Origin of the sequence: Parablautia muri (assembly GCF_009917485.1) — a bacterium.
Classification (GTDB): domain Bacteria; phylum Bacillota; class Clostridia; order Lachnospirales; family Lachnospiraceae; genus Suilimivivens; species Suilimivivens muri.
Map to the genome: position 1 here is coordinate 115,343 of NZ_QZDT01000002.1, position 57,671 is coordinate 173,013.

Sequence of the window (57,671 nt, forward strand, 5' to 3'; positions counted from 1 at the left end):
GTGCGGTTGATAAAGCCATTTTTTAACAGATATGGTTCATAAACATCCTCTATGGTGCCCGGGTCCTCACCGATTGCAGCTGCCAGCGTATCTAATCCCACAGGACCGCCCTCAAATTTTTGAATCATGGTAAAAAGGATATTCCTGTCAATATGATCTAACCCCATCCTGTCTACATCCATCAAATCAAGTGCTGTCATGGCAACTGCTTCTGTGATAATACCATCATGCTTTACCTGTGCATAATCTCTGACCCTTTTTAGTATCCTGTTGGCAAGTCTTGGTGTTCCTCTGCTTCGCTTTGCCATTTCCAAAGCCCCCGCCGGCTCAACCGGTGCTTCAAGAACCTGCGCAGACTGCATAATAATCACTTGTAATTCTTCCACAGAATAAAATTCAAGCCGGTGAATAATCCCAAACCTGTCTCGCAGCGGCGCCGATAAAAGTCCTGCCCTTGTGGTAGCGCCCACCAGCGTAAAATGAGGCAGATCAAGGCGGATAGAACGGGCGGTTGGCCCCTTGCCTATCATAATGTCTATGGCATAATCTTCCATAGCAGGATAAAGAACTTCTTCCACCTGCCGATTCAGTCTGTGGATTTCGTCCACAAAAAGCAAATCACCTTCCTGCAAATTATTGAGGATTGCCGCCATTTCACCTGGCTTTTCGATAGCCGGGCCGCTGGTAATCTTCATATTCACACCCATTTCATTGGCAATAATCCCTGCCAGCGTTGTTTTTCCAAGACCTGGAGGGCCGTAAAAAAGCACATGGTCAAGGGCATCCTTTCTCTGTCTGGCCGCCTCTATATAAATTTGAAGGCTATCCTTGATTTTTGATTGACCGATATAGTCGGTCAATTTTTGAGGGCGGAGCGATCCCTCAATCCGCATGTCTTCTTCCTGTAAATTTGTCTCTATCATCCTTTTGGCCATAATCTAATCCCCTATTCCTGCCTTCAAATTTGGTCATAAGCACAAATTTATTATCGAAAAGTAACTTCTGCTTTCACACTGTTCTGTCATTTTAAAACATATTTTTCAAGGCAAGTTTTAGGATTGTTTCTACATCCATGTCCTCATGATCAGGAACTGCCTTTACTGCCTTAAGCGCATCTGCCGGAGAATATCCAAGGGCTGTCAAGGCTTCCACAGCTTCATTTCTGGCATGGCTGTCCCCTGATAAATTGGTCTGCGTCTGTACCATCTCCTTGTGGATTGTCGTATCCTCCAATGAAATTTTATCCTTAAGGTCAAGAATCACCCTCTCTGCCGTCTTCTTGCCTACTCCCGGAGCCTTGGCAATAGCCGCCGCATCGCCTGAAAGGACTGCAAAACGCAGAGCATCCGCATTCATTACCGATAAAATTGCCAGCCCTCCTTTCGGCCCAATGCCATTTACCGTTATCAGCTTTTTAAATACCTCTAAATCATCCCTGGTTAAAAAACCATATAAAATAAACATATCCTCCCTGACACAGGTGTAGGTATACAGTTTAATATCCCCGCCTATTCCCGGAAGGCTTGCGGCTGTTCCTGTGGAAATACGAACGTTAACCCCAAAGTTTCCCGTATCCACCACCACATTTTCTTCTGTAAGATCAGTAATCTTTCCTTTGACAAATGCAATCATCTATGTAATTCCTTTCGATACAATTGTTTGAATATAAGGTAATACCAAAGAAGAAACCATCCCAATTACAATACCGGTAATCAATCCTGCAATCATCAGCGCAGGCAAATAATAAAATACTCCGTAAGTTTTGACCACAAAAGCGGCAATCAAAAGCTGCCCCATATTATGTGCCACCCCGCCCACCGCGCTGACCACAGGCACATGAAAGCTTCGGCTCTCTTTTAATCCCGTCATCACAATTGCACTTAAGACCGCTCCTGAGAGGGAATATAGAATCATAAAAAGATTACCAAACATAAGGCCGCTAAGCAGCGCTTTTCCCATGGTTAAAAAAAGCGCTTCTTTCCATCCGAATAAATATAAGCACAATACTACAGCCAAATTGGCAAGCCCCAGCTTAATACCCGGAATTCCAATCTGCAAGGAGATTAAGGTTTCTATATAGGAGAGAATCAGTGCAAAAGCCAATAAAAGTCCCAAATAAGCCGTTTTCATTTTCATTTTTAGTAAGTGACCGCATCCGGTGCACCCTCCTTGTTTGATTCAATCCGTATCACTAGCTTGTGGGGAAGACATATGATACTCTCACCATTTCTGCTAATTTCTCTTTGACGCGTACAAAGGCCATCCGGACAGTCAGCCTCCGCCACAGAAACCTTCCCATCCTGTATTACCATCAAATTATAGTGTTCCTCCTCATAGGGAAGCAAAACGCTCTGATTCTCCAGAACATCATACACACCTATTTCCTCCCCATCCTGAAAAACCCTGACCCTGCCGTCATTCATATCTGCTCTTTCATTTAGTAGAAGTGGAATTATCCAAAATAAAAAAGCAGCTAATATAATTCCCGAAATTATAGTGATATCTTTTCTTACTTTGCCCATGGGAACATTCTATCATGTGCGAACATATGTTTCAAGATTTTTTATCTCTAAAAGCGCCACTAAGTTTCCTCTTTTCCCTTGACTGGCCCGATGGGAAAAAAGATATCGGCTGTTGCAGCAGGTACAGATATCTGTAATCGCTAAATGCTCTCTGGCTATACCTGCCTTTAATAAAATCCGCTTATTTGCCTCCCACAAATCCAACTGATACTTTCCTTCTTTTTTTCCTTCTGTAAGTATGTATTCCCACTCCTTTGGAAAGTTCCTTTTAAAAACTTCGGCCGCATCCTCGCCTACCTCATAGCAGTCCTTACAGATGGATGGGCCTATTGCTGCCACAACATCCTCCGGCCTGGTGCCAAAGGACTTGTTCATAGCCTCCAGCATCTTTTCTCCCATACGGTTTACAGTTCCGCGCCAGCCGGAATGGGCAAGGCCAATGGCTTTGCTTTTTGTATCCACAAAGTATAGGGGCACGCAATCAGCATAAGAGGTACACAACACTATCCCTGGCCTGTTTGTGATAAGACCATCTATATCATCATAATCGGCGGGATATCGCACGCCCTTACCGCAGTCCTCCTCTGTCACAAGCCGTATATTTGTGGTGTGTGTCTGCTTTGCACATACAAACCGGTCCGGTGTGGTTTCCATAACCTCTGCCAGCCTTCTAAAATTTTCATCCACCGCCTCCTTGCTGTCTCCTCTTGTATAGCTTAGGTTCATCGTTGCATAAATCCCCTCACTGACACCGCCCATTCTGGTTGAAAATAAATGCCTTATCATTTCAAACTGCTCAAGCAGGGGAAATGTCAAATAGGGAATCTGTTTATACTGTCGTACCAGCATAGGCGGCTTTGCCATATTGTTGTTACTGTCAGCTTTTCGTATTAATTGCATTTTCAATAACCTCCATTGTCTGTCTTCCTTTAACATATACGCCATATTATCTTTTACCAGGAAAATGTTTGCTTTCCTGTATCATAGGGAAAAGCATTTTGGTACCAGCTAACCGTTTCCCCGGATATTGCTACCACATCATAGCGAATTTGCCGTGTGCTCTCTAACGGATGCCGGATTCTGTAATAATCTGAAACAAGACATATCTTTCTTTGTTTTGCAGGAACTACTGCATCTTCCGGCGTTCCTGACATGGTACTTTTTCTGTATTTTACTTCCACAAAAACAAGGCAGTTGTCATGGATACCAATTAAATCCACTTCCCCCTGCCTGCATCTGAAATTTTTTGCCAAAAGCGTAAATCCGTTTTCTTCAAGGTATGCTGCTGCTTTTTCCTCATATCTTTTTCCGATTTCCTTTTGATTCAAGCACGCATCCTCACTTTGCATTAGCCATCTTAGCCTTAATCTTATCCATAGCATCTACAAACACAAGTATTTCCGCCACTACCTCATAAAGCTCCGGCGGTATCATATCCCCAATTTCCAGACGCGATAAGGTGTCCGCCAATTTATCGTCCCTATGTACCGGAACATCCGATTCTTTTGCTTTTTCTATAATTTTTTCTGCCAGAATCCCTTTTCCGCTTGCAATAACCTTAGGCGCATCCTCATTTGGGTCATAAGAAAGGGCTATCGCCTGCTTTACTTTATTTTTTTCTTCCGCCAATTTCATCCCCCATTTCCCACAATTCCATTAAACTCTCTGCACCAGCAAAGAACCCCTGCAAGGCATTCTTCTAAATGTAAAGCTTTAAATGCTTACAGATAACTTTTTATCTTGTGAAGCATGTCTGCAAGACATTCTTCTTATACGAAGTATTAGGGTTTCTAAGTCCGTGTTTTTTACGGACTTAGAAATTCTCTTCGTGTTAGGCTCTGGCATCGAAGGAATAGCCCGCCAGCACGGAAACGTTTTTCCCCTGCTTTAAAATTTCATTCATTACATTTGTATTTTCATCCCGATTGATAAATTCCGCAGTCATGGAATATCCTCTGCGTGCAAGTCTGTCGTTTAACAGATCAATATTTTGCGCTATCAAATCAAGGGATCTGTCATCCTGTAAGTAAAATTTGGTAGAAACCTTCTGGTTCCGCAAGGAAACATGTACATCCACACTGCCTAAATGTTCCATATCCAGATGTAGCAAAGCGCTTACGCTCCCATCTTTTTTGGCCAAACTCTTTTTGTTGGTGTAGACAAAAAGCTCCCCGTTCGCATTCTTTCCCTGCATTTTTAAAGGAATCTGGACATAAGTGAAAACATGATTCATCTGATTCATAAAATCTATATTATTTGTAACATTTGAAACTGTCTTCGCAAGTGCCGTATCTCCCCTTGCACTTTGGGCCAAAACCTGGCTTAAGCGATTCATTTGGCTGTTTAAGCGCTCATAAAGCTTATCCACACTGTGTTCTTCCGCCACCTCCTCTGGAGGCAGAAGCCATTGCCTGTTCATCTCATTTTTCAAAAGGGTCTTAAACGCCTTACTCTCTAACAATTCAAAAGCAGCTTCCCGCTCTGGCAGGGCTTCCTTTTGCAAAAGCTTATGTATTTCATTTAGCAGCTCCTGCCCGCTCATACGGTTTTGACTGATGGCAGACGTAATATGCTCCGGAACCCCCGCCTGCTTTAAATGGCTGACCAATGCCTCCCTTTCTTCTCCCGAAAGGAAAGAAAGCGCCCCGTCTTTTCCTTCCATTAGAGCTGCGCTCTCCTTCTCTCCAAGGCCTGCCTGATTTGCCACTTCCGTCTGCTCCATTCCTTTGCCGTTTTCCAGCAAAGCGCCCAGTACATCCTTATAAAAAGCAAGACCTTCCGCTCTCCCGCTCTCCCCTGTAATTTCCTGAAAGCTTTGTGTAAAGGCATCCGCAATATCGGAAAGACTTTCACTTAACTGATGCTGGTAATTCTTATATGCTTCAAACTGTTCCATATTCTCCGGTGTTATGGGCAAAGAAAGCCTCTGCATCTGAACCAGCGTCTGTATATCCGTCTGTGGGTAAGCGCTGACCAGACGATTCATTTGATAAAGAGACTGTCTGTCTATGGGAAGTCCCTCCTGCATCATAGCCTTTACCATGCCGGCTGTTATGCTGTTTTCCGGAATGCCGGCAGCCATCAAAGCCTTTGATATATTGGGATCCTGGCTTAAATTTTCAAAAAGCGGGCTTAACAGAATTTTAGTTGAACTGTTATTTTTTATCTGAAAGCTCAGCAGCTGCCCCGGCAGGGCTGACATACTTCCTTCCAGCTTAGCTTGCAGCAATTGATTTTTACCCAGCGAAATTAAAATATCGCTGCCATCTCTTGCTAAGACCTCGCCGCTAATCACCTGGCCTGGCAGCTTGCCGAGTATGGCCTGCATCCCATTCTTAAGTCCCTGTTCCATGGAAGAAGGGCTTTCTGTCCCTGTATTTTCAACGTAGTTCTGATTCAATTGATTGATATAGGCTGAAAGCTTCATGGACGCTCCTTTCTCACTTATTCTCTGTAAAATTCTTAATAAAGCTTTTTCGGTGTATGGGTGTAGGCCCCAATTTTCTAATGGCATCAATGTGTTCCTTCACTCCATATCCCTTATGTGCCGCAAAGCCATATCCCGGATAAACACTATCATATTCTACCATCATTCGATCTCTGGTAACCTTAGCGATAATGCTGGCCGCCGCGATAGATACGCTTTTGGCATCCCCTTTCACAATCGGAACCTGTTTCATAGATACCTCCGGTATGGTTACAGCGTCATTTAAAAGTAAATCCGGTACAACCTGCAGTCTGCTGATTGCTTCCCGCATAGCCTCATAGGTGGACTGTAAAATGTTGATTTCGTCAATCCGTTCCGGCGACACAAAACCCAGACCTGTTGCAACAGCCTGCTCCATGATTACCTCATACAATTCTTCTCTTTTTTTTTCGGTCAATTGCTTCGAATCATTAAGATATAAAATTTCACAATCCTTCGGTAAAATAACTGCACTGGCAACTACCGGCCCGGCCAGCGGCCCTCTCCCCACCTCATCAACGCCGCATATCAAAGAAAAAGAAGCATATTTTTTTTCAAATTCTTTCATTTTCTCCGTGCGGGCCAGCTCTTTCTCGTATTCATCTATCTTCTTCTCCGCCCTTTTTACAAGCGCTGTTACTCCTGTGCGGCCATCTGTACCATATGTATTTATAAAAGCAGGCAGCTCACTTAAATTGGCTGCCTGCAGAATCTCCCTGATTTCACTTATCTTTTTTTCCATCTTATCCCCATACCTCTCTTAACTATTGGTGCTTGATAAATCCAAATTTCCCGAAAGGCCAAATCCTCATCCAAGCCTTTCCAACCAGTTCGTCCCTGTGAATATTTCCCACCACCGGGTCACGGCTGTCAGAGCTGTTATTCCTGTTATCCCCCATGACAAAATATTCATCTTCTCCCAGCGTAATAGGCTCATATGCGCGTCCTGGATCCGCAATTATTTCTTTTCCATAGGATTCTGTAAGGATGTTTCCATCAATGTATATAATACCATATTCGTCAATATAAACCGTTTCCCCCGGAAGTCCGATAATTCTTTTGATATAAAAGGTTTTTTCCTCATATCGGAACGGAAAAACGATAATGTCATACCGTTTCGGCTCCTCAAAGCGATAGGAAATTTTATCCACAATTAAGTTATCGCCATCATGTAAGGTTGGCTCCATAGATGCCCCGCTTACCTTTGTTCGCTGTCCAACATAAGTTACAACCAAAAAGGTCGCTACCAGGACAAACAATAAATATAGACTTGTGCTCAATATTTCTTTCAGTTTCTTATTCACAGCCACTCCTCCGGACGCTCTAAAGTAATATTTCCAAGCTTGCCACTTCTAAAATCCTCCAGCACCATTGCGGATGCTCTTGGCAGATCAGGAACTTCTCCTTTTCGGAAACAACGTCTGCTGATACAAATCTCCTCCAGGGTCTTATATGCGTCCTCATGTATTATGATTTGATAGCGCTCCTTCAAAAGAGAGGGATATTCTTTTTGTAAATAGCCAATCAACGTTCCCGCAAGTTCTTCCATAGGAAGAAGCTCGTCTTTGATAGAACCAATCATAGCCAGCTTTTCTCCCACCGCCTGATTATCAAACCTGGGCCATAAAATCCCCGGTGTATCTAAAAGCTCAACCTCCTTGTTAAGGCGTATCCATTGTTTTCCCTTGGTAACACCTGGTTTGTTCCCTGTCTTGGTACAGGCCCTTCCGGCAAAAGAATTGATGAAAGTAGATTTCCCAACATTGGGAATGCCTGCAACCATAGCGCGGACCGGCCTGCCTATAATACCCCGCTTTCTGTCCCGGTCTATTTTTTCCTTGCAGGCTTCTTTGATAAGGGGCCAAATACTCTTTATCCCAGCTCCGGTCCTCGCATTAATCTCCTGCACCCAAAATCCCTTTTCTTTAAAATACTCTGTCCACTGTACATTACGGTTCTTATCTGCTAAATCCGCCTTATTCAGCAAAATTATCCTTGACTTATGCTTGCCCAGCTCATCTATGTCCGGATTTCTGCTGCTCATAGGCACCCTTGCATCCAGCAGCTCTATTACCAGATCTATCAGCTTCAAGTCCTCCTGCATCATGCGTTTCGCTTTCGTCATATGCCCCGGATACCATTGATAATTCATCTTAGTCCTCCATTCTTTCCAGTGCCCTCAAATTTGGGCGAAAGCACAAATTTATTGTGTGAAAAATTTATTTTTCACACTAGTCCTCCATTATGATTCACAGTTTGTCTGAAATTTCAATCATTTTACCAGGCCCATGGTTTCTTCATCACAATTCATTTTAAACCATGCCCGTCCGGCAATCGTCTCTTTTTTTATTGGTCCAATATTTCCGGAACGACTGTCTTCACTGATGTTGCGGTTATCTCCAAGTACAAAATACTCATCGCTCTCTAGCAGGATTTCAGTCTCTGCAATTCCTGCGTCCGCAATCTTGTCATAGGATTCATCTTCCGCAAGAAGCTCTCCATTAATATATACATAACCGTTTATAATCTGCACCCGTTCCCCCGGTAATCCAATCACACGTTTTAAATAATAATGAGAGTTGGGGTTCCCATTAGGCAAAAAGGCAATGATATCTCCTCTTTTTGGTGAAAGCATTTTATAGACAAACCTGTTAATCAGCACTTCCTGTCCATTATAAAGTGCAGGCTCCATAGATACCCCAATCATACTGATTTTCATACCAATCGAAAAAACAATGACAAAGGCCAGCAGAACAGCCGCAAAGCAGTAGAAAAGTGTAACAAATATCTCCCGTACCATCTCCCTGCTGATTCGTTTTTTCTTTTCGTAAAAAGTTAAACCCTTATGCCTTGCCATACAATTCATTCCTCATCTGTCAGTACAAATAACCTTCCTTAGCTAAGCCCTAAATGCTCTTGGCATTGCCGCCGGCTTTGCACAGACAGGGCCTGCATACCATAAACTTAGCCATTACAACTGCCACATTTCATATTATCATATTTCCAAGCATAAGAAAAGGACAATTGTATTATCAATTGCCCTGCTCTCATCCCATGCATCGTAACAATTCAGTCAAACTGAGCCGTTACCTTCCATCATTTATGCACAAATTATTTAATCATTTCCTTTACTTTCGCACGTTTCCCTACACGCTCCCTTAAGTAGAACAATTTAGCCCGTCTTACCTTACCTCTGCGAACTACTTCTACCTTTTCCACATTAGGGGAATAAATAGGCCAGGTCTTTTCAACGCCAACACCGCTGGAAAACTTTCTTACAGTAAAGGTCTTCCTTGCGCCTGTTCCCTGCTTCTTCATAACTACGCCTTCGAAAACCTGAATTCTCTCACGGTTTCCTTCCTTGATTCTGCCGTATACCTTAACGGTATCGCCTACATTAAAATCTGCAACTTCCTTAAGCTGCTCAGCTTCAATACTTCTAATAATATCGTTCATTTTAAACCTCCATCATATTAGGTGACGCATCAGATGTTCTTAATACATACGTAGCAGAGGACCATCACAATTTCGCAACACCACTAACTTACCATATTATCGCTTAAATTGCAAGCAATATTTTTTTCATCCGGCTATTTCTTTTTTGCTTTCTTTTTTGCGTTTTCGGGCCTCTCGCTTTGCTTTCCGGATAAAATATGCTTGGTTTTCCCGCTCCCATTTTTCATAAAGATCAGGCCTTATCTCTTTTGTCTTTTTTAAAGATTGTTCTAAACGCCATTCCTCTATTTTTTGATGATCGCCAGACAAAAGCACCTCCGGCACTTTTTTCCCCATCCAGTTCCCAGGCCTTGAATACTGTGGGTATTCCAGCAAATAATTGCTAAAGCTCTCCGTTTCACCTGAATTTGCATTGCTGAGAACCCCTGGAACCATCCTTGCTATGGCATCAATCATCACCATAGCCGGCAGTTCTCCGCCTGTCAGCACATAATCCCCTATGGAAATAAAATCTGTAACGATCTCCTCAAGGACTCTCTCATCCACTCCTTCGTAATGACCGCAGAGAAAAATCAAATCTTCCTCCTTTGCCAGCTCCTTTGCCATAGACTGTTGAAATGTCCTGCCCTGAGGCGTCACATAAATTACCCTTGTTTTTCGTCCCTTTCTACCCTTTTCATCTATGTCGGCAGCTATGGCATTCCATGCGTCATAAACAGGCTGTGCCTGCATAAGCATACCTGCGCCGCCTCCATATGTGTAGTCGTCTACTTTTTTATGTTTATTTGTCGTATAGTCTCTGATATTGACAGCTTCTAATGAAATAATTTCTTTGTCCATGGCCCGTCCAATAATACTGGTAGCAAGCCCCTGCATAACCATTTCAGGAAATAATGTAAGTACATGAAAATTCATGGCATCTCTCCTCATACTCTAATCGCTTTCCTGAAAGAATCAGTCAAGTAAGCCCTCAAGAACATGAATTTTCATTTCGTTTTCCTTCAGATTCACATCAAGAATACATTCCTTGATGGCAGGAAGCAAAAGCTCTCTCCCACCTTCAAGGCTAATCACATATACATCATTAGCACCCGTTGCTATGACATCCTTAAGATTTCCTTTCAAAGCTCCATCCTCCGAAACTACTTGCACCCCAATAAGGTCCGCTATGAAATATTCATCTTCTTCCAATTCCACTGCATTTTCTCTTGTGACAAAAAGGCCTTTCCCTTTATATTTTTCAATATCATTGATATTGTCATAGCCTTTAAATTTTAAAATAACAAATTGCTTCAAAAACTTAACAGTCTCTATTACAAGGCAAAGCCGTTCGTTTCCTGTATCCAGCAATACCGTCTTTAATTTCTTAAAACGGCCTGCATCATCTGTTGTAGGAAAAACCTTAACCTCTCCTCTTACACCATGAGTGGAGGAAATAATTCCTATCTGAAGTATATCTTCCATATTCTGTACCCCCTGCATACCGTAAGGCTTTCAAACTTATAAAAAGGGATGTTCTACTTCCAATCATGAAAGAACATCCCTTCCAATAGCAATACGAAAATGTGCTAGACGATTTCCACGTCCACTTTTTGATTTTCTTTAGATGATGCTGCTTTTACCACAGAGCGGATAGCTTTTGCAATCCTTCCCTGCTTTCCAATTACCTTACCCATGTCAGATGCAGCAACATGAAGTTCGATTGTAACGTGTTTTCCCTCTTCTTTCTGGGTTACGACAACTTCATCCGGATGCTCAACAAGTGCTTTTGCTATTACTTCAACTAATTCCCTCATACTCCACCTCCAAAAGGTCTGGCAAGTTAATGTTATTTTTCAATACCTGCCTGCTTGAAAATTTTGCTGACAACTTCTGTAGGCTGTGCACCATTTGAAAGCCACTTCTTAGCCAATTCCTCGTTTACATGAAATGTACTGGGGTCCGTATTCGGATCGTAGGTTCCAATCTCCGCAATTACCCTTCCATCTCTGGGGGATCGGGAGTCTGCAACAACGATTCTATAGAAAGGAGCTTTCTTACGACCCATTCTTCTTAATCTGATTTTTACTGCCATGTTTTCACCTCCACATTTTGTAAATCAATTTATAATTTGTATGATATTTTGAAAAGAAACATTTTTCCTGTTTGGACTGTTTCTATTTTCAACTGCTTTATATCCGGCCTGCGGCATTGCCTTGCCGCATTTTATAAAAGTCAGCTTGCTTGATTTAAAAAGGAAACCTCATTCCGCCAAAACCGCCTCGGCGCTTTCCTCCCATCATTCCTGGCATCTGCTTCATCATCTTCTGGGACTGCTCAAATTGCTTCACAAACCGGTTTACCACCGCCATATCCACTCCAGCCCCCCTTGCAATTCGGCTCTTTCTGCTTAAATTAAGGAGCTTTGGATTTTTCCTTTCATCCGGGGTCATGCTTAAAATAATGGCTTCTGTTTTTGCCAGCTGCTTTTCATCTATCATAGATTCAATATTTCCAAGCTGCTTTCCCACACCGGGCAGCATACTTAAAATACTGGTAAGGCCGCCCATGTTGCGCATCTGTTTCATGCTTTCTAAATAATCATTGAAATCAAACTTACCCTTTTTCAACCGAGCCGCCATTTCTTTTTCTTTATCTTCATCTATGGAAATATTTTCCTGGGCTTTTTCAATGAGAGAAAGTACATCTCCCATACCCAGAATACGGCTTGCCATACGCTCAGGATAAAACTGTTCCAAATCGGAAAGCTTTTCTCCCATACCCACATACAAAATAGGCTTTCCTGTAACCGCCTTTACCGAAAGCGCCGCACCACCTCTTGTATCGCCATCCATTTTAGAAAGGACTACGCCGTTGATTACGATTTTATCATCAAACTCCTTTGCTACCGTAACCGCATCCTGACCGGTCATGGCATCCACAACAAGAAGCGTCTGGTGGACATCCACCTGTGCTTTTATATCCTGAAGCTCCGCCATCATGTCCTCATCAATATGAAGGCGTCCTGCCGTATCCAAAATCACCACATTGTGGCTATTTTTTTTGGCATGTTCAATGGCCGCTTTGGCAATATCCACAGGACTTTGATTGTCCCCCATGGAAAATACGTCTACCTGCTGCTTTTCTCCATTTACCTGGAGCTGTTTAATAGCCGCAGGTCTGTAGACGTCACAGGCTACCAGAAGCGGTTTTTTACCACGCTGCTTTAATTTGCCTGCAAGCTTGGCTGTTGTGGTGGTTTTACCTGCACCCTGCAGACCACACATCATAATGGTGGTTATCGCCTTGCCAGGCTGCATTTTAATCTCGGTGGTTTCTGACCCCATCAGCGTAATCATTTCTTCGTTCACAATCTTGATTACCATCTGGCCGGGATTTAAGCCATTCATCACATCTGAACCAATGGCCCGCCCTTCCACCGCCTTTACAAACTGCTTAACCACTTTAAAGTTAACGTCCGCCTCCAAAAGGGCAAGCTTCACTTCCTTTAAAGCAGTCTTAACATCCTCCTCGGTAAGTTTTCCCTTACTGCGGAGATTTTTAAATACATTTTGAAGTTTATCCGTTAAGCTTTCAAATGCCATGGACTAAAGCTCCTCTAAAATTTGATGTGATAAAAGCCCGACTTCCTGTACCAGTTCTTCTCTGGTCACACTCGGATCAGCGCTTACCTTCTGCAGCCGGCTTACATTTTCTTTCACACGCATAAAACGCTCAACTAAATGCAGCTTATCTTCATATCCTTGTAATATATGATTACATCGCCTTACCAAATCGTACACTCCCTGCCTTGAAATACCATTTTCCTTCGCAATTTCCGTCAGGGAATAATCATTGTAGACCACATCCTCATATATCTTTTTCTGGTGTTCCGTAAGCAGTTCCCCATAAAAATCATACAAAAGCCCCTGCTCCACTATCTTCTCCATTTTAATCTCCATATTTCCAATCATCCACAAATTGTGTGTATATATTCTACAAAAGCACAAATTTGCTGGCTGAAAATCAAAGATATTCTATCTATCACCTAGGATACAATACTACAAACCAAAAAGATTGTCAAGCAAATTTCCTTGACAATCTTTATTTTTACATGCAAAGCCCATTTAAAATCGCCTTCGGCGATGGGATTTTGCATTTTCCTGCTTATATACTAAACGACATAATGCCAAGCTTTGAAAAAATAATCTCCCTTACCAGCATCCCAGCTTTCTTTTTCTTTGCCAAATTCATTTGCGCAAGCTCCTGCAGTGTAAAAATTTTTTCCTTATATTGAAGCTTCTCCTTGCCGAATACTCCCTTCTTTTCCACCTGAATCTGCACCTTAACCCTCGTTTTTAATTGTCCGAAAACTTCATAAAGGAAGGTATTTTCTTCCATATAATAAAACTGACTCTCAAGCGTTGTTTCTGGGGCGGCTTCCTTCAAAACATATTGGCTGATAATGACCCTTAATTTAAAAGGAACCATCTCATGCACAAGCAATTCTTCATAAGAAAAGCCGGCACCAAGATAAAGATTCCCCACATCCTGAATCACATATTTAAAATCTTCATATTGCGTCATATTCCCGCTTAACTTCATATTCTTATAACGTACCTTCCAAATCCTCTATTGCAAACCCGCTCATACGCATCGCATCTCTTATCGCTTTTTCGGACATGCCTGTTTCCGCAGCCAATTCTTCCACTGTGACCTTCCGGTGCAGCTCCTTAGCTAACTCTCTGGCCTTTTTAGCCACCTTGTTTACCTGGGCAAGTACCTTTTTATCCTTATCCTGCTCCTGTGCGTTCTCCGCAATGCAGCTTTCCATGGCATCCATAACCATCTTAACCAGCATTCCTTCCGCTTCCTTGGCATGCTCCAAACATCCCAGCATTGTAACGCCCATAGAAAGCGCCACATTTCCCTCTCCGATCAAATCTTCCAGGAAAACCCCTTGTCCTGCATAAAGCCTGGAAATCTCCACCACTTGGGGAAGATACAAGTGAATCAGCCTGTTCTGGGCCATCTTCTCTCCTGCCATTGCAGCAAGAATAACAGCTTCTTTCTCTCCATCACCGACCTTCTCAAGTACTGCAAGCTCTTTTTTATATTCTTCCAGATAGTCAATTTCCGCTTCAGACAAATATTCATCTAAATCTACTGGCTCACCAACGCCTATCTTGTGCTTTTTCAAATAGTCATAGACCAGCGCAAGCTGAGCCTTAGACAGCTTAAGTTCTGCAAAGGCCTCCTCCACCTGCTGTTGCGAAATGCAATTTTCCTGGGCCTTTGCTAACGCACGCACCTCTTTTAAAGTACGCGCAAACAAAATTTCCTGACTCTCTCCCATTTCATAGCCATGCCTTTCTTTTCACCCTAACCTCCATGATTGCGCTTTGCGGAATCTCAAATCGGTGCGGAGAATGCCCGTATTTTAGGCATTCTCCTGTGTGAGACTTAGTACTTCTCCACGAAACAGCCTCTGCTGTGAGTGGCTAGAAGTACTTCTCACACTAATCTTCCTGCTGTGAGTGGCCCTGGACATGTGTATGTGTAAAAATATGCTCCTCACAATACTCATAATTTCCATTACATTTAGAACAAAATCTGAATTGCAGTTCCGGATTCGTCTCCTCAGTTCTCCCACAGATTGCACATTTATGTCTGGTATCTTTCGTGGACTTTTTTACCTCACGTTTAAATTTCTGCCTGCGCTTTACCTGTCTGGGGGTCATATGCACCTTCCCTCTGCCGGTAATAAAAAATACAATAAAATTCATAAGTGATGCCGCAATTACAAATTTATCGGCAGTAGAACCCATGAAAAACTGGTAAACAAGCAATGCTCCATAAATAATTCCCAGAATTTTAATTCTGATTGGTATCATAAAAAACAGCATCACCTGCATATTCGGGTAAGTAGCGGCAAAAGCAAGAAAAATAGACATATTCACATAGTAGGTACTAAATCTTGGCGCTAACATATAAGAATCGCCATAGATGCTCCACAGTGCGATTCCGTCCGCGCCTCCAACTAACACCGTATACCCAAATAACAAAAAAGCGCCTAATATGGTAAACAGCATTCCAGAAAAAATGTAAACATTGTATCGATAAGTCCCCCAGGTTCTTTCCAATGTTGTACCCAGCGAATAATAAAAATAAAGCATTAAAAGTGTAAAAAAGCCAAAGTCTGATGGAGGAATCAAAAGCCAGCTCACAAGCCTCCATATCTGTCCATGAAAAAGAATTTCATAAGGATTTAAATAAAAATAGGAAAGCAATGCAGGATAAACCCAGTTCAGTATATACCCAATTCCATAACACATAATCAGTATCATAGATAAATTTTGAATTGCATATTTTCCAAATTTCTTTTCAAAGTTACTCATCATTTATACCTCCTGCATACAATAGGTCAAGTCTATTCTCCTATATCACAAGCAAATCTTACGATAGCATCAACGAATCGTTAAATGGTTGAAAAGTTCCTTTCAAACTTTTTATTCCACAGTTTTAGCATTACCTTACTAGAAACTTCATATATTCTAACATTCCCAAAACTAATTGTAAATAAAGTTATAAAGAAAGCCGCTTAATTTTAGAATTTGGAAATTTTTCTTAACAAAATGTTTATTCTCTTTCGTTGCAATTTGAAAATCCTTGTCGTATAATTACTACGCATGTCGAAATTGACATTCCACAGCAGCCTGCGATAAATAGACAGAAGGCAAACTTCGCATTTATCGGAAGCTTAAAGGAAATTTTTATGAAGGAAAGGTGGCAGCTTATGGACAACCAAAACTATACTCTGGGCATTGACATTGGTTCCACTACTGTCAAAATCGCCATTTTAAATGATGCTCATACTATTTTATTTTCCGATTATAAAAGACATTTTGCAAATATCAGAGAAACGCTTTTTGATTTGTTACAACAGGCATATAAACAGCTCGGAAACATACGTCTTCATCCTATGATTACCGGTTCCGGCGGACTTACTCTCGCCAATCATTTACAGGTTCCCTTTGTACAGGAAGTCATATCGGTAGCTACAGCCTTAAAAGAAATTGCTCCTAAAACGGATGTGGCCATTGAACTTGGCGGTGAAGATGCCAAAATCATTTATTTTGAGGGCGGTAATGTGGAACAGCGTATGAATGGAATCTGTGCCGGTGGAACAGGTTCGTTTATCGACCAGATGGCATCACTTTTGCAGACAGATGCTTCCGGCCTGAATGAATACGCTAAAAACTATCATTTGCTCTACACCATTGCCGCAAGATGCGGCGTATTTGCCAAATCGGACATCCAGCCTCTTATCAATGACGGTGCTGCAAAAGAGGACTTGTCCGCATCCATTTTCCAGGCCGTAGTCAATCAGACCATCAGCGGACTTGCCTGCGGAAAGCCCATCAGAGGACATGTTGCATTTTTAGGCGGGCCTTTGCATTTTCTTTCTGAATTAAAAGCCGCATTTATCCGCACTTTAAAGTTGGACGAAGAACATATCATTCAGACAGAACATTCCCATCTCTTTGCCGCCATTGGCTCTGCTATGAATGCCAAAAAAGAGGTTTCTTTTACAATGGAAGAAATGACCGGTAAGCTTTCCGGTGACATTAAAATGGAATTTGAAGTGGAACGTATGGAACCGCTTTTTTCTTCTTCTGAGGAATACGAAAGGTTCAAATCACGCCATGGAAAACACCATGTACAGTCAGCTCCCCTTGCTTCTTATCAGGGGAACTGCTATTTAGGTATCGATGCCGGAAGTACTACCACCAAGATCGCGCTGGTTGGGGAGGACGGCTCTCTTTTATATTCCTTCTACAGCAGCAACGATGGAAGTCCGTTAAAAACGGCAATCCGCTCCATCAAGGAAATCTATTCCCTTCTTCCCAAAGGAGTCTCCATTGTCCGTTCCTGTTCAACAGGATACGGTGAAGCATTGATGAAGGCTGCATTTCTTTTGGATGACGGGGAGGTGGAAACCGTAGCCCACTACTACGCCGCCGCTTTCTTTAACCCTGACGTGGACTGTATTTTAGACATCGGCGGTCAGGATATGAAATGCATTAAAATCAAAAATCAGGCCGTGGACAGCGTTCAGTTAAATGAAGCCTGTTCTTCCGGCTGTGGCTCTTTTATAGAAACCTTTGCCAAATCCTTAAACTACACAGTTGAAGATTTTGCACAGGCCGCACTTTTTGCAGAGCATCCAATAGATCTTGGCACCAGATGCACCGTTTTTATGAATTCCAAGGTAAAACAGGCCCAGAAGGAAGGAGCCTCTGTGCCCGATATCTCCGCCGGTCTTGCCTATTCTGTCATTAAAAATGCCCTGTTTAAGGTTATTAAGGTATCCGATGCCTCCGCTCTTGGCAGAAATATCGTGGTTCAGGGCGGTACCTTCTACAATGATGCGGTCCTGCGAAGCTTTGAAAAAATTGCAGACTGCCAGGCCATCCGCCCCGACATTGCCGGAATTATGGGCGCTTTTGGCGCCGCCCTTATTGCAAGAGAGCGTTATACCGAGGATTATCAGACGACTATGCTCTCCTTTGAAAAAATAAATACCCTGCAATTTGAAACAAGCATGGCCAAGTGTAAAGGCTGTACCAATAGCTGTCGTCTCACCATCAATCGATTTACAGGCGGAAGACAATACATTTCCGGAAACCGGTGTGAACGGGGACTTGGGAAACAAAAAAGCAAAAACAGCGCTCCCAATCTTTTTGATTATAAGCTGAAACGGATTTTCGGTTATGAACCTCTTGCTGCCAACCAGGCAAAAAGAGGAACAGTAGGAATCCCCCGTGTACTTAATATGTACGAAAATTACCCATTCTGGTTTACCTTTTTTACAAAGCTGGGATATCAGGTTGTATTATCACCTCTCTCCAACCGTAAGATTTACGAGCTTGGAATTGAATCCATCCCCAGCGAATCAGAATGCTATCCCGCCAAGTTAGCTCACGGCCATGTAAGCTGGCTGATTCATCAAAAGGTGGATTTCATTTTTTATCCTGCTCTTTTTTATGAGAGAAATGAATTCCAGGAGGCAAATAACCACTACAATTGCCCCATTGTTACTTCTTATTCTGAAAATATAAAAAACAATGTGGAAGAAATCGGCAGAGGGGAAGTCCTTCTCCGTAATCCATTCATGTCATTCCGGGATTTAAAAACTGTTTCAGAAGCCCTCGCCCAGGAGTTTAAAGAGCTTCCTCTTTCTGAGGTTATGGAGGCAGCCCGCCTTGGATGGAAGGAATTGGAAAACGCCAGAAATGATATAAAACTCAAAGGGGAGGAAGTACTTTCTCTCCTGAAAGAAACAGGAAAGCGCGGTATCGTGCTTGCCGGCCGCCCTTACCACATTGATCCGGAGATTAACCACGGTATTCCGGAGCTGATTACCTCTTATGATATTGCGGTACTTACGGAAGATTCCATTTCCCACCTTGCCGCACCGGAGCGTCCTTTAATCGTCTCCGATCAATGGATGTACCACTCAAGGCTTTACGCGGCGGCAAGCTATGTAAAGACAGTTGACAATCTGGAGCTGATTCAGCTGAACTCCTTTGGATGCGGTCTGGATGCAGTCACAACGGATCAGGTCAATGATATTCTGACAGGTTCTGACAAAATTTATACCTGTCTTAAAATTGATGAGGTAAACAATTTAGGAGCTGCCAAAATCAGAATCCGTTCTCTGCTCTCGGCGATCAGGGTTAGAGAAAAGCAAAATAAGCGGCGCACTGTCCAATCCTCTGCGATTGAAAAAGTACCATTTACAGAGGAAATGCGTCAGGATTATACGATTTTGTGCCCTCAAATGTCACCGCTCCACTTTGATATATTGGAGCCGGCGTTTAATGCCTGCGGCTACCATTTTGAGGTACTGCCCAACGATAACAGGCGGGCTGTGGATGTGGGGCTTAAATTTGTAAACAATGATGCGTGTTATCCGTCCCTGATGGTAGTCGGCCAAATTATGGACGCCCTGCTTTCCGGGAAATATGATTTAAATAAGGTAGCCGTTATTATGACCCAGACCGGAGGCGGATGCCGTGCCACGAACTATATAGGCTTTATCCGCCGTGCCCTGGAAAAAGCCGGTATGCCGCAGATACCTGTTATTTCCTTAAATATGGCAGGTATTGAATCCAATCCTGGATTTCATTTGAATCTTGAAATGTTGATGCGTGCCGCATATGGCGCAGTATTTGGGGATATTTTCATGCGCTGCATCTACCGCATGAGACCTTACGAAAAAGAAAAAGGAAGCGTGGAAGCACTTCATCAAAAGTGGCTGAAAAAATGCCAGGATTTTGTGTCAGCCAAACATATGAATTTCTTTACTTTCCAAAAAATGTGTCGTCAAATCGTAAAGGACTTTGATGAAATACCTGTGACGGAGGCCGTAAAGCCGAAAGTCGGTATTGTAGGGGAAATTTTAGTTAAATTTGCCCCTGCCGCCAACAATCATCTGGTGGATTTATTGGAGGCTGAGGGAGCTGAGGCTGTGGTTCCTGATCTTTTGGATTTCATGCTCTACTGTTTCTACAACCAGATTTACAAAGCAGATGCCCTTGGAACCAGCAGAAAAACCGCATTCATTTCAAGGCTTGGCATTCATGCATTGGAGTTCTTAAGGGGAAGTGCCGCCAAAGCTTTTGCAAAGAGCAAGCACTTTACACCTCCTACCAGCATCTACAAGACGGTTGAATATGCCAAACCCATTGTTTCCATTGGCAACCAGACCGGTGAAGGATGGTTCTTAACCGGAGAAATGGTAGAACTCATTCATGAGGGAGTCAACAACATTGTTTGCACACAGCCCTTTGCCTGCCTTCCAAATCATGTTGTAGGTAAAGGTGTTATCAAAGAGCTGCGTAGGCTCTATCCCTTAAGCAATATCGTTGCCATTGATTATGACCCGGGGGCCAGCGAGGTAAACCAGCTGAATCGAATCAAGCTCATGCTCTCTACCGCCCAAAAGAATCTGAAGAAGCAGACAGATGACACATCAAAAACCGCCTGATATAAGGATGGAGAATTTTTATGATTAAACAGGAAATTAATGAGATTAAAAGACTCTACACCCCAAGCCACTGCTCTATCACCCGCATATGCGGATGTTACGTAGATGGGGAAAAAAATAAGAAAACAGATTTTAAAGAAGCCTTCCTCTCCCTTCCTGAGGAAGAAATTTTCAAGTATTTTGAATTGTTGCGCAAGGCCCTCTCCGGATCTTTGGGCAAAAATATGCTCAATCTGGAATTCCCCCTTGTCAGCGAGGAAGAAGGCGGTACTCAGGCATTTCTTCTGGGGCTGCGTGATAGTAAATTAAAGGAAGATTCTCTCCTTGATGAATTTTACGATAAAGTGATTGCTTCCTACGAATATGTAGGTAATTACTTAATTTTACTCATTCATGATGCCTATGATGTCCCTGGCAAAACCAACGATGGGCTTACCATGGAGGATGCTTCTGATACAGTATATGAATATATATTATGTTGCATTTGTCCGGTCAATCTTTCCAAACCAGGCCTGAGCTATGATGCCGAGACAAACGAATTTCATAATAGAATCCGTGACTGGATTGTGGAAATGCCGGAAGTTGGCTTTCTTTTTCCCAGCTTTAACGACAGATGTTCAGATATACACAGCACCCTTTACTATACGAAAAAACCGGAGGAGCCTCATCCGGAGTTTGTAGATAACGTTTTGGGGGCCGTTCTTCCTCTCACTGCCGGCAGTCAGAAGGAAACATTCCAAGCGCTCATTGAAGAAACTTTAGGCGAAGAAGCCGAATATGAGGTTGTCAAAAACATTCACGAAAATTTAACGGAATTGATTGAGGAGCATAAAGAAATTCCGGAGCCCCTTACTTTAGATAAGCGTCAGGTTCGAGATTTATTTGAAAAAAGCGGCGTAGAAGAAGAAAAGCTGACTAACTTTGAACAGCTTTATGATAATGCTGCCGGAGAAAATGCCTATCTTTTGGCAGACAATGTGGCTAATACCAAAACCTTTGAGGTGAGGACGCCAGACATTGTAGTCAAGGTTAATCCCATTCGGGCTGATTTGGTAAATACAATGACACTTCACGGTAAACAGTGTCTGGTAATCGAAATCAATGAACACGTAGAGGTGAATGGCATTCCTATCAAGAATCACGTGGAGTCTTTATCACAATAGGTCATCTATGACTCCTGAAAAGCATCTGAAAAGAGTTGCCCTTTCAAGGCAACTCTTAATTTTAATCCATAAACTAATTTGTGGTATATCACATTATTTGATTTTAGAACTTGTCTGTATTATGATACGACCCGATTATACAAACAAATCGCGATACCATTTCACAGACTGCACATAGGCATCGTATACTTTATCCATATCAATATCTTTCACCAACATCAATCTGGATACTTCTTGCCAATTCGCATTTTCGTATTGCATTATGAAATCCAGAACCGGTGCAAAAACCCCCTTATGCTCTACTAAAGCACTGCTGATTTCCTTGGATACTTTCACCATCTGCAAAGCTTCTTCCATAGACCGATTCAGAATCAAGTCAAGCACCGAAAACAGTCCCATCAGGAATAATTCTGATGCCTGCATATTCATTTCAAACAAAGGCGCCATATTCTCAGCAAATTTAGCACGCAATAGAGATAATCTGGTAATCTCATTAGGCTTATCCGCATACAACTGATTTGCCACCGCCGTATTAATCCACTTTTTCAGCTCACGCTGTCCTAACATGGCCGCCGCATGCCTGATGGAAGTGATCTCAGAATTTCTTGACATCCTGTTTACCATCTTAAGCAGTAAAATGACAAGTGCGGTATCCTGTCCAATAATGTCTGCCGCTTTCGTCAATTCAAAATCAGAAGCATTCACCATGTTAAGCAGTTCTATGTAATTTACCTTCAGCGGGCTTACCTCTGTTTCCCCTTTGTTCACCGCCACACGATAAAATTCACCTTCATAAAATTGATAACCGCCATCCGCTTTCAATTTCTCAAAAACTTCCTGATTTTCAATATTCTCAGCGCACAGCCTGATTCTGGGGTATACTTTAGTGAAATAAATTTTAGCCTTACTGATATCAATATTTTTGTGGTCAAGCATAATATAATCACATAATGCAAGAATACTGCGATAAGTCTCAAAATTCTTGACTGCCAGCTTGCGCATTGCAAGCTTATATCCCATTCCTTTCAGCACACAAAGTCTGTCAACATACATTTTTTCAGGCGTTACCGTACTGTCAATAAGCAATACGATCCTGTCATGAGGTGCTTGGCATTGACCCGATATATCAGAAAATATTGAAATATTATTCACTTCCACAAACACTTCCTTGTCCGCTGAAAGTGTATCCAGTCCCATATTCTCAATAATTTCAAGTCCGGCTATCTGAGTAGCTCCATCATTCTGTCTGGTCCCCTGCATACTGGGATCTAACAGAAAATTTGCTTTCTGTGCAAATAATGAATACGCTCGCACGCTCATTTCTTCATCAAATAAAGGTATTAATGTTACAAGCATATTTTTCTCCTTCACGTTAATAAATTTAAGTTTATTTCTTCTTATAGTTTACACTATTTATTCATGATACACAATATTTTGAAAGGATTTCTAAGAAAAATTTATGGCATTTTAAGCCGGTTCTTGTTCGGAACCATGTGTTCTTACATATTCCCACAGAATGTCGGATGCTTCGTTCACATTCAGTCCTGATTCCTCTAAAATCTGATTGATTCCTTCCAAATCCTTTTCTCTTTTTTCCTTATAAAGAGAATCCAGCTCGCACTGCTCTGATTTCAGCCTTGTCCGAAGTGCCAGAATCAATTCTTCCTTTTCCGCAATTTTTTCTTCAATTGTTTTTCTCTGTCCCCTTGCCATAATCTACCTCCTAAAATTCATGTTATTATAGTATATGGACAAGATTCCTAAAATATGACAATCAAGGAAAATTTCACACACACCATCAGTGCCGCTGCATTGGAACCAAGAAAAGTCACCATAAATGAGTCAACCAGCCCGGCATCCTAACCCCATGATTCCTCTCTACGAAATCACAAATCTCCCTTATTCTTTCCGTCAGATTGCAAATCGGGATGCCTATGTGCGCAAAATAGCAGGGGAATTCATCCCCTGCCATTATAATATGTTCTCAACTTTAATTCCTACAGGCAACTTACCGCAGGGTTTTTGACTAGGTTAATACAAACTGATTAATCAATTCATCAAGCGTAACAGCCTGTGCGGATAACTGCTGGCTGGTAGCTGATGACTGCTGGGCCGTTGCAGAGTTACTCTGTACTACCTCTGAAATCTGAGTAACACCCAGCTCTGCCTGATGCATGGTCTCCGCTTCATCCGCTGCCATTGCGCTAAGCCTCTTAGAAGACTCTGCCACCTGTTTAATTCCATCTACAACAATTGCAATTGAGTTAGAAGCATTCTCCGCAGCATGATTTCCTTCTTCAATCTTCTTCAGGGAACCTTCAATTAATTCTCTGGTATCTGCTGCTGACTTCGTGCTTTGTTCCGCAAGCTGTCTGATTTGGTCAGCCACAACCGCAAAGCCCCTTCCTGCTTCACCGGCTCTTGCAGCCTCTATGGATGCATTGAGGGACAAAAGATTCGTCTGGGATGCAATAGACTCAATTTCGGAAATAATATTTTCAATTTCTTTAGAAGTCTCGTTGATGTGTTCCATAGCCTGCATCATCTCATTCATTTCTTCACGGCTCTTATCCGCTTCATCCGCATATTTTTGAGCCAGTATGTAAGAATCCTGCGCATTCTCCGCGCTCTTTGACATGGTCTCGCCAATATTGACAATCGTTGCCTGAAGCTGCTGTACTGCGCCTGCCTGCTCTGTTGCACCCTCGGCTAAGCTCTGGGAAGCTTCTGCCATATTGCTTGCACCGGCGGATACCTGACTGGAAGCCTCCTCAATGGAACGAAGCGTATTCGTCATCTGATCCCGAAGCAGCCTTATTGCGTCAATCAACTTGAAAAAATCACCTGTATATTTATCTTTTATATTGGATTGAACCGCATAATTTCCGTCAGACATTTCTTTCAGCAACTTACCGGCATCATTGACAATTGCATTTAAATTACCGGCCATTTTATCCGCCTCGGAAATCACTTCTGCAATCTCGTCCTTTCTATCTACCTTTGGAAACGGAGAAGACAAATCTCCCGCTGCAAATGTTTTCAGTCTTTCGCCGAAAGCGTTAAGGGGTTCTGCTATTGATTTTGCAATCATTTTTCCCGAACGTACGGAAAGAAACATTGCAATAACTACGACTGTCACAATGATTGCTACCAATATCCAGCTTAACGCGGTAATCTGTGTTGAAATTTCAATGAGATCGCTGTTTCCGCTCTCTCCTGCATGTTTATTAATTGTTTTTGAATACAAGTTTGACATAATTACCATAGCTACCGCCCCTAATAACGCAACAGCCGAAGCAATGGCGGACACTAAAATAAAAGATTTTTTCAGTCTTTTTTCAATCCGTTCATTCGTAACCATAAAGTTTCTCCTTCTTTCCACCTTTTTTATCATCCAATGTGGATGAACACCTATTTAAATATAGCACTTTTCAAAAATTTATACAATATTTTTTTATGAAATCCGCCTGCAATTTTCATGGATATTTTTCACAGGGAAAATTTGAGAAATACGAATCAATGATACCCTTCAAACCCGCTAGCGCTTGCTCCTACAGCTCATACGGCGTCACCTGGTATACGTAGTAATTGAGCCAATTTGAATAAAGATTATTGCTATGGGAACGCCACTGCAAATCCGGCTTTTTCGTATCATCATCCTCTGGATAATAGTTTAAAGGAAGCTGTATGGGCAATCCTTTGCTCTTATCCCGTATATATTCATTGTGAAGGGTATATCTGTCATACTCCGGATGACCCATAACAAAAATCTGTCTGCCCTCTTTCGTCATGCAAAGCAGAACGCCTGCTTCATCGGACTCAGCCAAAATCGTAAGTTCTTTACAATTATGTATATCTTCCGATCGCACTGCCGTATGCCTGCTGTGGGGAATCATAAAGTAATCGTCAAACCCCCTTACAAGAGGTATTTTCCGTTTCATGACCTTATGCTTGTAAACCCCGAAAAGCTTTTGAGGAAGTAATATCTTTTCAAGTCCAAAATGATAATACAGCCCTGCCTGAGCTCCCCAGCAAATATGAAGCGTGGAGGTCACATGCGTCTTAGTCCACTTCATGATTCCTTCAAGCTCCGGCCAATAATCCACCTCCTCAAAGGGAATCTGCTCTACCGGGGCTCCTGTGATAATCAGGCCGTCAAATTTCTTATCCTTCAGTTCATCAAAAGTATTATAAAATCTGTTCAAATGCTGGATAGGCGTGTTCAGAGAAATATGGCTGTTCATTTTCATGAAGCTCACATCAATCTGCAAAGGTGTATTGGACAGTACCCGCGCCAGCTGTAATTCCGTATCCTGTTTTACAGGCATAAGATTTAAAATACAAATCTGCAGCGCACGAATATTCTGATGCAGCGCACGATATTCGTCCATTACAAATATATTTTCATTTTCCAGTATTTCTTTTGCCGGAAGATCACTTTGTACTTTGATTGGCATAATTTTTGTTTCCTTTCCCCTCACTCTAACACATGCATCTGCCTTTTTTCATAAGCGGCCCGCCAATTGTCCCTTTGCTGCAAAAAGTCTTTTACATACCAGGTTTTTCCGGAAGGGCTTTAAGCAAATTGTTCCACAAAATCGTCCTCCGAAATAATCGGAATCCCAAGCTCCTTTGCCTTTCTGTTTTTGGAGGAATTAGAAGCTAAGTCATTATTAACCAGATAGTTGGTTTTGGAAGTAACGCTTCCCGTCACCTTTCCGCCTTCCGATTCTACATAAGCTTTAAATGCATCTCTGTTATGATAATGATGAACGTCCCCTGTGATCACAAAGGTCAGTCCCGCGCACTTTCCTTCCTCTTTAGGCTTGGGGGACACCTTTTCTATTGTAACCTCTTTTAGCAGCTCTTTCAAGGAATACCTGTTTTGATTATTTTTATACCATTCCATAATCGAGCCTGACTTTTCAGGTCCGATCCCCTCAATGTCCTCAAATCCCCTGCCGCTTTCCAGCCTGTCTAAAAATCCGTCAAATCCATCCCTTGCTATCATTTTTTTTCCCGCATCTATTCCAATCATGGGTATACAAAGGGCATAAATAAAATGAACAGGATGCACCTGCCTGCTTTTCTCAATGGCCGCCATCATGTTAGCACAGGACTTTTCTCCAAAGCCTTCCATTTGTTTGATGGTTTCAGCATGCGCTGAAAGATGATATATATCTGCAAATTCTTTCAAAAAACCTTCGTTCATAAATTTCAGCATTGTCTGAATAGACAGTCCGTCAATATCCATCCCGGACTTGCTTACAAAACGGGTAAATTTCTTTACATGCTTTGCTGTGCAGTCAGGATTGGTACAATGAAGGGTTTTTGTTTTACTTTTAGGGCTGATGCGTATTTGGGTCTGGGCGCCACAGACCGGACAATTTGTGGGGATATCAAAATCCCCAACCGCATTTTTGACCGCAATACATTTTGGGATAATCTTATTTGCCTTGATTACCTCCAATGTACACGATTTCCCAATGCCCAGCCGTTCCATCTCACTGATATTGCAAAGAGAAGCCCGGGAAACAGTGGTTCCTTCCAGCTGCACCGGTTGAAATACGGCTACCGGTGAAATTGTGGAGGCTGCGCAGGACCATTCCACATACAAAAGCTCCGACTGGGCGGATACATCCTGCCATTTAAAAGCGTAACCGGCTTTCGTGGCATGATGTCCCGTGACGCTACCGGAAGATGCATATTCCGTATCCTCATAACAAATCACCAGACCGTCCACCGGCAAATCCATCTGTCCGCTCTCTACCTTCCGTGTCCAATTTTCAATGGCATAAGGCAGTTCATCAGCATTTACCATCTTTCGATCTACCACCGTAAAACCTTCTCCTTCCAGGAAATCCATTCTCTCCCCCCAGGATTTTATATCATCTTCTACATATACTAATGTAAATGCGTTGAAATGGACATGCCTTTCCTTCACCTTTTCCGCATCGTCCAGACTAAGGGTGCCGGACGCTAGATTACGGGGATTTGCATATTTTTCATCCTCATCCTCCATTGTATCATTGATCAATTCAAAATCCGTGTAAGAAATTGTGGCTTCTCCCCGCACTACCATATGCCCCTTATATTTTATTTTAAGAGGAAATCCTTTGATGGAATATTTTAAATACGTAATGTTTGTCCCTGTGGTTCCGTTTCCTCTGGTAAGGATTCTGCTTAGTTTCCCTCCATCATAGGTCAAAACCAACGTAAGACCGTCCAGTTTCCATGAAATCCAAACAGGTTTTTCCTCCGCCCACTTTTGCAGCTCGGATACCTCCTTGGTTTTCGCAAGTGACAGCGCTGGAAACTCATGCGCTTCCCTCTCACCGGCATTTTCTTCCGCGCCGGTTTTTTGGGTAGGGCTGTTCGGAAGAACATAGCCTGTTTCAGTCTCCAGCTTAACCAGCTCGTCAAACAAAGCGTCCCATTCGTAATTAGACATGAGTTCTTCTCTGCCATTATAATAGGCATCCGAAGCATCGTTCAAGAGGTTTATCAATTCTTCATATCTTTTTTTATGTTTATTCATTATTATTACCTCCAATTTTTGCAAGTTTTCTTTCAACATCCTGCATTTTTCTTTCAAACACCAAAAAAATAGAATCTGTTTTCTTTCAAAAATATTCGTTTTTTAGTATTTTCAACTGCTTTTTTATCTTTTTTTACAAAAGTTTACATAACAACCCCCTGTTATCTTCTAATAAAAAGCAGTTTTTCAGTCTTGTAAAAAATAATACGACTTTATCAGGTTTTTTCGAGGTTTCTGGGAAAACATAATTTGTATAACATGTGTAATTCTTCCTCTTTCAGCTTTCTGAACTGCCCGGATTTTAAATTTTCAAGGGTAATATTTTCAATTCGAACCCGTTTAATAGCATATACATGGTATCCTAATTCCCGCACCATTCTTTTAATTTGTCTGTTTAATCCTTGTGTTAATATAATTTTGAATGCAAATTTACCTATTTTCGTTACTTTGCAGGGCTTTGTGGTAACGGAAAGCTCCGATAAGAAGACTCCTTCTGACATGCTCTTGATGAATTCTTGCGAAATTTCTTTGTTTACCCGCACCACATATTCTTTTTCGTGCCCTCCGCTCCCCCGCATCATGGCATCAATAAGCGCTCCATCATTGGTCAGAATCATCAATCCCTCCGAATCCTTATCCAGTCTGCCCGCATAAGTTACTCTCACAGGAAATTTAACCATATCCGTAATCTTTTTATCTGCAAACCTGTCCTTTTCTGTGCAGGTTACACCCACCGGTTTATAATATGCCAAAACCACTTTTTCATCTTTTCCATGCACAGGTTTTCCGTTAACCATAATCTGGTCCTTATCACTTACCTGCATTCCTGCCTCGGCTCTTTTCCCGTTTACACTTACCCGGCCTTCTTCAATGAGCCTATCTGCCTCACGCCTTGAGCACAGTCCGCAGGCTGCAAGATATTTATTTAATCTCTCTTTTTCCATATACCCTCCATGTTCTCTGGTACAACATACTTCACAATTCAGTTTGTCATCCGCCCCGGCCGCTATTATTTCATGTAATGCTTTTTCAGCATCAGCTCATAACCCTGTATTCTCTGTATTTTTCCCGGTCCGCCTTGTGGCACTTTACTTTGATTCGCGTGCCCTTTTCTTCGTATTTCCAACTGTCTGTATGCGTATTTTCCATAAGATAGGATAAAACATTTCCTTTATCATACGGTATCAAAAATTCTTCCCATACATAGTCCGCATAAACTCTGGCTAAAACAGCGCTGACCAAAAATGCAATCGAATCTTTATCTTTTGCACTCATATAAACTTTATCCTTTCCCATCATCTGGGGAAAAGCAACAGGCGCATCGCACCGATCAACTTTGTTAAATACAGTTATAACCGGAATGTTCCCCGCATTAAGCTCGAATAAAGTTTGGGCGGTAGTCTGCATATGTTCCTTGTAGTGAGGATCAGAATAATCCACCACATGAATCAGCAAATCAGCGCATTCCACCTCCTCAAGAGTTGAATGAAAAGCCTTTACCAGTCCATGAGGCAGTTTATGGATAAAGCCCACCGTATCTGACAGCAAGAAGTCTTTGTGATTGCCAGTGCAAATCCGTCTTACCGTAGTATCTAAGGTGGCAAAAAGCATATCTTTTTCCAGCACTTTCTTATCCACATCTCCCGAACAGGCATCTATCATAGCATTCAAAATCGTGGATTTGCCGGCATTGGTATAGCCTACAAGCGCAACTAAAGGTATCCTGGCATCCACCCTCTTTTTCCGCTGCACCCGTCTTTCTCTTGATACTTCTTCGAGCTCCTTAGAAAGCTCTCCTATACGTTTCTCAATCCTTCTTCTATCAAGCTCTAACTTCTTCTCGCCCGCTCCACGGCTGCTCATACTGCCGCTGGCGCCTCCCTGTCTGGTCAGGGCCTCATGCATCCCCACAAGCCTTGGCAGAAGATACTTAAGTTTCGCCGATTCTACCTGAAGTTTCGCCTCTCTTGTCCTGGCTCTCCTTTCAAAAATGTCCAAAATAAGCGTTGTCCTGTCTAATATAGGTTTTTGTAGCTCCTGTTGCAGATTCCGAAGCTGGGAGGGGCTGAGCGCATCATCAAATATAATAACATCAACCTCTAAAATACGGGCAGTTTCTTTTATTTCCTGAACCTTCCCTGTTCCAACATATAATCCTTTGTTGACGCTTTCCATTTTCTGGGTCATAACACCTACAGGCTCCATAAAACAGGCCTTTGCAAGACTTTTCAGCTCATCCATGGAGCGTTCAAAATCCTCACCCATTGCCCCATTATCCACTCCAACCAACAAAACACGCTCTTTATCTTCCTTGATACTTTTCTCTTTCTCAAATTCTGTCATACACGCTCTCCCCCATACTGCCACCCTGTAACAGCTCAAAGCTTCTAATATAAATTCTCAATTAATTCAAAATAGTTCTCAAATGTCTTACGACAGCATTGTGGATTTTTAATTCCTATTTTTCCCGTTTTCAGCCCAATTAATGTAAACGCCATAGCCATACGGTGATCTTCGTAGGTCTCAACCTCTCCCTCTTTTATTTCCCCGGGAAAAATCCTGATACCATCCGCATCCAAAGCTTCTTCACACTTTATTCCCAGGCGTGTAAGTTCTGCCAAAATCGCCTTGATTCTATCCGTTTCCTGAAAACGGATATGCCCTATGTTGCGAATTAAAGTGGGATTCATGGCAAAAGGCGCCAAAACAGCCATTGTCATTGTCTGATCTGAAAAGTCTTTCATAGAAATATCCTGTCCCTCATAATTTGAAAGGCCTTTTCCCAGCACCCATACCCCTTCGCTTTCATCTTTAAGCTCACACCCCATCTTCTCAAGAATCTTTAAGAATTTAATATCTCCCTGTAATGAATCCATATGTATATTTTCAACCAAAACATTTGTCCCCAAAAGCGGCGCCATAGCATAAAAATAGCAGGCGCCGGACACATCCGGCTCTATTCTATACTCCTTTAGCCCAAAAAAATCCATATGCGAAACCAGACAGCTTCTTCCCTCTTTCACAACAGGAATGCCAAATTGCTCCATCATGGCAAGCGTCATCTTAATATATGAACCCTCGGACCTGTCTCCTGACAAAATTACCTTCAGCCCCTCCTTAAGCAGTACTCCCGCCATAATCAGGGCGCTGGCAAATTGGCTGCTGATTCCTGTGTCAATAGAAATTTCTTTTAAAGAAATCTCCTGTGACCTCATAAGAAAGGGAAAATGCCCTTCTTCTCCTAAAAATTCAAAAGAGACTCCCGCTTTTTCTAATTCATCCAAGAGCGGTTTCATAGGACGTTTACACATTTGCGGTGATGCCTGCATTTTATATTCTCCACCTGCCAAGGCAAGCATAACCGTCAAAAACCTTGCTGCGGTACCTGCATTTTGCACATGAATAGATGCATGCTGGTCAGGTATCCTGCCCCCCTCTCCCTGTACAATCACTTCTTCTTCCGTTTCATTTATTTTTACATCAAATCCCAGCTCCTTAAGGCAAGCTAAAAAAGCTCTGGAATCATCACTAAACAAAACACCTTGCAAAGTACACTGATAATTGGACAACGCCGCCAATAATAACGCGCGGTTTGTAATACTCTTTGAACCTGGCACTTTCACCTTAATTTCTTGCTTTTTCTGCAATTTTTTTACCAAATATTTATTTTCCATATTAAGCCACCTTTTAATAAATGTATATGCGATTTTAATTTTGTCTTCACAAGAATAACTAGTGATATATTACATAAAACCAGCTTATTTTACGTTTTCAATGTTAATTTTACTTTAAATAAAGGACCAAAATTAACAAAACCACAATCCGCTAACTATTACTATAACAATTTTTTTCCCTTCTGCCAATGAAAATTTGAAAGTTAATGCCCTCAGCTTGCAATGTAGCAAAACTGCTGTGTTTTTGACATGCTATCCTGAGAAAAGCAACCAATTTTAAGGCCGCTGTGTTTTACTTATTCCGTACACAGCGACCTTGAAAATTGTTTTCCGTGATGTCTTTATTTCTTGTCTTGTTTCACGTCAGTTTTACCATTCTTTATTTTCTGCTATTTTAACTGCCACTAAATATGATACGGTCAGCGAAATCACACCAATCGCAATACATAGTCCAACAAACTCATTTGATGAAAGTATTTCATCCAGCCTGCCAATAGATAGTCCTATTTTATCTCCCATTGTAGCGCTTATTACAAGAAAGCCTCCTACTGCCAACATTGAGCAAATATTAATGTATCTCGCCTTTTCTACGCCCAATTTAAACATAAAAGGTATGGAAATTGCATTTGCCAGAACAAATACTGTCACCGTAGCCGCAAATTCTTCCCTCCCAAAGGAAATCCAAATTCTTGCATCAGAAGATACAAAAGTCAAAACTAATTCCATCAATATACTGACCGCGGTTCCAATACCAATCGTTATTAAAAAAAGTATATATTTTGATTTTATAATCGTACTTAAATTAACTGGCATTGTAAGCGCAAATTTATGAAAGGAGACTGCTTCGTCCATCGACATACTGCTAAGCACCACTGTACTTCCCATGAGCACAAAATATATCATTGCAAAGGAAGACGAACGCATAAACAATGCGTAGATAATCATCGCACCAAATATAAGTACATACTGTTTTCCATATGATTTTAACAGATAAAAATCCTTTAAAATAAGACCCTTCATAAAATCTAACCCTCCACTCTTATCAACTCAACTTTGATTTTACAATATACAAAAGTAAATCCTCTATACTTGCCCTGTCTAAAATAAAATTGTTTTCGCCCTTTTGTTCCTCCTCTTTATAAAAACTACTCTCTTTAAATCGCTCTTTATCTTTTATAAGCACACTGGTTTCAAATGCATTTTTCTCTATCCCAACAATCATATCTTCGGGAATCATCTCTGCCTGCGCTTTTGTACATCTTACAATCGCATAATTATATAAAAGTTCATCCTTATTCTCCGTAAGAAGAAGCTTTCCTTTGTGTATAAGCATTATATAATCGGAAATTTTTTCAATATCGGATGTTATATGCGAAGAAATAAATACGGAATGTGCACCATCCTCAATAAATTCTCTAAAGATATCTAGTATTTCATTCCTCACTACCGGATCTAATCCACTGGTAGCTTCATCTAAAATAAGCACCCTGCTGTCATGGGATAAAGCTGCCGCAATGGAAAGCTTCATTTTCATTCCCTTCGATAAATCCTTCACCTTTTTATTAAGAGGCAATTCAAAACGTTTCAGAAAGACCTCAAATTTATCACTATCCCATGTATGATAAATTTTCTCCATGATACTTTGAATATTTTTGACTTTTAACCCATGCGGGAAATTACATTCGTCAAAGACAACACCAATTTGTTCCCTCCAGCTGCTTTCTTTCTCTCCCGCCTTAACATTATGCCCAAGAACTTTTACCTCTCCCCCATCTATAGGCATCAATCCTAAAATTGATCTGATAACAGTGCTCTTTCCTGCCCCATTTTCTCCAATCAAACCCACAATAGAGCCGATAGGAATTTGAAAGCTTACATTATCCAATTGAAAACCATCATATTTTTTCGTTAAATTTTTCACAATTATTGCATTTTCCATATAGATTTCCTTTCATTTCCGCTGTACTGAAAACATGAAATATTTGAAGCTTCTCTTGGTCATATTTCTTCCTGATATAAAATCTCTATCATTTCCTCTATTTCCTGTCTGGTAATGCTACTTTGTTGTGCAACGGAAACAGCCCTTGCAAGTAACTCCTCAATCTCCTTTAACTTTTCCTCCCGCACAAGCCTTATATCCGCTGCTTTTACGAAGCTTCCCTTTCCCACAACAGTAGTTATGAAACCGTCTTTTTCCAAATCTTCATAAGCACGTTTTGTAGTGATAACGCTAATCCTAAGCTCTCTGGCCAGAGTTCGCATAGAAGGAAGTGGATCGCCTTCCTTAAGCTGTCCATTCATGACCATGGTCTTGATTTGAATGGTTATCTGCTCATAAATAGGTTTGTCACTTGAATTACTTATTATGATGTTCATTCCTCACCTCCATTACTTACAGATGTTGTCATATGCTTATATAATGTATATATCATATATATACATTAATGTCAATATATATTTTAATTAAGTTTGTAACAAATGCTATTATGAGTTAACTTTTCATACATTTGCCAACGGTGCCAAGCTGTTTATTGGCTAACCTTTGAAAAGTAACATTAGGAGCGCCCCATGCCTTGAATCGTATCTAAAAATTAAAAAACCGGTAAATCAAAAATAGTATGCTTTGATTTTCCGGTTTTTCTGAATAAGATTTTATATATTTCTCTAAATAAGATTTTATATATCTCTCTGAAAATAACAATTGGTAAGAGCAATAACCATTTTGCGTTATAGATATAACAATGGAATGATATCTGAAGGCTTATCCACGAATGTAACAGCGCCAGCTTGCTTTTGTTCCTCTCTCGTGCGAAATCCCCATGTTACGGTGATGCAGTCCATTTCGCTGTTTCTGGCAGTAGCAATGTCCACCTCTGAATCTCCTACATATACTGTCTGTTTCCTTGGAATACCTAAAATTTTCAGCGCTTCTATCACAGTATCTGGCGCCGGCTTTTTGCGAATCCCATCCCTTGCGCCAATGGCAGTTGGCAAATATTCTTTAAAATACTGTTCCCACAAAGCATCCACTCCCTCTTGAAGCTTATTAGAGACAATTGCCATGGAAAATTCCCGCCTCTTAAGCTCCGCAAGCAGTTCCGGTATTCCTGCATAAAGCCTGGTTTTATCATTGCAATGAATTTTGTAATGCTCCTTAAAAGCTTCAAAAATCTTCTCCTGCAGATCTGTTGTGATACCTTCCGGCACGGCACGTTCAATCAGCCTTTGTACACCATTTCCAACAAAGTGTCTGATTTCCTCAAGACTGCGCTGCGGCATTCCATATTGACTCAATCCATAATTTACACTATCCCTTAAATCCTCCAGGGTATTCAGTAATGTTCCGTCTAAATCAAATATTACTGCTTCATACCTTTTATTTCGTATCCTGGTTTCTCGCTCTCTCATTTACACTTACACCCTTTCGCATCAATTCCAATTTTTGCCGACAGCCCATAGATTGGGATACAAGCACAAATTTGTTGATTCATATCTTTCGTTTTCAATCTATCCGTTCTTTTTTATTTTTCTATATACAACAAGAAAGCATATCATATGGACAAACGCAGTAAGCGCCCATGAAACCGGATAAGAAATATATAAAGTACGCAGGGATCTATTCCATGCAAAAATTGTATATACCCAAATCACCCGAAAAACACAGGCTCCCATAAGGGATACAAACATAGGCATAAGCGCATATCCCAGCCCCCGTATACTTCCCACCAAAACGTCCATAATACCGCAGATAAAATAAACAAAACAGATAATCTGCATTCTCTGAATACCGTAAGCAATCACCTCAGGGTCGGAGGAATAAAAACCCAGAATCTGATGGCCAAAGAATAATGCGCCATTTCCCAGAATAAGTCCGATAGCTGTCACAAGTAAAACACATTCCAACAGAATTTTCCCAATTCTGTCATACTTCTTTCCTCCCAAATTTTGCCCTGTAAAGCTTACGGCTGTCTGGTGAACGGAGTTCATAGCAGTATACACAAATCCTTCCACATTACTTCCTGCCGTATTACCGGCCATTGCCACAGAGCCAAAAGAATTGACAGAGGATTGAATCAGCACATTAGAAATAGAAAAAAGAGACCCCTGTATTCCTGCCGGAAAACCAATTGCCGCTATTTTTCTGAATTTATCCCAATCCATCCGCAATTGTTTGACATTAAGCTTAAAGCATCCATCGCTTTGCATCAGGCACCTGACGATCAGTGCTGTAGATACGCACTGTGAAAGTACCGTTGCCAGTCCTACTCCCGCTACCCCCAAACGACACTGAATTACAAAAAAAAGATTCAGCGCCACATTGATAACACCTGCTATCGTAAGATAAAAGAGCGGTCTCCTTGTGTCCCCTATTGCCCTTAAAATCGCACTTCCAAAACTGAACAATAACATAACAGGCATTCCCAAAAAGAAGATACGCATATAAAGCACTGAAAGGTTGATTACATCTTCCGGTGTGTCCATTAAAAGAAGCAGTGGCTTGGCTGTCACAACTCCCAGTACCATAAGCATGATACCGCCTACCACGCTGACCAATATAGACGTATGTACCGTCTGGCTCACTTCCTCCTCCTGCTTTGCACCGTAATATCTTGCAACCAATACATTCGCCCCAACCGAGAGGCCAATGAATAAATTAACCAATAAATTTGTAAGAGCTCCCGTAGAGCCAACTGCTGCAAGCGCTTCATTTCCTGCAAATCGTCCCACCACAATCACATCCGCCGCATTAAAAAGAAGCTGCAAAATACCAGAAAGCATAAGCGGCAGTGAAAAAAGCATAATCTTACCTAACAGAGGTCCATTGCACATATCAATTTCATATGACTTTTGTACTTTATTTTTCATTTAAGTTTCCTCATTCCTGCCAGAAGCTTATTGTTTTAAATTCAGGCACAAATTTGTTATATTAAAAATATATTATTCTAAAAACATATTCAGGAAAACTACTATGGCTACAATCATTTTAGACGCCGGACACGGAGGAGCTGATTTCGGAGCCACTTATAACGGCCGCCAAGAGAAAGACGACAACCTGCGGCTCACCCTTGCAGTTGGCGACATACTAAAAGCTTCTGGTGTCAACGTACTTTATACACGAACTGAAGATATTTATGAAGCCCCGCTGGACAAAGCCAGCGAGGGAAATGCCTCTGGCGCCGATTACTTCATCTCCATCCACCGCAATTCAAGTCCATACCCCAATCAATACTCCGGCGTTGAATCTCTTGTGTACAACCGCTCCGGCACAGCTGCACGCATGGCGGAAAATATCAATCGTCAGTTAGAAGGGGTAGGCTTTATCAACCAAGGGGTCAACGAGTACCCTACTTTGGCAGTTCTTCACCGTACGAATATGCCTGCCGTGCTGGTAGAAGTAGGTTTCATCAACACACAACAGGATAACTTGATATTCGATGGACGTTTTCAGGAAACTGCCCAGGCCATTGCCGATGGCATCCTCATGTCTCTTTAACCGTTGGTAACAGTTCAGCACATCTGAACTGTTACCTTTTACAGTCCCTTTTCATTATTCTCTTATTATTTTCTTTTACAATTTCCTTCTATAAATTTCCCTTTATAGATTTTCTTTTAAAATTTTTATAACTTTTCCTCCAGTTCCTCTAAAGAACCATATCCGTAAAGTAACGCTGTATTTGTCATAATCATCTTAGCAAGATTCTTATCTTCCCTGCAAAGCTGTGCGATAAAACGCCCATATAAATCCAGAGTTTCATCCGAATAGGTAGAAATCTCTCCTCTTAAATATGTCTCATAGGAAGTATGAAAGGGTGTATCCTCTGTGGTGTGGATGCTTCGTGCATTCATAGCCGCCTTCGGATAGCTGGCGGCAAATTCTTCCATCCATTCTACCTGAATCTTCACAATTTCTTCTATGATTTCTTTTTTAACACTTGGAAGTTTGGGCAGAGAATCCTTAATCTGCGCATATCTTAAAGACGCTGTACTTTCCATCATCCGGGCATATTTTTCCGTGATTAAATTCCAGCCTTTATCGTTGGCTCTGTGGAAATCCCTGATATAGCTCTTAAGCATAGGCTCTGTCCAGGTATCATACTGGCTCTTACGCATGATAGAAAAAGTATTCCAGTCATCCTGGCAGTCTGCTCTGCCGCCTTCATTATCGACCTTATCAAAGGCCTCCCATTCCAAAGAAACCAATTCATCCACAAGAGCTGATTTGAATGAATCATCCTTTTTTTCTTTTTCCGGAATACTTCTCAAAATTCTATCCGTATGATTATCCAGATAATTATCCTCCCCACTGGTAAGTCCCTGCTTTTTCATTTCCGCAATAATAAGCGCCACAATCATTTCAATGGTCTGCGGTATTCTCTCGTCCCCATTCGGGAAATCCACCAATGCATCTAAGATGTCCCCAATTTCCGACAAAACCACAAGCCTTTTCATTCCCTTATGCATCCATTTATAAAAAGGAGCATAAGTGCGGTTTAAAAGATAAACCATAGCCATAGTATGCCGCATAAACTCCGCAAGTGCAATCGCCGCCGTAACCTTCTCTCCTCTGCCGAACATTCTGGAATAGTTATACTGCCCTGACTGAGCCATCAAAGCCGCCTCTCTGGCTATCTTCTTGATTCTTACCTCCTCAGGATAATAAGCAAGTATTCCCTTTCTGATTCTCGAAAATTCCCCCAAATCATCCCGAAATACTTTTCCATTTACCGCTGTTGCAAGCCTGTAATCCTCCAAAAACAGCCACTGATTTTGCGTAGTTGGCACATCTCTAAGTCCAATCAGATTCTCATAAAAATCACCAATCCGAAATACCCCCACCCTCTTTTGTGCCTTTACGGTAGTAAAGCGGGTGATGCCCATATAGGTGGACGGAAGTTCCTCATAGGCCTTTTGCAATTCTTCCCCAATCTCGTCATAAACCGGCTCCGTCAGCCACATGCAAAAACCTGGTCCAAAATCATGATCCCTTGAAACCTGATCGTCAAACCCAAAGCACTCTGAGCCCTCTCCTACAAGTCCAACCGCTATGACCTTCTCATATTCCGGAAATTTCTGACGAATCATGGGTTTTCCGTATTCTTCATAAAAAGCCTGGCATAACTCCATACCGCTTGAAAACTGTCTGTTTTTTACCGGCAAATTTTGTAACTTTTCCGTAACAGCATTCAGGTTCTGCAAGGTTATTTCATATGCCTTGCTTCTTCCCACATTGCGCTCTATTTCCTTTAATGCCAATTTATAATATCGGGCGGATTCCTCCAAGTTCCCCGCCATATACTGCGCCTCTCCCATAGCAGAAAGTGCTCCGCTATAATGGTAGTCCTTATCCTCATCCATCTCAAATATAGAGAATGCTTTATTTAAGTTTTCAATTGCCTCTTCGTATCGACCAAGCTTCAACTGTGAAGCTGCCAGATTAGTATGTGTTACTGCCACTTCAATCCTGGCCTCACTGTACATGACTGCAATTCCAAGGGCACGCTCCAAGCAATCGCAGGCGCTTTCATAATCACCCATCTCCTGAAATAAAAGACTCATATTATTGTATAAACTGGCATACCTGAAATCCGTAGCTGTAAGCTTTTTTTCGTAAATTTCGTTTACTTCCTGAAAATATACCATAGATTCCCGCAAAAGTCCTGCCGCCCTGCATGCATTGGCCACATTAAGCAGCGTTGTTGCGTAAGCCACACTCCCCTTTAAGCCTGCATCCTCCATCAAAAGCAATACTTGTCTGCAGCAGGAAATTGATTTTTCGGCCTCGCCCGTTTCCCGATAATGGCCTATCATCTCGTTTAAAAGCGTAATAAGGGATGCCATATCTCCCTCCGCCACCGCCTCATCTATCCGTTCAAGTAAAAAATTCTCCACTTGATCTACTTTGTGCTGGGCAAACAGTTCATCTAGTTGTGCCAAAATTTGTTCAATTATCATATTAATCCTCCATTCTTGCCAGTGCCCTCAAATTTGGGCGAAAGCACAAATTTGTAGTGTGAAAAATTTATTTTTCACACTAATCCCCATGCATATCGCAAGCCTGCTTGCGATACTGCTTAAATAGAAGATTGATAAAATCAGCCGTCAGGATGATTTTTCAATCTACTTCTCCATATTTCCAATAACCTATAAATTTGCCTTGCCAAAATTTCCGGAAATTTATTTCTTCTTTCATAAAATCCCTATTTGGAAAATCCCGCAAAATCAGGCGCAAATACAAATTCGTCTGTTCAATAATATTATACTGCATCCTGCATAATTTTCAAGCGCACCCACACGGAAATCAATTTTCAAAGTTACTGTGTGCCTGCACACAGTAACTTTGAAAATTGATTTCCGTGGCACACCCAAGAGACCTTTTTACATATTATATACTAAAATATTACCGTAGGATCTATTTTTATGTACTTTTCTATTATCATCATTATTTTTGCCTTGTTGCTGGTCATAGTATGTTCTACTTGTCGTAAGCGATGGGCTGTCAAGAAGGTCTGCTCCATGACCGCAACTGAAAAATGTGAACTATTAAATTCCCTTATAGAACCTCTGGGATATTGTTATGACCCATGTCAGGACATTATCTCTTCAAGAAATGATGCCTGGCAGCGTCACGCTGGCTATACTGCACTATACGACCATGCAGCCTCTCATTTCAACATGGTATTCGACAGTTTGCCGGTTTATTTTCCTTACCGGAATCGAACCTGGCTGATAGAATTCTGGAAAGGCCAATACGGCATCAACACCGGCGCCGAAATAGGCATCTATTATGCAAATGAAATTGTTTCTGAGGATGCACTGCCCTTCGCGAAGTTCGATGCGGTAGACGATCAGGATATGCTCCCTCTTTCCTTTTGTCTTATAAAACAAAATAAAACCTTAGCTACCGTTTCAAAAAAAACCTGGTGGCTTACCGCCTTTTGTATGGGTATCTTTTCAAATCCCCATGAGCTGTCCCAAAACATTTCCATTCACTTTCCTGATTGCGAGATGCTTTACAGCTTTCTAAATTCTCTGTATCAAACTGGTATTTCAAAACAATTTGTTAAAATCTGCGGCAACGAAATCTGCATCCATCTTAAAGACAGTCCAAGCCGGCATTACAGCTTCTTCGCACGCTTAATTCGGAAATGGGCCCAATTTACAAATCGCATTTGCTGTCATATCTATCTACTTGTAACACATTATTTTTCATCCACCATCGACCGACTTCTTTACCTATATTATCTACTTCCTTTTGCTTTCCGCAGAATGTTGAAATTACGCAGCTACTATAAATACAAGGAGCCTAAAACCCGGTGTCACAAATCCTGCTGAATGCAACGCAGACTTTAAGATTCCGCCGCAGCTCCTTTGAGTATGCCCTGCTGGCAGACTCGCGTAAACGTTTCAAAATGGAGGAAAAATGAGTTATCAATCAAGACTTAAGCGGGCATTTGAAAATGCGCCTGTTCTTCCACTAAATAAGTGCAGCCGCTATGTCATCATAAGTGATTGCCACAGAGGGAACGGAACCTCCAATGACAATTTCCTGAAAAACCAAAATCTGTATTTCACAGCTCTTAACCATTACTATGCCCATGGATTTACCTATATTGAACTTGGTGATGGGGATGAACTATGGGAAAACAGAAAAATGAGTCAAATCATTGAAATCCATAATAATATCTTCTGGCTTCTTTCTTTATTCTACAAGGAAAACCGGCTCTACATGCTCTACGGAAATCATGATATGGAAAAGAAAAAGAAAGGCTATGGCAATTTGGCCTGTTCTTCTTACTTCTGTACCCAGACCCAGCATATGCAGCCTTTATTCCCCGGCCTTATTTTTTACGAAGGGATTATTCTGGAAAATACCTGTTATCATTATCAGCTTTTTCTCACCCATGGTCATCAGGCGGATCTTCTAAACTCCACATTCTGGAAACTGGCCAGATTTCTTGTCAGATATTTTTGGAAACCTTTAGAGCATTTTGGAGTTTTAGATCCCACCAGCGCTGCCAAGAACTATACCCATAAAGATAAAATTGAAAAAAGACTGAGCAACTACGCCGAAGATATGCATCAAACTTTGATTACCGGCCATACGCACAGACCACGCCTGGATCTGGCCTCCCCATATTATATCAATACCGGCAGCTGTGTACATCCCCGGTGTATCACCTGCCTGGAAATTGAACACGGGGAAATTACTCTGGTCAAATGGACCATATCCGTAAAAAAAGACAGGACGCTTTATGTTGCAAGGGAAATTCTCTCCCGTATTACGGAACAATTTATTCCCTGTGCATAATCAATAAAATAGATGATAGACCGCTTACTGTAATAAACAAGGCAGAGCCTAACGCTCTGCCCGGTCTTAACATATGAATATTTACGAACTCTCCAATAGAAATTATACAGGATATGCTGCATTCTTTGTATCTGCCTGTGTCATATCCACTTTTTCCTGCTGTGCCTGACGATATTTAAAGAAGTCGGTTGCAACCTGAGGGAACAATGCATAGGACAGTACGTCTTCATCCTGCTGTTTCCATTCCTTCATCTCTGCCTCTAACTTATCCATCTCGTTTTCAATCAGATCCGCAGGACGACAGGTAATTCTCTTCTCGCCAGGGATAACCTTATCGATAACTTCCTGGCTCATAGGCTTAACGGTCTGACCATATTCGCCGCGCAGAACTGCCTTCGTCTCCTTGGTAGCCATCTTATATCTCTCGCCCATAAGTACATTAAATACTGCCTGTGTACCTACAATCTGTGAAGAAGGCGTAACAAGCGGCGGCTCTCCTAAATCCTTTCTTACCTGAGGGATTTCCTTAAGCACGTCATAATACTTATCTTCCGCATTCTGCTCCTTCAGCTGGCTCACCATGTTGGAAAGCATACCGCCGGGTACCTGATACAGCAATGTCTTGATATCAACGCCCATGACCTTAGGATTAAGAAGTCCGCTGGCTAAGCATTCATCTCTGTAAGGTCTGAAGTAATCAGCAATTTCAGATAAAAGATTCTGATCATAACCCGTATCATAAGGTGTTCCCTTGAAGGTTTCTACCATAACTTCAGTTGCAGGCTGTGAAGTACCCATAGCAAAAGGAGAAATTGCGCAGTCAATTACGTCCACGCCGGCCTCTACTGCCTTCATGTATGTCATGCTGGCTACACCTGATGTATAGTGTGTATGAAGCTGGATAGGAAGTTTGGATGCTGATTTCATAGCAGCAATCATCTCGGATGCCTTGTAAGGAACAAGAAGACCTGCCATATCCTTAATGCAGATAGAATCAGCGCCCATTTCCTCGATCTTCTTCGCCATATCCATCCAGTATTCCATTGTGTAAGCATCTCCTAATGTATAGGAGAGAGCAACCTGTGCATGGCCTCTGCCCTCGCGCGCTTTCACTTTATTTGTAGCGTTAACTGCCGCCTGTAAGTTTCTCAGGTCATTTAAGCAGTCAAAAATTCGGATAATATCAATACCGTTTGCAATTGATTTCTCAACAAAGTTATCTACCACGTCATCTGCATAAGGTCTGTAACCTAAAATATTCTGACCTCTAAAGAGCATCTGAAGCTTTGTGTTTTTAAATCCATCTCTTAACTTTCTAAGTCTGTCCCATGGATCTTCCTTTAAGAAACGAAGGGACGCATCAAATGTAGCGCCGCCCCAGCACTCAACCGCATGGTAACCAACTTTATCCATTTTTTCAACGATTGGGAGCATCATCTCAGTAGGCATTCTTGTTGCAATCAGAGACTGGTGCGCATCACGGAGAACTGTTTCCATAATGCCAATCGGTTTTTTAGCCTGTTCTGCCATTTCTATTTCCTCCTTAAATTATTCACAATCTACTTAGAATAGTAACTGTTCAGTACCACAGTTATGTGCAAAAATCCATTTTGAACTGTCTTCGATAATGGATTTTCACACTCCTGAATCATTTTCTTACAGTTTGCGCAAAATACGCAAATCTGCTGAATAGTTACTTAGAATACGCCAAATACCGCCATAAAAGTACCGGCAGCTACAGCCGTACCAATAACACCGGCTACATTAGGCCCCATTGCATGCATCAGCAGGAAGTTGGTGGGATCCGCCTCCGCACCTACCTTCTGTGACACTCTGGCTGCCATAGGAACCGCCGATACACCGGCAGAACCAATCAACGGATTTACCTTGCCCTTTGTTGCAATGCACATCAGCTTGCCGAAGATTACGCCGGCCGCCGTACCAAATGCAAAAGCAATCAATCCAAGCGCAACAATCTTAAGTGTATCAAGATTTAAGAACGCCTCCGCACTGGTGGTTGCGCCTACGGATGTACCAAGCAAAATAACGACAATATACATAAGCGCATTAGAAGCTGTATCTGTCAGCTGTCTTACCACACCTGACTCTCTAAACAGATTACCCAGCATCAGCATACCAACCAAAGGAGCTGTTGTAGGAAGAATCATACAGACAACAATGGTAACGACAATCGGGAAAAGAATTTTTTCCAGTTTGGATACAGGACGAAGCTGTCCCATCTTGATTTTTCTTTCCTGTTCTGTTGTCAATAATTTCATAATAGGCGGCTGTATAATGGGCACCAGTGACATATAGGAATAAGCTGCCACTGCAATAGGCCCAAGTAAAGCTGTCTGTCCCAGTTTTCCGGCAAGGAAAATGGAAGTAGGGCCGTCCGCGCCACCGATAATAGAGATTGCCGCTGCGGCTTTATCATTAAAGCCCATTGCAATCGCTCCAAAATATGCTGCAAAAATACCAAACTGTGCTGCAGCGCCAAGTAAAAAGCTCTTAGGGTTCGCAATCAGGGGACCAAAGTCCGTCATAGCGCCGACACCCATAAAAATCAGGGACGGCAAAATTGCCCATTCATCTAAGAGATAAAAATAATATAGTAAGCCACCGGAACCGTTTGCCGAGTCTTCAATGCTCATCATAATATCCGGGTATATATTAACCAGCAGCATACCAAATGCGATAGGCGTTAAAAGCAATGGTTCAAAGCCTTTCGCAATCGCAAGATAAAGGAACCCACATGCCACAAGGATCATCAGATAATTGCCCCAAGTCAGATTAAAGAACGCTGTCTGATGAATCAGGTTGGACAGGGTTGTTACGATATAATCCATTTCTTTTACCTCCTGTTGTTTTCTCAACAAATGCCTGTCATGAAACAAACCGGCACTCTATCCGCAAGTATACAATCGCTATACAATACGATTTGTTATGCGCTAACTCTGCATTTTGCTGTGCATTTCAAGATGCATCTTGCAATGTAATCTGTTATGCATATGCATTCTGCTATGCAATTTGCTATGGGTATAGCTGTCTGTATACTCATCCGCCATATTAGTTGAGAGTTGCCAACAATGCTCCTGCTTCAACTGCATCGCCAACTGCTACGTCAATGCTTGCTACGGTACCATCCTGAGGCGCCACAACGGGAATTTCCATCTTCATTGCTTCTAAAATAATTACGGTATCGCCGGCCTTAAGCACCTGGCCCACACTGGCTTCTACCTTAAATACTTTACCTGCTGCACCGGCTTCTACCTTAACACTGCCGGCTGCGCCGGATGCCTTGGGCGCTGCTGCAGGAGCCGCTTTGGGAGCTGCCTTAGGCGCTGTTTTGGGAGCTGCGGGTGCGGATGCACCTGTGGATGCTCCTTCTTCTACTACTACATCATATACGTTGCCGTTTACGGTAATTGTATAATTTTTCATTACTAAATCCTCCTGTGATTATCATTCATCATTCATTCTATCATCATTAAGCGCGCTGCCATTTGTTTCCGGCACGTCTTATGCTTCTTACTACAAAACCATCTGTGGATGAAGCGCCTTCGCTGGCTGCAATTGCCGCTGCAATAACAGCAACCAGTTCCAAATCATCCGTCAGATCTTCTTCCTGCACTGCAGCGTTAACTGCGGGAGCTGCTACCGGCGCTGCTTTCACTTCCGGTTTTGCAGGAGCCTTGGTAAACTTAGCCTGAATCTTAGGTATGAAGCCAAAACATCCTATAATAAGACTAATCAGAATCAGAACACAAAATACGGTTCCCATGCCAAGAAGGGTATTCAAAGCTGCCTTTTCCATCTTTTCGCCAAATGTATACTCTACATTAGTAGAAATCGTGGTAATTGCATTTCTTTCAATTACGATCTCAACAATCGCTTCTCTGACAGAACCCTTTACTCTGATATCAATTACACCGTCTTTTTCACCAAGTTCGGATTCAACCCCGATAATTTCTACATAATCACCCATATCCTCAGCAGCAGCTTCCCAGCTGTCCAAAGCGTTTAAGGTCACCTGGTCGGTTACCTGATCCCTTGCCTGCAGGATTACATACTGATTAATGGTTTCCACAACCTGCCTTCCCAAGGTATCCGCTTCCTCCTGTGTCATAAGAGGTTTTACTTCTTCCTCCTGGCCGCATGCTGTCAAACCAAGCATACAGGTAATCATACCTAATACTAATAACCATTTTTTCATATTAAGTATCATCCTTTCTAAACAGTACCATGTTTTTTCGCCGGACGGTCTTCCCTCTTGGAAAGCAACATCTCAAAGGCGCCAATCACATACTTTCTTGTATCTGCCGGCTCAATGATCTGATCCACATATCCTCTCTTTGCTGCGCCTGCCGCGCTTGTCTGCAGTTGTGCATATTCCTTTGCACAGGCATCAATGGCATCAGCCCCCTGCCCATCGCAAATAATCTTTGCAGCTAATTTGGCATCCATTGTACCAATCTGCGCATCCGGCCATGCTATGGTAATGTCCGCCCCGATTGCCTTGGAATTCATAGTTACATAAGCGCTGCCAAACGCCTGTCCGATGATTACATTCACCTTTGGGACAGTAGCATTGGCAAATGCATATGTAAGCCTTGCCGCCGCCTTTGCAATCTTTTTCTCAGAACATTTATCCGCCTTGAAGCCCTTTACATTGGTAAGGGACAACACAGGAATATTAAATGCATCGCAGAAATTAATAAAATCTGCCGCCTTGTCACAGCCTTCCGGTGTCAAAACCGCATCAAACTTATCTGTCACGGTTCCGTCCTCACCATACACTTCACTGCGGTTAGCCACCGCGCCAATGGTCACGCCGTTTAATCTGATAAGCGCCGTTACCATTTCTTTCGCATAGTCTGCTTTTACTTCAAATACTGCCCCATCATCCGCAAGCTGGGATAATGCAATGGAAGTATCCCCCACACAGCCTGCAATGTCCGCACATGCACGGTTCAAGTCATCCGTACAGTCCTCAAAAACCATCTCGTCATCGCAGTTAGCCGGCAGCATAGATACCAGTTCCCTTATCTTTCCAAGCAGTGTCGCTTCATCTGCAACCACATCAACAATACCTACTTCCTCGCTCTGGAAAGCGGCAGTTGAAGTGTCGCATTTGCTGACTACATTTCCATCCAGCGTATTAGGTGCGTTCACATACAGTTTTGCATTCTTTTTTTCCATAAAAGTAAAATCTGTCAATGTTGGAATCAGTGCAAGGCCGCCGCCGCAGTTGCCAAAGACAGCGGTGATCTGAGGAATCACGCCGGAGCTTAACACCTGCTTTTTGTAGATCTCCCCAAAACCGTTTAACGCATCTGCTACTTCCTGAAGCCTTAATCCGGCGGACTCAATTAGTCCGATCACGGGTGCTCCCATTTTCAGTGCCAGATCATAGAGATTTGCAATTTTTTTCGCATGCATCTCGCCAATGCTTCCGTTTAACACGGACGCATCCTGACTGTATACATACACAAGATTGCCGCCTATCACTCCATAACCGGTAATTACACCGTCAGAAGGAGTTTCTGTCTGTTTCAGATTGAAGTCAGTACTTCTTGCCGTAACAAGCGCACCAATTTCAACGAAACTGTTTTCATCGAGCAAAGCTGCTATTCTTTGACTCGCCTGTGAAGTAGTACTCATTTTTCAGCCCTCCATTTTATATGAAATAAATTATAACTATAGCCGCGGGGCACAAGTATCCCCATTATTTCGTCTATAGCAGTATACCACAAATGTTACCAATCGCATAGAGAAAATTTTTCAAAATTTACATTTTTTTAACACCTGTTTTAAATTTTTCTTTACGATTCACACATGCCAGGTTGTTGCGCCGGCACTTTTCAAATTTCAGGCCTTCACCTTTCAATTTATTTACTTTCACCTCTCAATAAGAGCCAGGTATAATTCTCTCGTTTCCATACATATAAATTTAAAGAAAAACTACCTAATCGGATGCCAATCATTATGAAGCCTATCGGAAAAACCCTCATGAAAATTACAGCGCTGCTGCTTTCTCTTCTCCTGTTTCCAAACCTTTTAGTTCCATTGGCCGTATATGCCAACGAAGAAGATACGCCGGATTTTTCGCTTTACGCACAGTCGGCAGTTTTAATGGACGCCGCATCAGGACGTATCTTATACGAAAAAGATGGGCAAAAGGTTATGCCCATGGCCAGCACTACCAAAATCATGACTTGTATTCTGGCTCTTGAAAATGGAAATCCGGAAGATTATGCCATAGCCTCCTCCTACGCTGCCAGTATGCCCAAGGTGAAGCTCTACGTAAAAGAAGGCGAATACTACCGGCTAAAAGACCTGCTCTATTCCCTGATGCTTGAATCCCACAACGATGCTGCCGTGGTCATAGCAGAGCATATTGCCGGAAGCACCCAAAGCTTTGCTGATATGATGAACCAAAAAGCAAAAGAGATTGGCTGTCATGACACCTTCTTTATAACACCAAACGGGCTTGACGCTACTGCTACCGCCAAAGACGGCACCGTAAGAGTGCATTCCACAACCGCTGCTGACCTTGCCAGAATCATGTCCTATTGTATCATGGACTCTCCCAAAAAAGAAGATTTCCTTGCCATCACCCGCACCCCCTCCTATTCCTTTGAAAATTACCGTGAAACGGACGGACAGTTCGTGGGGGGCGGCCGTACCTTTCAGTGCAACAACCACAATGCCTTCCTGTCCATGATGGATGGGGCCCTTTCCGGAAAAACCGGATTTACCGGCACAGCCGGCTATTGCTACGTAGGCGCCCTGCGAAAGGACAACAGAACCTATGTGGTTGCCCTTTTGGCCTGTGGCTGGCCGAACAATAAAACCTATAAGTGGAGCGATACCAAAACCCTGATGAACTATGGTCTTGACCATTTTGAATACCACTCCCTATCGGAGGCCGCCTTTGACGAAAGTCAGTTAAAACCCATAAAAGTCCTTAACGGGCAGACAGACCGTCTTGGCGCCACCGCATATGTGGATGTGGAAATAGCAAGGCCTTTGGAAACAGCGCCTTCCTCTGAAAATGGGGAACACACCGATAACGCTCCTTCTGCTGATGATGGCATTCTTCTGAAAAAAGACGAAAGCATTCAGGTTGACTTTCAGGCCGCTACGGAACTGACGGCTCCCATAGAAGCGGGAACCCAGGTGGGCACCATACGATATCTTGTCGATGAAACAGTATACAAAATAGAATATATCTTTACCTCCCAATCTGTGCCCGCCATCGACTTTTCCTGGTGCCTTTCACAGATTCTCCAACGATATACGCTATAGAAAGCCGCTCTTTAAAAATGTGCGGAAAAGAACCGGATAATAACTTTGGTATATAGCCTGCTTATGCTATATTTCCAGTTGCACATCCGCCTCCTGCTGGGCCTGGGCTTTAAATTCCTCTATCTGCACCGCTGAAAGTTCAGGAAGCTCCTCTAAAGATTTTACCCCGAAGCTTCTTAAAAATTCCTCCGTGGTCCCAAAAAGCAGGGGGCGGCCCGGCGCATCCATCCGCCCTACCTCCGCAATAAGTCCAAATTCCACCAGACGGTTTACCGCATGGTCGCAGCTTACTCCTCTGATTTTTTCAATCTCAGCACGGGTTACCGGCTGCTTATACGCAATAATGGAAAGGGTTTCTAAAATAGTGTCCGTGAGCACATACTTACGCGGTGTCTTGGCAATTTTTATCAGATATTCATACATTTCCGCCTTGGTGCACATCTGATAAGAATCCTCTAACTCCATCAATGTCACTCCGCCTTCCTTACTTTCGTACTCCTGCTTAAGCTCCAAAAGTAATTCTCTGGTGGTTTTTTTATCCTCCTCAATCACTGCCGCCAGCCTTTCTATTTCCACAGACTCTCCCATGGTAAAAAGAACGGCCTCCAATATGGCTTTTTCTTTCTGCCTGTCCAAATTCCACTACCTCCATGCTGCCGCCACGCGGCATCGTAAATGAGCTCAAACGCCATCGCACCTAACCGGCTGGCTTACCAGCGCAAACGCTCTCACGCTTTGCGAGACAGCTTATTGCAACAAGAATGCCTGTTACTCACAGGCAGCCCTTGAAGTGATGACAATGTCATCAAAAGTATCTTCCTGAAAAATAGAAATTCTTCCCACCTTCATCATCTCTAATATTACCAGAAAGGTAACAATAATTTCCATTCTGCTTTTTTGTTTTTCTAAAAGCTGCATAAAACTGAACTTTTTGTGGACACGGGCGTACGCCTCCACATAGGCAGTTTTTACATCCATATCAATCTCATCCTTCTCAATCCGTCCAAAGCTGCTCCTGACAGGGTCTATTTTATCCTCCTGTCTTTTCATTACCATCTTAAACAGCTCCTTGAGCTTGCTCAAATTCGCATCTCCTATCAGCTCCTCCAAATTAATTGGCGGCTTATATTCCTCAATTTCCTTGGGCATAGTCCTGTCTTTAAAAAGAGTGCGCGATGCGTCAATCTGTCTGTCCTTAAGCTCATAGGACATATACTTGTACATTTTATATTCCAGCAGCTTTTGCACCAGCTCCGCCCTTGGGTCTTCTTCCTCTCCTTCCTCGTTTACCTCTTTCGGAAGCAGCATTTTGCATTTGATATCTAAAAGCGTTGCCGCCATCACCAGGAATTCACTCATCACATCCATATTTTCTATTTCCATGTTCTGTATATATTCCAGATACTGGGCTGTGATTTCCACAATGGGGATATCATAGATATCCACTTTATTTTTTTCAATCAAATGTAGAAGTAAATCCAAAGGGCCTTCAAATGCCTGCAGTTTTACCGATATTGCCATTCACTTTGGCTCCTTTACTTACAGATTTCCAAATTCTTTACGCCATTTTATCATGTAAAAAAATTACCGTCAACTTTGAGAAATTCCTATCTGGAAAGCTCTAGCACCACCAGTTCTCCGGGATTAAAAATGCGAATAGGCAGTGTATGCGTGCCAAGACCCCTTCCTAAAATCATAACCGATTTTCCTTCCCGGAACATCCCTCCATCAAACTTTGGAAAAAGCTTAATGGATGGGGAAATCACGCCTCCCAAAACGGGCAGCCTCATAAGCCCTCCATGGATATGTCCGGATACCACCAAATCTGCTCCCCATTTTGCATAGGCCGCAAAATAATCCGGATTATGGGCTATCACCACCGAAAACTTACCTTTGTCCGGTTTTCCCAAAGTTCTTTCCAAATAGTCTGTCTCCATCTGCGTTTTTTTAAATTTTCCATAATATTCTCGTCCAATTTCAAGTCCGTATATGTCTATGTTAAAATCAGGCAGATATACCTTCTCATTTACCAAATGCCGTACCCCCGCCTTTTTTATCTCTTTTACATAATCAACATACATCCTGCCAAATTGTTCGGGAAAAAGTTTTGTCTTTTGCTCGTGATTTCCATTGCCGTAAAAAACCGGATATTTTGCAGCCAGAGCGCACACAAAATCCTTCGCTGTGCTGGTTTCTCCTCCTGTTTGGGAAGTGTACATATCCCCGGCAATTAGTATGAAATCCGGAGCAAGCTTCTCTATGGCCGCAAACAGCCGCCGATTGCCTGCCCCGAAGGATTTATTATGAAGATCTGACAGAAGGATGATCCTGCCATCCTTCCGTAAGATCTGGCTTTTGCATTTGTATCTTCTAACCACAAACCGATTACAGTCCACAGCCATAACTCCAAAGAAAAATGCCGCAAGAACTGCCATCGCGTAAACAAAAATCATCAAATTTATTTTCCTTCCCGCTTTTAAAGTAGAGCCTCTCAAATATAACACATTTTGCTCACAGGTTACAATACAAGCCCCATATTTTTTTCAGATAGTCCTTATATCCTGCCTTATCTATGGTTACATCTGATAAAATAGATACGCTTCCTATCCGCTGCCCATTTAGTGTATAGACCGCTTCTCCCACCGCATCCCCTCTTTTTACAGGCGCTACAACCTCCGGTGGAAGGGATATCGTCTTTTCAATACTGTTTAAATCACTGCCGGCTATATCCAGATACCGGAAAGGCCCTTTGAAAATCAGCGCTGCTTCCTCCTGTACGCCCCCCTTAACAGGAATCGTAGGTAATCTCTCCTCATTGGCATCCTCATACAATGCGCTTACACTGTAGCCATAATTCAAAAGCGCCATTGCATCCTGAAAACGTGATTTGTTGCTGGGAGATGCCATGACCACTGCAATCAGGTCAATATTATCCTTACTGGCAGTGGCTGACAGACAATATAAGGCCTTGCTGGTGGATCCGGTTTTCAGACCTGTGGTCCAGTCATACATCTTGAGCAGCTTATTAGTGCTTGATAAAGTAAAACTGCTGCTTCCCTGCCGGGTCACATGGGTAATGTCTTCCATCCAGATTTTTGTATAATCCAGGATTTGAGGATATTTCGTAATTAGTTCACGTGACATAAGCGCCACGTCCTTCGCCGAGGTGTAATGATTGTCAGATTCGCTAAGCCCGCAGCAATCCTCAAAGTGAGTATTTGTAAGCCCCATATCCTCCGCTCTTTGGTTCATTAAATTTACAAATTCCTGTTCGCTTCCTGCAATAAACTCAGCGGCCGCCACACTGGCATCATTTCCTGAGGCTACGGCAATGCACTTAATAATGGTATCAAGGGTCTGCACTTCTCCTTCCTCTAAAAATACCTGGGAACCTCCCATTGATTTTGCATAAGCGCTGGTCATGACTTCACTGTCAAGCTGCACTCTTCCTGTGCCGATGTGATCAAAAATTACCAGTAAAGTCATAATTTTTGTGATACTGGCCGGGCTGCGTCTTTCCTCAGCATTCTGTTCACAGATAATCTGTCCAGTGGAGCTTTCCATTAATATGTAGGATGGTGCCTCCACTGCCGGAGCTGCAGCAGCCTTAAGCGGCATTGCCAGCAAAAAAATAAAACACATCACATAGCATAGGGTAACTTTGAAATATTTATTCACGTATTCGCTCTCCCCTTATGTATTCTATTACTATGGATATGTTTTATTTGTTTTTAAAATGCAAGTACAATTTTAATACCATCTTGCCCTGAAAGAATGATAGGCATCCATGAGCTTATTTTTCTTTTCCTTCAGACTGACATTAAAAATCTTCATAAGCTTCGTAACATAATCTACCGTGGCCAGCACAAGAACTATCTTGCAAGCTCTAATCCCCCATTCTGCATTGCACCTGTCCACCAGTCCTAATATTCTGCTATGAAGGAATGTGATGATTATAATCGCATAAAAGCCCCATGCAATTGTACTTTCCAGACAAATAATTCCCTGATAATTACATGGCTTTTCATTGTAGTCCCACCATACTTCTCCAAAAACTTTAAGCATCAGCCTGCCTACCAGATACTCAAATCCGGTGGCCAGCACTGCCCCGGCCAGATACAGGCCAACCAGGTGGTTGCTTAAGGGATGCAAAATAAGATACCCTACCACACCGCCAAACCCATAAATCGGGCAGAAAGGGCCTCTGCCAAACCCACGGTTTGTTATCTTTTTATTGCAGAATGACATATATATGGATTCTACCAGCCATCCCATCATGCTATAGATGATAAATGCTGAAATCAAGTGGTATACATCTGTGCCAAACACTTCTCTCGTCCACATAAAGATTCCCCCTTACGAAATCAATTCGTTCAAAACAAGCTCTCATATATGTAATCCACCGCGAACTTGAAAGCCGTCCATAGAGGCCAAGACCCTCGCTGTGGTAATAAATTCCAATACATGAAGAAAGCCCTTGGTTAACCATCAAGGGCTTTCCTTACTTCCAAGCCTACACTGAATGGCAATTGGAATATTAATTGTATTTACGTTTTCTTGCAGCTTCAGATTTCTTTTTGCGTTTTACGCTTGGCTTTTCATAATGCTCTCTTTTACGAATCTCCTGCTGAATACCAGCCTTTGCGCAGCTTCTTTTGAAACGGCGTAAAGCGCTGTCTAAAGTCTCGTTTTCTTTAACGATTACATTTGACATCTTACACCCTGACCTCCCTTCAGTCCCTTCTAGCAGCATCGACTGATCGGGTTTTTATTTACATGCCGCATTCCTGCACCATCTTAAAGATGCATACTCTGCCTGCAACCATGTACCTTGTGTGCACACGTATGTATTAATGCTCATTTAACGTATCTACGTACACATACATGCTCTCTCACTTATACACAATTATACCACAAATTTCTCCTGCGTCAATCATTTCTTTACAAAAATTTAGTCATAAATTTAACTAAGCTGACCTTCCAGTACTTTTTTGGCCTCTGAAAGGGCCTTATCAATGCCGGCAGGGTTTTTCCCGCCAGCCTGAGCCATATTAGGGCGTCCGCCACCGCCGCCGCCAACTAATCCGGCAATTCCTTTAATCAGATTGCCTGCATGAGCGCCTTTTTTAACCGCGCCATCGGTGGCCATAACCGCCATATTAACCTTGCCGTCTTTATCAGAAATCAATACAAGGACGCCTTCTTTAAGCTTGGCTTTTAACTGGTCGCCTAAATCACGCAAGCCGTTCATATCTACGCCCGAAACCTTCGTTGCAAGGAACTTTACCCCCGCAATCTCTGTTACCTGATCCATTACATCGCCAAGTGCATCCCTTGCCGCCCTGCTCTTTAAGGATTCATTTTCTCCCTGCAAGATCTTCAGCTCCGCCATAACGTGCGCAAGCTTGTGCACCAATTCAGCCGGAGAGGCTTTTACAATAGAGGCTGCCTCATTTAAGGTTTTTTCCATGTCCGCATAGTATTTTAACACACCGTTTCCGGTAAGAGCCTCAATTCTGCGGACATTTGCCGCAACACCGCTCTCGGAAATGATTTTAAACAGCATAATAGATGCCGTATTGCCAACATGGGTACCACCGCACAGCTCGGTAGAGAAATCTCCCATCCGTATCACCCGCACGCTTTCTCCATACTTTTCACCAAAAAGCGCCATTGCCCCTGTCTTTCTGGCTTCCTCTAAGGTCATAATCTCCGTTTTAACCGGAATTGCCTCCAAAATCTTTTCATTTACAAGCTTTTCAACCTGTTCAAGTTCTTCCCTTGTCATAGCTGAAAAATGACTGAAATCAAATCTTAATCTGTCCCCGTTCACAAAGGAACCAGCCTGCTCTACGTGGGTTCCAAGAACCGTCCGAAGCGCTTTTTGCAACAGGTGGGTTGCACTGTGGTTTTTGCAGGTATCTGCTCTATTAGCCTCATTTACCTGCAGCGTAACCCTGTCCCCCTTTTTCAACATTCCCTTTACTACTTTGCCAATATGGCCTACTTTGCCGCCCAGGAGCTTAACGGTATCCTCCACCATAAACTCTCCATCCTGACAGATGATGATACCGGTATCCGCACACTGACCGCCCATGGTAGCATAAAAAGGCGTTTCTTCTACGATGATTGTACCTTCCTCCCCATCCGTAAGAGCCTCCACAAGCTCTGTTTCCGTGGTAAGCACTGTGATTTTTGAATCATGGCTCAGTCTGTCATATCCTACAAATTCTGTGGTAATGGCAGGATCAATGGATTCATAAACTGTCACGTCAGCTCCCATGTAATTGGTGGTTTTACGCGCTGCCCTTGCCTTTTGCTTCTGCTCCTGCATCGCCTTTAAAAAGCCTTCTTCCTCAACGGTAAAGCCTTTTTCTTCCAGGATTTCTTTGGTAAGGTCAAGGGGGAATCCATAAGTATCATACAGTTTAAAAGCTTCCGCCCCATCAAGAGAGGTTTTCCCTTCTTTCACCACGGCGGTTTCCATATCGCTTAAAATACTTAAGCCCTGATCTATGGTTTTATTAAATTTGTTTTCTTCCTGGGTCAATACGTTAAAGATAAAATCCTTCTTTTCTTCAAGCTCAGGGTATCCATCCTTACTTCCCTCAATTACGGTATTGCTCAGTTCTGCAAGGAAGGTTCCTTCTATACCAAGGAGTCTGCCATGCCGCGCCGCCCGGCGGATAATTCTGCGCAGCACGTAGCCTCTCCCTTCATTGGAAGGCATAATACCATCGGAAATCATGAAAGTAGCGGAACGAATATGGTCTGTCACAATACGGATTGAAACATCCCACTTATATTCCTTCTTATACTCCTTGCCAGAAATTTCACACACCTTATTTCTCAAGGCGCAAATCGTATCAATATCAAAGATAGAATCCACATCCTGTACCACCGCGGCTAACCTTTCAAGTCCCATTCCGGTGTCAATGTTCTTCTGCTCTAACTCTGTATAATTTCCTTTTCCATCATTGTCAAACTGGGTAAACACATTGTTCCAGACTTCAATATATCTGTCACAGTCACAACCTACCGTGCAATTCGGTTTGCCACAGCCGTATTTTTCCCCTCTGTCGTAATAAACCTCAGAACAGGGACCGCAGGGGCCTGAGCCATGTTCCCAAAAGTTATCTTCTTTTCCAAAACGGAATATTCTTTCCTTCGAAATACCAACCTCTTTATTCCATATTTCAAAAGCCTCATCATCTTCCACATAAATAGAAGGATAAAGCCTCTCCGGATCAAGTCCCACTACTTCCGTAAGGAATTCCCATGTCCAGGCAATGGCCTCATGTTTGAAATAATCTCCAAAAGAGAAATTTCCCAACATTTCAAAAAAAGTACCATGTCTGGCTGTCTTACCGATATTTTCAATATCACCAGTACGGATACATTTCTGGCAGGTAGTCACTCTCTTTCTGGGTGGAATCTCCTGCCCTGTAAAGTAAGGTTTTAAAGGCGCCATACCTGAATTAATCAAAAGAAGACTATTATCATTGTGAGGCACAAGAGAAAAGCTTTTCATAGCCAGATGTCCCTTGCTCTCAAAAAATTCTAAAAACATTCTGCGAAGTTCGTTTACGCCATAGGATTTCATTTGTTTTTCCTCATTTCCGCGCTGCCTATTAAATCTTAAAGGGCCTGTGGATGCAGCGCAGGCACAGGCCCTGTCCATATTCGCTTTATTAAGGTTGATTTTATTTCAAGAAATCAGACATTTTCATACTTGCACCTCCATGTCTTCCCGGACACAAATTCTTATGAAAAGTACGCGCAAGTATCATTATTCACACATGCAGATTAGCTGCATGGCGCGTGTACGCTCAGCGCAACAAGTGCGCAGAGCTGTTGCATAGGTGTTCTTTTCATACTTTTCAGTCAGCTTACTCAAATTAGAACGCAAGCTTCTTTGCAAAGAAGGCGTCAAGGCTGTCAATTGCCACTCTCTCCTGTTCCATGGAATCTCTAAACCGAACCGTCACGCACCCATCCGTTTCCGAATCAAAATCATAGGTCACACAGAAAGGCGTGCCGATTTCATCCTGACGGCGGTATCTTTTTCCTATGTTTCCTCTGTCGTCATACTCACAGTTATACTTCTTTGACAACTGTTCATAAATCTTCAAAGCCCCTTCCCCTAATTTCTTTGAAAGAGGCAGAACCCCAATCTTTACGGGCGCAAGAGCCGGATGGA

The 57,671-nt window shown here is 42.4% G+C and carries 54 protein-coding genes and 1 pseudogene (2 of these 55 running past the window's edge); 6 read left to right on the forward strand and 49 right to left on the reverse strand.

Going from position 1 to position 57,671, the window contains the following annotated elements:
• The 22 genes from ruvB to D5281_RS02680 all read right to left on the reverse strand — a co-directional run.
• Nucleotides 1–935, reverse strand: partial view of a Holliday junction branch migration DNA helicase RuvB gene (ruvB, locus tag D5281_RS02575; RefSeq protein WP_160558584.1) — the 5' portion only. The gene continues 64 nt to the left of window position 1, outside the view; only the first 935 of its 999 coding nucleotides appear in the window; its start codon is at nt 933–935; the stop codon falls past the left edge of the window.
• 91 nt (nt 936–1,026) lie between these two features.
• Nucleotides 1,027–1,632, reverse strand: coding sequence for a Holliday junction branch migration protein RuvA (gene ruvA, locus D5281_RS02580; protein WP_160558585.1), 606 nt, complete (start codon nt 1,630–1,632; stop codon nt 1,027–1,029).
• Nucleotides 1,633–2,136 carry a Gx transporter family protein gene (locus tag D5281_RS02585; protein ID WP_160558586.1) on the reverse strand — a complete coding sequence of 168 codons (504 nt, stop codon included), beginning with the start codon at nt 2,134–2,136 and terminating at the stop codon, nt 1,633–1,635.
• Nucleotides 2,137–2,138: 2 nt separating this feature from the next.
• Nucleotides 2,139–2,522 carry a NusG domain II-containing protein gene (locus D5281_RS02590; protein ID WP_160558587.1) on the reverse strand — a complete coding sequence of 128 codons (384 nt, stop codon included), beginning with the start codon at nt 2,520–2,522 and terminating at the stop codon, nt 2,139–2,141.
• A 12-nt stretch (nt 2,523–2,534) separates the two neighbouring features.
• Nucleotides 2,535–3,422 carry a peptidoglycan editing factor PgeF gene (pgeF, locus tag D5281_RS02595; protein WP_160558588.1) on the reverse strand — a complete coding sequence of 296 codons (888 nt, stop codon included), beginning with the start codon at nt 3,420–3,422 and terminating at the stop codon, nt 2,535–2,537.
• A 53-nt stretch (nt 3,423–3,475) separates the two neighbouring features.
• Nucleotides 3,476–3,850, reverse strand: coding sequence for a YraN family protein (locus D5281_RS02600; RefSeq protein WP_160558589.1), 375 nt, complete (start codon nt 3,848–3,850; stop codon nt 3,476–3,478).
• A gap of 10 nt (nt 3,851–3,860) precedes the next feature.
• Nucleotides 3,861–4,151: an EscU/YscU/HrcU family type III secretion system export apparatus switch protein gene (locus tag D5281_RS02605; protein WP_277935133.1), complete on the reverse strand. Its 291-nt coding sequence runs from the start codon at nt 4,149–4,151 to the stop codon at nt 3,861–3,863.
• 202 nt (nt 4,152–4,353) lie between these two features.
• Nucleotides 4,354–5,949 carry a flagellar hook-length control protein FliK gene (fliK, locus tag D5281_RS02610; protein ID WP_160558591.1) on the reverse strand — a complete coding sequence of 532 codons (1,596 nt, stop codon included), beginning with the start codon at nt 5,947–5,949 and terminating at the stop codon, nt 4,354–4,356.
• A 13-nt stretch (nt 5,950–5,962) separates the two neighbouring features.
• Nucleotides 5,963–6,730, reverse strand: a complete 768-nt coding sequence (locus D5281_RS02615; protein ID WP_160558592.1) for a ribonuclease HII — start codon at nt 6,728–6,730, stop codon at nt 5,963–5,965.
• Between the two features lie 22 nt (nt 6,731–6,752).
• Nucleotides 6,753–7,280, reverse strand: coding sequence for a signal peptidase I (gene lepB / locus D5281_RS02620; RefSeq protein WP_160558696.1), 528 nt, complete (start codon nt 7,278–7,280; stop codon nt 6,753–6,755).
• Between the two features lie 8 nt (nt 7,281–7,288).
• Nucleotides 7,289–8,140, reverse strand: coding sequence for a ribosome biogenesis GTPase YlqF (ylqF, locus tag D5281_RS02625; protein WP_160558593.1), 852 nt, complete (start codon nt 8,138–8,140; stop codon nt 7,289–7,291).
• Between the two features lie 120 nt (nt 8,141–8,260).
• Nucleotides 8,261–8,845: a signal peptidase I gene (gene lepB, locus D5281_RS02630; RefSeq protein WP_160558594.1), complete on the reverse strand. Its 585-nt coding sequence runs from the start codon at nt 8,843–8,845 to the stop codon at nt 8,261–8,263.
• A gap of 254 nt (nt 8,846–9,099) precedes the next feature.
• Complete coding sequence (gene rplS, locus D5281_RS02635) at nt 9,100–9,444, reverse strand: 50S ribosomal protein L19 (RefSeq protein WP_160558595.1); 345 nt, start codon at nt 9,442–9,444, stop codon at nt 9,100–9,102.
• A 126-nt stretch (nt 9,445–9,570) separates the two neighbouring features.
• Nucleotides 9,571–10,359: a tRNA (guanosine(37)-N1)-methyltransferase TrmD gene (gene trmD, locus D5281_RS02640; RefSeq protein ID WP_160558596.1), complete on the reverse strand. Its 789-nt coding sequence runs from the start codon at nt 10,357–10,359 to the stop codon at nt 9,571–9,573.
• A gap of 39 nt (nt 10,360–10,398) precedes the next feature.
• Nucleotides 10,399–10,908, reverse strand: a complete 510-nt coding sequence (rimM, locus tag D5281_RS02645; RefSeq protein ID WP_160558597.1) for a ribosome maturation factor RimM — start codon at nt 10,906–10,908, stop codon at nt 10,399–10,401.
• A 104-nt stretch (nt 10,909–11,012) separates the two neighbouring features.
• Nucleotides 11,013–11,240, reverse strand: a complete 228-nt coding sequence (locus tag D5281_RS02650) for a KH domain-containing protein (RefSeq protein WP_160558598.1) — start codon at nt 11,238–11,240, stop codon at nt 11,013–11,015.
• Between the two features lie 32 nt (nt 11,241–11,272).
• On the reverse strand, nt 11,273–11,518 hold the full coding sequence (rpsP, locus tag D5281_RS02655) for a 30S ribosomal protein S16 (RefSeq protein WP_160558599.1): 246 nt from the start codon (nt 11,516–11,518) through the stop codon (nt 11,273–11,275).
• A gap of 154 nt (nt 11,519–11,672) precedes the next feature.
• Nucleotides 11,673–13,028 carry a signal recognition particle protein gene (ffh, locus tag D5281_RS02660; protein ID WP_160558600.1) on the reverse strand — a complete coding sequence of 452 codons (1,356 nt, stop codon included), beginning with the start codon at nt 13,026–13,028 and terminating at the stop codon, nt 11,673–11,675.
• 3 nt (nt 13,029–13,031) lie between these two features.
• Nucleotides 13,032–13,373 carry a YlxM family DNA-binding protein gene (gene ylxM, locus D5281_RS02665; protein ID WP_408637260.1) on the reverse strand — a complete coding sequence of 114 codons (342 nt, stop codon included), beginning with the start codon at nt 13,371–13,373 and terminating at the stop codon, nt 13,032–13,034.
• Between the two features lie 217 nt (nt 13,374–13,590).
• Nucleotides 13,591–14,028 (reverse strand): hypothetical protein, encoded by a 438-nt coding sequence (locus tag D5281_RS02670; RefSeq protein WP_160558602.1) that lies wholly within the window; start codon nt 14,026–14,028, stop codon nt 13,591–13,593.
• A 4-nt stretch (nt 14,029–14,032) separates the two neighbouring features.
• The gene (locus tag D5281_RS02675) at nt 14,033–14,779 is read right to left on the reverse strand and encodes a sigma-70 domain-containing protein (RefSeq protein ID WP_160558603.1); all 747 of its coding nucleotides are present in this window, start codon (nt 14,777–14,779) and stop codon (nt 14,033–14,035) included.
• Between the two features lie 163 nt (nt 14,780–14,942).
• The gene (locus D5281_RS02680; RefSeq protein WP_277935135.1) at nt 14,943–15,824 is read right to left on the reverse strand and encodes a rhomboid family intramembrane serine protease; all 882 of its coding nucleotides are present in this window, start codon (nt 15,822–15,824) and stop codon (nt 14,943–14,945) included.
• Nucleotides 15,825–16,198: 374 nt separating this feature from the next.
• On the opposite strand from D5281_RS02680, the gene D5281_RS02685 reads away from it, so the two are divergent.
• Nucleotides 16,199–20,476, forward strand: a complete 4,278-nt coding sequence (locus D5281_RS02685; RefSeq protein WP_330584771.1) for an acyl-CoA dehydratase activase-related protein — start codon at nt 16,199–16,201, stop codon at nt 20,474–20,476.
• 20 nt (nt 20,477–20,496) lie between these two features.
• On the forward strand, nt 20,497–21,639 hold the full coding sequence (locus D5281_RS02690; RefSeq protein WP_160558604.1) for a DUF4317 domain-containing protein: 1,143 nt from the start codon (nt 20,497–20,499) through the stop codon (nt 21,637–21,639).
• 135 nt (nt 21,640–21,774) lie between these two features.
• Here the strand turns inward: D5281_RS02690 and D5281_RS02695 are convergent, their stop codons facing one another.
• The 13 genes from D5281_RS02695 to D5281_RS02755 all read right to left on the reverse strand — a co-directional run bounded on the left by D5281_RS02695 (nt 21,775) and on the right by D5281_RS02755 (nt 36,717).
• Complete coding sequence (locus tag D5281_RS02695) at nt 21,775–22,995, reverse strand: EAL and HDOD domain-containing protein (protein WP_160558605.1); 1,221 nt, start codon at nt 22,993–22,995, stop codon at nt 21,775–21,777.
• Between the two features lie 111 nt (nt 22,996–23,106).
• Complete coding sequence (locus tag D5281_RS02700; RefSeq protein WP_160558606.1) at nt 23,107–23,352, reverse strand: hypothetical protein; 246 nt, start codon at nt 23,350–23,352, stop codon at nt 23,107–23,109.
• A 313-nt stretch (nt 23,353–23,665) separates the two neighbouring features.
• Nucleotides 23,666–25,000, reverse strand: coding sequence for a methyl-accepting chemotaxis protein (locus tag D5281_RS02705; protein WP_160558607.1), 1,335 nt, complete (start codon nt 24,998–25,000; stop codon nt 23,666–23,668).
• A gap of 190 nt (nt 25,001–25,190) precedes the next feature.
• Nucleotides 25,191–26,096 carry a homoserine O-acetyltransferase MetA gene (metA, locus tag D5281_RS02710; protein ID WP_160558608.1) on the reverse strand — a complete coding sequence of 302 codons (906 nt, stop codon included), beginning with the start codon at nt 26,094–26,096 and terminating at the stop codon, nt 25,191–25,193.
• Between the two features lie 119 nt (nt 26,097–26,215).
• Nucleotides 26,216–28,177 carry an NAD-dependent DNA ligase LigA gene (gene ligA / locus D5281_RS02715; RefSeq protein WP_160558609.1) on the reverse strand — a complete coding sequence of 654 codons (1,962 nt, stop codon included), beginning with the start codon at nt 28,175–28,177 and terminating at the stop codon, nt 26,216–26,218.
• Nucleotides 28,178–28,392: 215 nt separating this feature from the next.
• Nucleotides 28,393–29,121: a pseudouridine synthase gene (locus D5281_RS02720; protein WP_160558610.1), complete on the reverse strand. Its 729-nt coding sequence runs from the start codon at nt 29,119–29,121 to the stop codon at nt 28,393–28,395.
• Between the two features lie 91 nt (nt 29,122–29,212).
• Nucleotides 29,213–30,520: a GTPase HflX gene (gene hflX, locus D5281_RS02725; RefSeq protein WP_160558611.1), complete on the reverse strand. Its 1,308-nt coding sequence runs from the start codon at nt 30,518–30,520 to the stop codon at nt 29,213–29,215.
• A gap of 44 nt (nt 30,521–30,564) precedes the next feature.
• A complete protein-coding gene (aroA, locus tag D5281_RS02730) occupies nt 30,565–31,851 on the reverse strand; it encodes a 3-phosphoshikimate 1-carboxyvinyltransferase (RefSeq protein WP_160558612.1) in 1,287 nt (428 codons plus the stop codon).
• 369 nt (nt 31,852–32,220) lie between these two features.
• Nucleotides 32,221–32,871 (reverse strand): ABC-2 transporter permease, encoded by a 651-nt coding sequence (locus D5281_RS02735; RefSeq protein WP_160558613.1) that lies wholly within the window; start codon nt 32,869–32,871, stop codon nt 32,221–32,223.
• Nucleotides 32,872–32,893: 22 nt separating this feature from the next.
• The gene (locus tag D5281_RS02740; RefSeq protein WP_160558614.1) at nt 32,894–33,790 is read right to left on the reverse strand and encodes an ABC transporter ATP-binding protein; all 897 of its coding nucleotides are present in this window, start codon (nt 33,788–33,790) and stop codon (nt 32,894–32,896) included.
• Between the two features lie 59 nt (nt 33,791–33,849).
• Complete coding sequence (locus tag D5281_RS02745; protein ID WP_160558615.1) at nt 33,850–34,227, reverse strand: GntR family transcriptional regulator; 378 nt, start codon at nt 34,225–34,227, stop codon at nt 33,850–33,852.
• Between the two features lie 351 nt (nt 34,228–34,578).
• Nucleotides 34,579–35,259, reverse strand: a complete 681-nt coding sequence (locus tag D5281_RS02750; protein WP_160558616.1) for an HAD family hydrolase — start codon at nt 35,257–35,259, stop codon at nt 34,579–34,581.
• Between the two features lie 99 nt (nt 35,260–35,358).
• Nucleotides 35,359–36,717: an MATE family efflux transporter gene (locus tag D5281_RS02755; protein ID WP_160558617.1), complete on the reverse strand. Its 1,359-nt coding sequence runs from the start codon at nt 36,715–36,717 to the stop codon at nt 35,359–35,361.
• A 103-nt stretch (nt 36,718–36,820) separates the two neighbouring features.
• On the opposite strand from D5281_RS02755, the pseudogene D5281_RS02760 reads away from it, so the two are divergent.
• A pseudogene (locus tag D5281_RS02760) lies at nt 36,821–37,342 on the forward strand (N-acetylmuramoyl-L-alanine amidase family protein); the annotation flags it as partial.
• 128 nt (nt 37,343–37,470) lie between these two features.
• On the opposite strand, the gene D5281_RS02765 reads toward D5281_RS02760, so the two are convergent.
• Complete coding sequence (locus D5281_RS02765; RefSeq protein ID WP_160558619.1) at nt 37,471–39,804, reverse strand: DUF4125 family protein; 2,334 nt, start codon at nt 39,802–39,804, stop codon at nt 37,471–37,473.
• Nucleotides 39,805–40,269: 465 nt separating this feature from the next.
• On the opposite strand from D5281_RS02765, the gene D5281_RS02770 reads away from it, so the two are divergent.
• The gene (locus D5281_RS02770; protein ID WP_160558620.1) at nt 40,270–41,184 is read left to right on the forward strand and encodes a DUF4474 domain-containing protein; all 915 of its coding nucleotides are present in this window, start codon (nt 40,270–40,272) and stop codon (nt 41,182–41,184) included.
• An 88-nt stretch (nt 41,185–41,272) separates the two neighbouring features.
• Nucleotides 41,273–42,160 carry a metallophosphoesterase gene (locus D5281_RS02775; RefSeq protein WP_160558621.1) on the forward strand — a complete coding sequence of 296 codons (888 nt, stop codon included), beginning with the start codon at nt 41,273–41,275 and terminating at the stop codon, nt 42,158–42,160.
• A gap of 102 nt (nt 42,161–42,262) precedes the next feature.
• Here the strand turns inward: D5281_RS02775 and D5281_RS02780 are convergent, their stop codons facing one another.
• The 5 genes from D5281_RS02780 to D5281_RS02800 all read right to left on the reverse strand — a co-directional run bounded on the left by D5281_RS02780 (nt 42,263) and on the right by D5281_RS02800 (nt 47,824).
• A complete protein-coding gene (locus D5281_RS02780; RefSeq protein WP_160558622.1) occupies nt 42,263–43,690 on the reverse strand; it encodes an oxaloacetate decarboxylase subunit alpha in 1,428 nt (475 codons plus the stop codon).
• A gap of 167 nt (nt 43,691–43,857) precedes the next feature.
• Nucleotides 43,858–45,009, reverse strand: coding sequence for a sodium ion-translocating decarboxylase subunit beta (locus D5281_RS02785; RefSeq protein WP_160558623.1), 1,152 nt, complete (start codon nt 45,007–45,009; stop codon nt 43,858–43,860).
• 220 nt (nt 45,010–45,229) lie between these two features.
• Nucleotides 45,230–45,604, reverse strand: coding sequence for a biotin/lipoyl-containing protein (locus D5281_RS02790; protein ID WP_160558624.1), 375 nt, complete (start codon nt 45,602–45,604; stop codon nt 45,230–45,232).
• Nucleotides 45,605–45,650: 46 nt separating this feature from the next.
• Entirely contained in the window at nt 45,651–46,376 is a 726-nt protein-coding gene (locus D5281_RS02795; protein ID WP_277935136.1) for an OadG family protein, read from the reverse strand.
• Nucleotides 46,377–46,393: 17 nt separating this feature from the next.
• A complete protein-coding gene (locus D5281_RS02800; RefSeq protein ID WP_160558626.1) occupies nt 46,394–47,824 on the reverse strand; it encodes an acyl-CoA carboxylase subunit beta in 1,431 nt (476 codons plus the stop codon).
• 324 nt (nt 47,825–48,148) lie between these two features.
• On the opposite strand from D5281_RS02800, the gene D5281_RS02805 reads away from it, so the two are divergent.
• Nucleotides 48,149–49,471, forward strand: a complete 1,323-nt coding sequence (locus D5281_RS02805; protein ID WP_277935137.1) for a D-alanyl-D-alanine carboxypeptidase family protein — start codon at nt 48,149–48,151, stop codon at nt 49,469–49,471.
• Nucleotides 49,472–49,537: 66 nt separating this feature from the next.
• On the opposite strand, the gene scpB is transcribed toward D5281_RS02805, so the two are convergent.
• From scpB to D5281_RS02845, 8 genes are all read right to left on the reverse strand, one after another.
• Complete coding sequence (gene scpB / locus D5281_RS02810; RefSeq protein WP_160558627.1) at nt 49,538–50,107, reverse strand: SMC-Scp complex subunit ScpB; 570 nt, start codon at nt 50,105–50,107, stop codon at nt 49,538–49,540.
• A 132-nt stretch (nt 50,108–50,239) separates the two neighbouring features.
• Entirely contained in the window at nt 50,240–50,992 is a 753-nt protein-coding gene (locus D5281_RS02815; protein ID WP_160558628.1) for a segregation and condensation protein A, read from the reverse strand.
• A gap of 86 nt (nt 50,993–51,078) precedes the next feature.
• The gene (locus D5281_RS02820) at nt 51,079–51,924 is read right to left on the reverse strand and encodes a metallophosphoesterase (protein ID WP_277935138.1); all 846 of its coding nucleotides are present in this window, start codon (nt 51,922–51,924) and stop codon (nt 51,079–51,081) included.
• 58 nt (nt 51,925–51,982) lie between these two features.
• A complete protein-coding gene (locus D5281_RS02825; protein WP_160558701.1) occupies nt 51,983–53,113 on the reverse strand; it encodes a D-alanyl-D-alanine carboxypeptidase family protein in 1,131 nt (376 codons plus the stop codon).
• A 108-nt stretch (nt 53,114–53,221) separates the two neighbouring features.
• Entirely contained in the window at nt 53,222–53,815 is a 594-nt protein-coding gene (locus tag D5281_RS02830; RefSeq protein ID WP_160558629.1) for a putative ABC transporter permease, read from the reverse strand.
• A 193-nt stretch (nt 53,816–54,008) separates the two neighbouring features.
• The gene (rpsU, locus tag D5281_RS02835) at nt 54,009–54,185 is read right to left on the reverse strand and encodes a 30S ribosomal protein S21 (RefSeq protein WP_016290398.1); all 177 of its coding nucleotides are present in this window, start codon (nt 54,183–54,185) and stop codon (nt 54,009–54,011) included.
• A gap of 249 nt (nt 54,186–54,434) precedes the next feature.
• Complete coding sequence (gene alaS, locus D5281_RS02840) at nt 54,435–57,074, reverse strand: alanine--tRNA ligase (protein WP_160558630.1); 2,640 nt, start codon at nt 57,072–57,074, stop codon at nt 54,435–54,437.
• Nucleotides 57,075–57,369: 295 nt separating this feature from the next.
• Nucleotides 57,370–57,671: the final stretch of a glycine--tRNA ligase gene (locus tag D5281_RS02845; protein WP_160558702.1), read on the reverse strand. 1,087 nt of this gene lie beyond the right edge of the window; the window shows 302 of its 1,389 coding nt (coding positions 1,088–1,389); its start codon lies off the right edge, out of view — the gene reads right to left on this strand; its stop codon occupies nt 57,370–57,372.

What these genes read in the sequence shown, in the direction of transcription:
- D5281_RS02750 (WP_160558616.1), bottom strand. Translation starts at nt 35,259, where the DNA reads ATGAGAGAGCGAGAAACCAGGATACGAAATAAAAGGTATGAAGCAGTA.
- D5281_RS02590 (WP_160558587.1), bottom strand. Translation starts at nt 2,522, where the DNA reads ATGGGCAAAGTAAGAAAAGATATCACTATAATTTCGGGAATTATATTA.
- D5281_RS02585 (WP_160558586.1), bottom strand. Translation starts at nt 2,136, where the DNA reads ATGAAAATGAAAACGGCTTATTTGGGACTTTTATTGGCTTTTGCACTG.
- lepB (WP_160558594.1), bottom strand. Translation starts at nt 8,845, where the DNA reads ATGGCAAGGCATAAGGGTTTAACTTTTTACGAAAAGAAAAAACGAATC.
- D5281_RS02765 (WP_160558619.1), bottom strand. Translation starts at nt 39,804, where the DNA reads ATGATAATTGAACAAATTTTGGCACAACTAGATGAACTGTTTGCCCAG.
- ylqF (WP_160558593.1), bottom strand. Translation starts at nt 8,140, where the DNA reads ATGAATTATCAATGGTATCCGGGGCATATGACGAAAGCGAAACGCATG.
- trmD (WP_160558596.1), bottom strand. Translation starts at nt 10,359, where the DNA reads ATGAATTTTCATGTACTTACATTATTTCCTGAAATGGTTATGCAGGGG.
- D5281_RS02675 (WP_160558603.1), bottom strand. Translation starts at nt 14,779, where the DNA reads ATGGGAGAGAGTCAGGAAATTTTGTTTGCGCGTACTTTAAAAGAGGTG.
- fliK (WP_160558591.1), bottom strand. Translation starts at nt 5,949, where the DNA reads ATGAAGCTTTCAGCCTATATCAATCAATTGAATCAGAACTACGTTGAA.
- D5281_RS02820 (WP_277935138.1), bottom strand. Translation starts at nt 51,924, where the DNA reads ATGATTTTTGTTTACGCGATGGCAGTTCTTGCGGCATTTTTCTTTGGA.
- ffh (WP_160558600.1), bottom strand. Translation starts at nt 13,028, where the DNA reads ATGGCATTTGAAAGCTTAACGGATAAACTTCAAAATGTATTTAAAAAT.
- D5281_RS02790 (WP_160558624.1), bottom strand. Translation starts at nt 45,604, where the DNA reads ATGAAAAATTATACAATTACCGTAAACGGCAACGTATATGATGTAGTA.
- D5281_RS02705 (WP_160558607.1), bottom strand. Translation starts at nt 25,000, where the DNA reads ATGGTTACGAATGAACGGATTGAAAAAAGACTGAAAAAATCTTTTATT.
- D5281_RS02720 (WP_160558610.1), bottom strand. Translation starts at nt 29,121, where the DNA reads ATGGAAAAAGAGAGATTAAATAAATATCTTGCAGCCTGCGGACTGTGC.
- D5281_RS02690 (WP_160558604.1), top strand. Translation starts at nt 20,497, where the DNA reads ATGATTAAACAGGAAATTAATGAGATTAAAAGACTCTACACCCCAAGC.
- D5281_RS02615 (WP_160558592.1), bottom strand. Translation starts at nt 6,730, where the DNA reads ATGGAAAAAAAGATAAGTGAAATCAGGGAGATTCTGCAGGCAGCCAAT.
- D5281_RS02650 (WP_160558598.1), bottom strand. Translation starts at nt 11,240, where the DNA reads ATGAGGGAATTAGTTGAAGTAATAGCAAAAGCACTTGTTGAGCATCCG.
- D5281_RS02740 (WP_160558614.1), bottom strand. Translation starts at nt 33,790, where the DNA reads ATGGAAAATGCAATAATTGTGAAAAATTTAACGAAAAAATATGATGGT.
- D5281_RS02745 (WP_160558615.1), bottom strand. Translation starts at nt 34,227, where the DNA reads ATGAACATCATAATAAGTAATTCAAGTGACAAACCTATTTATGAGCAG.
- alaS (WP_160558630.1), bottom strand. Translation starts at nt 57,074, where the DNA reads ATGAAATCCTATGGCGTAAACGAACTTCGCAGAATGTTTTTAGAATTT.
- D5281_RS02755 (WP_160558617.1), bottom strand. Translation starts at nt 36,717, where the DNA reads ATGAAAAATAAAGTACAAAAGTCATATGAAATTGATATGTGCAATGGA.
- D5281_RS02795 (WP_277935136.1), bottom strand. Translation starts at nt 46,376, where the DNA reads ATGAAAAAATGGTTATTAGTATTAGGTATGATTACCTGTATGCTTGGT.
- D5281_RS02825 (WP_160558701.1), bottom strand. Translation starts at nt 53,113, where the DNA reads ATGTGTTTTATTTTTTTGCTGGCAATGCCGCTTAAGGCTGCTGCAGCT.
- D5281_RS02735 (WP_160558613.1), bottom strand. Translation starts at nt 32,871, where the DNA reads ATGAAGGGTCTTATTTTAAAGGATTTTTATCTGTTAAAATCATATGGA.
- D5281_RS02800 (WP_160558626.1), bottom strand. Translation starts at nt 47,824, where the DNA reads ATGAGTACTACTTCACAGGCGAGTCAAAGAATAGCAGCTTTGCTCGAT.
- D5281_RS02670 (WP_160558602.1), bottom strand. Translation starts at nt 14,028, where the DNA reads ATGAAGTTAAGCGGGAATATGACGCAATATGAAGATTTTAAATATGTG.
- rpsU (WP_016290398.1), bottom strand. Translation starts at nt 54,185, where the DNA reads ATGTCAAATGTAATCGTTAAAGAAAACGAGACTTTAGACAGCGCTTTA.
- rplS (WP_160558595.1), bottom strand. Translation starts at nt 9,444, where the DNA reads ATGAACGATATTATTAGAAGTATTGAAGCTGAGCAGCTTAAGGAAGTT.
- D5281_RS02685 (WP_330584771.1), top strand. Translation starts at nt 16,199, where the DNA reads ATGAAGGAAAGGTGGCAGCTTATGGACAACCAAAACTATACTCTGGGC.
- D5281_RS02775 (WP_160558621.1), top strand. Translation starts at nt 41,273, where the DNA reads ATGAGTTATCAATCAAGACTTAAGCGGGCATTTGAAAATGCGCCTGTT.
- ruvA (WP_160558585.1), bottom strand. Translation starts at nt 1,632, where the DNA reads ATGATTGCATTTGTCAAAGGAAAGATTACTGATCTTACAGAAGAAAAT.
- D5281_RS02805 (WP_277935137.1), top strand. Translation starts at nt 48,149, where the DNA reads ATGAAGCCTATCGGAAAAACCCTCATGAAAATTACAGCGCTGCTGCTT.
- D5281_RS02695 (WP_160558605.1), bottom strand. Translation starts at nt 22,995, where the DNA reads ATGCTTGTAACATTAATACCTTTATTTGATGAAGAAATGAGCGTGCGA.
- hflX (WP_160558611.1), bottom strand. Translation starts at nt 30,520, where the DNA reads ATGACAGAATTTGAGAAAGAGAAAAGTATCAAGGAAGATAAAGAGCGT.
- D5281_RS02830 (WP_160558629.1), bottom strand. Translation starts at nt 53,815, where the DNA reads ATGTGGACGAGAGAAGTGTTTGGCACAGATGTATACCACTTGATTTCA.
- D5281_RS02785 (WP_160558623.1), bottom strand. Translation starts at nt 45,009, where the DNA reads ATGGATTATATCGTAACAACCCTGTCCAACCTGATTCATCAGACAGCG.
- aroA (WP_160558612.1), bottom strand. Translation starts at nt 31,851, where the DNA reads ATGGAAAATAAATATTTGGTAAAAAAATTGCAGAAAAAGCAAGAAATT.
- D5281_RS02680 (WP_277935135.1), bottom strand. Translation starts at nt 15,824, where the DNA reads ATGATGAGTAACTTTGAAAAGAAATTTGGAAAATATGCAATTCAAAAT.
- D5281_RS02780 (WP_160558622.1), bottom strand. Translation starts at nt 43,690, where the DNA reads ATGGCAGAACAGGCTAAAAAACCGATTGGCATTATGGAAACAGTTCTC.
- D5281_RS02815 (WP_160558628.1), bottom strand. Translation starts at nt 50,992, where the DNA reads ATGGCAATATCGGTAAAACTGCAGGCATTTGAAGGCCCTTTGGATTTA.
- ligA (WP_160558609.1), bottom strand. Translation starts at nt 28,177, where the DNA reads ATGAATAAACATAAAAAAAGATATGAAGAATTGATAAACCTCTTGAAC.
- metA (WP_160558608.1), bottom strand. Translation starts at nt 26,096, where the DNA reads ATGCCAATCAAAGTACAAAGTGATCTTCCGGCAAAAGAAATACTGGAA.
- D5281_RS02700 (WP_160558606.1), bottom strand. Translation starts at nt 23,352, where the DNA reads ATGGCAAGGGGACAGAGAAAAACAATTGAAGAAAAAATTGCGGAAAAG.
- ylxM (WP_408637260.1), bottom strand. Translation starts at nt 13,373, where the DNA reads ATGGAGAAGATAGTGGAGCAGGGGCTTTTGTATGATTTTTATGGGGAA.
- D5281_RS02770 (WP_160558620.1), top strand. Translation starts at nt 40,270, where the DNA reads ATGTACTTTTCTATTATCATCATTATTTTTGCCTTGTTGCTGGTCATA.
- rimM (WP_160558597.1), bottom strand. Translation starts at nt 10,908, where the DNA reads ATGGAAGATATACTTCAGATAGGAATTATTTCCTCCACTCATGGTGTA.
- pgeF (WP_160558588.1), bottom strand. Translation starts at nt 3,422, where the DNA reads ATGCAATTAATACGAAAAGCTGACAGTAACAACAATATGGCAAAGCCG.
- rpsP (WP_160558599.1), bottom strand. Translation starts at nt 11,518, where the DNA reads ATGGCAGTAAAAATCAGATTAAGAAGAATGGGTCGTAAGAAAGCTCCT.